Source organism: Bacillus cereus group sp. BfR-BA-01310, from assembly GCF_022664325.1.
GTDB lineage: Bacteria > Bacillota > Bacilli > Bacillales > Bacillaceae_G > Bacillus_A > Bacillus_A paramycoides.
The window spans coordinates 576715-633230 of sequence record NZ_JAKUHD010000001.1 but is presented as its reverse complement, the minus strand read 5'-3'; the positions used below and the strand labels follow the sequence as shown (position 1 = coordinate 633230).

The window sequence follows — 56516 nt, the reverse complement described above, 5'->3', positions numbered from 1 at the left end:
CTTACACCCCATGGTACGAGCGGATTAATAACTGTACCTGCATCTTCTAATACTCGTGATAAATTACGACGTTCTAAACCAACCTCATCGTATTTGTTAGCGAATGCTTGTCCTGTTAAAACGATTGATAAGTATTGTTCGCCGAGCAAGAAGTTTACACCAATTGCAGTTGAAGCAGTAGAAATAATTAAGCGTGTACTTGTCTTTACAAAGCTAGAGATGATATTCATAAGCTGCGCGATAATACCCATTCCTTGTAATAATCCTCCCATACAAAGAGCTAGGAAAATAAGGGCAATCGACATCATCATACTTTGCAAACCACCGCGAGATAATAAGCTATCAATATCTTTTATACCAGTTTTAGAAACGTAACCGTCCTGCATAATTTTCATTAAATCAGGTAGAGACGTACTTGGCTTGAAAATAAAGAGAATAATGATTCCTACTACGATTCCAGCAAGTAATGTTGGAACTGCTGGAACCTTTTTAAATGCGAATAGGAACAGTAATAAAATTGGAATAAGTGTAACGATAGAAATCGTTGCATTTTTTTCTAACGTACTAATAAAAGCTGAGAAATCAACATTGCCTCCAGATCCACTTCCTAAAATGAAAAATGCAATAAAAGCAATAATGAAAGCTGGAACTGTCGTCCAAAGCATGTTACGAATATGTTCAAATAAATCTACACCCGTTACAGCTGGAGCTAAGTTTGTTGTATCAGATAAAGGAGACATTTTATCTCCAAAGAAAGCACCAGAAATAATTGCACCAGCGATAAGAGCTGGATCGTATCCAAGAGCACTACCCATGCCCATAAAGGCAAGGCCTACAGTTGCAGCAGTTGTAAACGCACTACCAATACTTGTGCCAACAATTGCACAAACAACAAAAACAGTTGGAATGAAAATTTTCGGAGATACAAGTTGGAAGCCGTATACCATTAAAGTTGGAATTGTTCCAGCTGCGATCCAAACGCTGATTAATACGCCTACAAGTAAGAAAATAAATATAGATGGAATACCAGCTGAAATACTACTGATCATCCCTTTTTCCATAGTAGACCAAGAGATTTTTTTCATAAAGCCAAATGCTAATAAAATAACGATACCGAATAAAATTGGGATATGCGGTGAAACTTCTAATTGAATAACACTGAAGCCAATGCAGAAAAAGATAAAAATTGTTAAAAGAACAGATTCAATTTTTGAAACCATTGTTTTCCCCTCCTAATTAATCGAAAATAGTCTTTTTTATATAAAATTCGCCAATATTGTATATTTCCTTCTAAAATTTAGAATTTTGTGACAAATTACCGGTAATTTGTCACAAAATTCTATATGATACGGAAATGATTGGATAAAAAAACGTCCCTGCATATAATTATGCAGGGACGAAGAAATCGCGGTACCACCCTAGCTTGTGAAATGAATGTATCACGAAATAAAGGGTTATATAATATACGCGAATAAAATAAAAACGCCCCTGCAATATATGCAGGGACGAAAAATTCGCGGTACCACCCTAAATTGTGAAACAGTGTCGTTTCACCACTCTTTAGATATAACGGTCTATAACCGTCTTTCACTACTCCTCACGTTTCGTAAAAGAAGCTCCAGGGGGTAATTCATAAATCGCTCTGTACTGGTTCGCACCGACCACCAGCTCTCTGAAATCAGAAATCGAAATACTACTAAATCCTATCAACGCCGATTCATATGATGTTAGTTAAATTTTTATCATATATTCGTCTCACATGTCAATAAAAACATTCAAGATTTTTTTAAGGGGAATAAAGGGAAAATGTTTTTAAAGCTCTAAATTTGTGCGTTATAATGAAAGTGAAAGGGGGAGAAAAGAGTGAAGAAAAAAATAGTTCTTTTTACAACCTTATTAGTTGTTGGGAGTGGTGCTGGAATTTACACAGCTTTTGCAGCCTCCTCAGACCAACCAGACAAATACAAAATACAGCAGTCAGAAGTGAAAAAAGTAAAAGAAACTGAAGAGAAGAAATCAATGGAAAAAACAGCAGCGAAACTAGGGGTTTCTACCGAGGGAAAAACAAAAGAAGTGATTGAAAAAGAAGTAGACACTGCCAGATTTGAGCAGCGACACGATCTATTAATTGAGCATGCAAAACAACTTGGAATTGATACAGAAGGAAAAAAAGATGAAGAAATTATTTTAGAAATTGGAAAGGTAAAGCATGGAAGGTAGAACAACTTATCGTATGATAAGTTGTTCTTTTTTAAGAACCTTTTGATTTAAAAATAATTGACAGTCATTTAGATTTAATGTTAACTGTATTTATAAACTAGTTAACATTAGGGGTGACAATTGTGACTGTTAGTAGTAATACGAATGAAAAATTACCTTATACATATGAAGAATTATCGGAGAAAAATAAAGCCTATGTATGGCATCCATTTACACAAATGAAAGATTATTTAGAAGAAGATCCTGTCATTATTGAACGTGGAGAGGGAAGAAAGCTATACGATGTAAATGGAAATGAATATTGGGACGGTGTTTCGTCTATTTGGTTAAATGTGCATGGGCATCAAGTACCGGAACTAGATGAAGCAATTCGTGAGCAATTAAATAAAATTGCACATTCTACTATGTTGGGACTTGCTAACGTTCCATCTATTTTATTAGCAGAAAAAATAATTGATGTTGTACCAGAAGGCCTGAAGAAAGTATTTTATTCAGACTCTGGTTCAACCGCTGTTGAAATTGCAATTAAGATGGCTTTTCAATATTGGCAGCATAAAGGGAAACCGAGAAAACAAAGATTTGTTACATTAAAAGAAGCATATCACGGTGATACAATTGGTGCTGTTTCAGTAGGAGCAATAGACTTGTTTCACCAAGTGTATAGTTCACTCTTATTTGAAGCAATTAAAATGCCTTATCCGTATACATATCGTTCTCCTTATGGAGATAATAAGGAACAAATTGTAAAAAAACATTTAGAAGAAATGGAAGAGCTACTGAAAGAAAAACATGAAGAAGTAGCAGCGATTATTGTGGAGCCATTAATGCAAGGTGCTGGCGGGATGATTACAATGCCGAAAGGATATTTAAAAGGGCTTCGCGATTTATGTACAAAATACAATGTATTATTTATTACAGATGAGGTAGCGACGGGATTTGGGCGTACCGGAAAAATGTTTGCATGTGAACATGAGAATGTGACGCCAGACATTTTAACTGCGGGAAAAGGTTTAACAGGTGGTTATTTACCGGTGGCGATTACGGTAACGACAGATGAAATTTATAATGCCTTCTTAGGAGACTATGAAGAACAAAAAACGTTTTTCCATGGTCATAGTTATACAGGGAATCCGTTAGGGTGCGCTGTAGCAATTGCAAATTTAGAACTATACGAAAAAACTAATTTAATAGAAGATGTTGCGTATAAAACGGAATATGTAGCAAAACAATTAGAAGCGCTTAATGAATATAAGCACGTAGGAGATATTCGTCAGTGCGGGCTAATGGTTGGCATTGAACTTGTTAAAAATAAGGAAACGAAAGAATCGTTTGAATGGACAGAAAGAGTCGGCGTTCAAGTGTGTAAACGCTCAAGAGAGTTAGGCATGATTTTACGTCCACTTGGTAACACCATTGTATTTATGCCTCCTCTTGCATCTACAATGGCTGAAATTGATGAGATGTTACGCATTTTATATAAAGCAATCTCAGATGTTACGGAGGAAGAATAATGAGTGGTTTCTTTATAACAGCAACAGATACGGAAGTTGGAAAAACTGTAGTGGCAGGGGCCTTAGCAGGTATATTTCGTGAGCGTGGGTATAATGTTGGTGTATTTAAACCGTTGCAAAGTGGACATGTTGCGTCAAATCCAGATGGGGATGCAGCAAGGTTAAAAGCATTATCGGGTGTACCGACAAAAGAAGATGAAATTTGCCCTTATTCAATTGAAGAACCACTTGCTCCGAGACTTGCCATGAAAAGAGCTGGAAGAGTCATAAAGTTAAAAGAAATTATTGCGCACTATGAAGAGTTATTAAAAGAGTTTAATAGCCTATTTGTAGAAGGAGCTGGTGGGCTTGCCGTCCCATATACAGAAGACGCTCTAGTAATCGATTTCGCAAAAGAATTAAAGCTGCCTCTTATTGTAGTAGCACGTCCTACACTAGGAACAGTAAATCATACAATTTTAACAATAGCTTACGCAAAGGCACAAGGATTAACAGTGGCAGGTGTCATTTTATCTGGTTGTAAAGAATGTGAAATGGAAAGAGTACAAGAAAATAAAGAAATGATTGAAGAATTGAGTGGGGTACCGGTTTTAGGTTTATTACCATTCTTTGAAGGTGAGTTTACAAAAGAAGAAGTCTTGGAATCTGCAAAAGAATATATAATGATTTCAAAATTAGAGGAGTTCGTCCAAAATGAATCAAATGTGGCGCACACATCTTCAATCTAAATTACAACAATTAAATGAGCAAGGGCAGTATCGCAATTTGCATGTAACAGAGCAAGCAGAAGAGACATGGCTTATTCGAGATAAGAAAAGGATGCTAAATTTAGCATCAAATAATTATTTAGGATTAGCTGGAGATGAAAGGTTGAAAGAAGCTGCTATTGTCTGTACAAAAAAATATGGAACTGGAGCGACAGCATCTCGTCTCGTTGTAGGAAATTATCCACTGTATGACGAGGTTGAGAGAAGTATATGTAATTGGAAAGGTACTGAAAGATCCTTAATTGTAAATAGTGGATATACCGCGAATGTTGGAGCGATTGCTTCGTTAGTTGGTCGGCATGATATTGTTTTTAGTGATAAATTAAATCATGCAAGTATTGTTGATGGAATTATATTAAGCGGGGCAGAACATAAAAGGTATCGTCATAATGATTTGGATCATTTAGAGAAGCTGTTGAAAATAGCGTCACCTGAAAAGAAAAAATTAATCGTAACAGATACTGTTTTTAGTATGGATGGTGATACTGCATATTTGAGAGGTTTAGTGCAGCTTAAAGAGAAATACGGGGCAATCATTATAGTTGATGAAGCGCATGCGAGTGGAATATACGGAATTAGTGGAGCTGGATTATCTCATATAGAAAAAGATATTGCTCAAAAAATTGATATACATATGGGGACGTTTAGTAAGGCTTTAGGGTGTTATGGTGCGTATTTAACAGGTGATGCAATTTATATAGAGTATTTACAAAATATGATGAGGAGCTTTATTTTTACTACAGCCTTACCACCAGGAACATTAGGAGCGATACAAAAAGCAATTGAGATTGTGAAAGAAGATCAAGAAAGAAGAGAGAACCTTATAGCGAATGGTGCGTACTTCAGGAACCGTTTAGGAGAAGCTGGTTTTGATATTGGAAATAGCTCAACTCATATTGTACCGATTGTAGTCGGTTCAAATGAAAATGCCCTACGCTTTAGTGAAAAATTGCAAGAGATAGGCATTACAGCAATTGCAATTCGCCCGCCAACTGTTCCGGTCAATAGCTCCCGAATTCGCTTTGCAGTTACGTCACAACATACAAGAGCCAATTTAAGATGGGCAACGCAGCATATTATTCGTATTGGTAAAGAAGAGGGGTTTTTAGTATGAAGGAGCTAAAGATTATTTTTATTCCTGGATGGGGAATGGAAGAAGAGGTTTGGACTTTAGTTCTGCCGTATTTTAAAGGATATTCTGTTCAATGTGTAGAGTGGCGTAATGTGAAAGAAAGTAGTGAATTTGCGGGGCGCATCATAGATGCAGCAAATGATGAAAATGTGATTTTAGTTGGGTGGTCATTAGGAGCGCTAGCCGCTATCCAATCTTATAAAAAGATTAAGGCAAAAGGTATAGTATTAATAGGTGGTACTGCTAAATTTACAATTACTAGCGACTATACAAGTGGGTGGAATGCTTCATTTGTAGAACGTATGAAAAAGAATTTAGCAAGGCAGAAAGAAAGTACGCTACAGCGCTTCTATGAAAATATGTTTACAAAAAATGAGTTAAAAGAGAATAAGAATTTTGAAGAGATTATAATGCGATTTAAAGGAGACACGATTCAGTCTTTGCAATTAGGTTTAGATTATTTAATAGAAACAGATATGAGAAATGAATTAACAGATATTAAAGCCCCGTTGTTACTCCTTCATGGAGAGCAGGATGTAATATGTCAATTGTCTGCAGCACATAGTATAACGAAGAATACGAACGCTACGCTAAAAGTAGTAAGCGGGGCTGGGCATGCATTATGCATAACAAATTTTGAATATTGCGCAAATGAAATAATTCAATTTGTAGAGGGGATACGACATGATCAACAAAATGTTACTGCAAAAACGGTTTAACGGGGCGGCGGTATCTTACGATCAATATGCAAACGTGCAAAAGAAAATGGCACAATCGTTACTTTCTATATTGCAAGAAAGGTACAGTGAAGCATCATCAATACGTATTTTAGAACTTGGATGTGGAACTGGATATGTAACAGAGCAATTATCAAATTCATTTCCGAAAGCACATATTACAGCTGTTGATTTTGCTAATGAGATGATTGCAGTGGCGAAGGCTAGGAAACAAGTAGAGAATGTTGTATTTAGATGTGAAGATATTGAGAAATTAAAATTAGAAGATTCATATGATGTCATTATTTCAAATGCTACATTTCAATGGCTAAATGATCTAAAAGCGACAGTGGAAAATTTATTTAACCATTTGTCTGAAGAGGGAATATTATTATTTTCAACGTTTGGTAATACGACTTTCCAAGAGTTACATACGTCTTTCCAACGTGCTAAGAAAGAAAAGGGGATACACAATTGTACTTCAATTGGACAACGCTTCGTTTCGAAAGAACAGTTGGTAAATATATGCAAAATGCCATTAGGAGATGTACATGTTTCTGAAACATGTTACATAGAAAGATTTACAGAAGTTAGGGAGTTTCTACATTCTATTCGAAAAGTAGGAGCGACCAATAGTAATGAAGAATCGTATTGTCAAAGTCCTTCACTCTTTCGGGCGATGCTTCGAATATACGAAAGAGACTTCACGGAAAAAGAAGGGATAATGGCAACATATCACGCTTTATTTACGTATATAACAAAAGAGGGGAAGAGATGAAATGAAACAAGTACAAACAAAAAGGGATTGGAAAAAACTTGCATACGACGTAGTAGAAGAGAAAATGATTACGAAAGAAGATGCAATAGCGATATTAGAAGCTGATGACACAGAAGTTTTAGAAATTATGAATGCAGCTTATATCATTCGCCATCATCATTTTGGTAAGAAAGTAAAATTGAATATGATTATTAATACGAAATCAGGCTTATGTCCTGAAGATTGCGGGTATTGTTCACAGTCTATTATTTCAGAAGCACCGATTGATAAATATGCATGGTTAACGCAGGAGAAAATTGTAGAAGGAGCACATGAAGCAATTCGCCGTAAAGCAGGTACATATTGTATTGTAGCATCTGGACGTCGTCCGACGGATAAAGAAGTAAATCACGTAATTGGAGCAGTTAAGGAGATTCGTGAAACGACAGATTTGAAGATTTGTTGTTGTTTAGGTTTCTTAAACGAAGATCAAGCAGGACGTTTAGCAGAGGCTGGTGTGCATCGTTATAACCACAACTTAAATACACATGAAAATAATTATGATAGTATTTGCTCAACTCATACGTATGACGATCGTGTTGATACAGTTCAAAAGGCGAAGCAAGCCGGCATTTCACCATGCTCTGGGGCGATTTTTGGAATGGGAGAAACAATTGAACAACGTGCTGAAATTGCCTTTGAATTACAACGTATAGATGCAGATTCTATTCCTTGCAATTTCCTTGTTGCTGTAAAGGGGACGCCGCTTGAAGGACAAAAAGAGTTAACACCTGTAGAATGTTTAAAAGTGTTGGCGATGATGCGTTTTGTAAACCCAACAAAAGAAATTCGTATTTCAGGAGGACGCGAAATCAATTTACGTTCTGTACAGCCGCTCGGTTTATTTGCAGCAAACTCTATTTTTGTCGGCGATTATTTAACGACAGCTGGACAAGAGCCGACTGCGGACTGGGGTATGATTGAAGATTTAGGATTTGAGATTGAAGAATGTGCACTATAATATAGATGAAAAGCAAACTCTTTTAAGAGTTTGCTTTTTTTGTAAATAAAATGTAATAAAAAGCCATTAACGCTTGATACTATTGCCTTTTAATCGAGAAAAAGAATTTTTGTGGACGAATTTTCCAAGCCCCAATTGTACATAGTAAAAAAGTAATTTATATTGGGTTGGAGGATTTTACATGCACAAATATATATTAGCTATTATGACTTGTCTTATTTTAATAAAAGCAATAAGTGCTGATCCAGTTAAGGCGGCTGAAAATCCTGAACAAAAAGAAATGCAACAAAGAATTGAACAACATTTTCGAACGAAAGCTGAGCATTTTGGACTTGAAACAGAAGGAAAAGATTTAAAAGAAGTGCGGAAAGAAATTTATATTATAGAAGAATCGAAAAAGAGAGAAAATGTGTGGAGAACAGCACAAACTCTTCGTATAAAAACAGAAGGAAAAACGATGGATGAATTAATAGAAGATGTACGAAAAAAGGTGAAAAAATAAAATAAAAAAAGAGGCCGTAGCCTCTTTTTTTAAGCCCATTGTTTTGATAAGTGAGCCATTTCGATTGCAGCAACTGCTGATTCATATCCTTTATTACCAGCTTTTGTACCTGCACGTTCAATCGCTTGTTCAATTGTTTCTGTCGTTAATACCCCGAAAATAACTGGAATGTCTGTTTGTAGTGATAAAGACGCAACACCTTTTGCTACTTCATTACAAACGTAATCGTAATGTGTTGTAGCACCACGGATTACTGTACCTAATGTAATAACAGCATCATACTTTCCGCTATTGGCCATCTTTTTAGCGATCAAAGGAATTTCGAATGCACCAGGAACCCATGCAACGTCAATATCATTTTCTTCTACACCGTGGCGCTTTAATCCATCTAAAGCCCCGCCGAGTAACTTGCTTGTAATAAACTCATTAAAACGTCCAACAACAACCCCAACTTTTAAACCTGTACCAACTAAATGACCTTCGAATACCATATTTTATCTCTCCCTTAATTATAAGTTTAATAAATGTCCTAATTTGTTTACTTTCGTTTGTAAATACGTTTTATTTTCTTCTTTTGCTGGCATTTGCAACGGTACACGCTCGATTACTTCTAAATCGTAACCTTGTAAGCCAGCAATTTTTCGTGGATTATTCGTTAATAATCGTAACCTTTGTAAGCCTAAATCTTTTAAAATTTGAGCGCCAATACCGTAATCACGAAGATCTGCTGGGAACCCGAGTTTTTCATTTGCTTCTACAGTATCAAAGCCTTCTTCTTGTAATTTATAAGCGCGAAGCTTATTAAGAAGCCCAATGCCTCGTCCTTCTTGTCTCATATAGAGAAGAACCCCTTTTCCTTCACGCTCAATTTGAGCAAGCGCAGCATGTAGCTGTGGTCCGCAGTCACAGCGGCACGAACCGAATACATCACCTGTTAAGCATTCTGAATGGACACGTACAAGTATATGATCACCTGTTGAAATATCACCTTTTACGAGTGCGATATGTTCTTTCGTGTCTAATGAGTTAGAATAGCCAATTGCATGAAACGTACCGAAATCAGTAGGTAATGTAATTTCCACTTCTCTCGTTACAAGCGTTTCATGATGGCGGCGATAAGCAATTAAATCTTCAATTGTAATCATTTTTATATCAAATTGTTTTGCGCACTGCAGTAAATCAGGTACACGTGCCATCGTCCCATCTTCATTTATAATCTCGCAAATGACCCCAGCTGGTTCTGCTCCGCAAAGTTTGGCTAAATCGACAGCAGCTTCTGTATGACCAGCACGGCGCAAGACGCCGCCTTCTTTCGCAATTAATGGAAAGATATGTCCAGGGCGATTGAAATCAGCACTTTTTGATGTAGGATTTAACAATTCTTGTATCGTAGTTGCACGTTCGTGAGCGCTAATCCCTGTAGTTGTAGAAATATGATCAATACTTACTGTAAACGCAGTATGATGTGAATCTGTATTATGAGAAACCATCGGTTCTAACTGTAGACGCTCTGCGCATTGTTCTGTAATCGGTACGCAAACGAGGCCACGACCGTGTGTAATCATAAAATTAATCGTTTCTGGTGTGATGAACTCTGCTAAAGCAATAAAATCGCCTTCATTTTCTCGGTTTTCATCATCACATACGATAACGACTTTTCCTTGTTTTAAATCTTCTAGAGCTTCTTCAATGCGATGAAACATTGTGCTTCCCCCTTATAGAAATCCATTTTCTTGTAAAAAGCTTTCGGTCATTGAATCTGTTTTTTTTACCGGTTTTGAAATAAAGCGTTCAATATATTTACCAATCATGTCACACTCAATATTTACGATATCTCCGGCTTTTTTTTCTCCGATGACAGATTCGCTTACTGTGTGTGGGATGAGTGAGATTGTAATTGAAGATTCGTCTATATCAAATATTGTCAAACTAGTGCCATCAACAGAAACGGATCCTTTATGCAAACAATAGCGTAGTAATTCATCAGAAATTGCTATTTTGTAATAGATGGCATTGTAATGTTGTTTTGTAGTTAAAATCGTACCGATGCCATCTATATGCCCGGTGACGAAATGTCCACCGAATCGTCCGTTCGCAGCCATTGCCCGTTCTAAATTTACTTTGGCACTTGGCTTTAGCATACGAAGTGATGTTGCTTTCATAGTTTCAGGCATTGCATCGACGGTGAATGAAGTAGTCGTAAAATGAGTCACGGTTAAGCAAATCCCATTAACTGCGATGCTATCACCTAACTTGACATCTGATAAAATTTGATTTGCGCTAATAGTTAACTTCATTGCTTCCCCACTTTGAGTCATGCTTGATATCGTTCCTAACTCTTCTACAATTCCTGTAAACATTCCGTCACCTCGCTTTTTAAGGTTGCAACAATTTTTATATCATTACCAATTTGTTTCATCTCTTGAATTGTTAAGGGAAGTGCATCTTGTAATTTTGAAAAACCATTTCCGCCAAATAAAGTAGGTGCATCTTTTCCACCGATTAATCTCGGGCTTATATAGGTCACAATTTCATTAAAACTATTTGTTTTTAAGAAACTTGCATGTACCGTTTGACCACCTTCAACGAATAGAGAAAGAATTTGTTTCTCCCCGAGTAGGGATAGGACATCTTGTATTTCAATTTGCTTCGTTTTCATTTGGAATACAGCTATATTGTGAGATTCATAAGATGCTATTTGCTCTTTATTTACATCCTTACCGACAATAATCCATGTCGGAGCTAAGCCATCTGTTATGACATGAGAAGATGGCGGCGTTCGTAAGTGGGTATCTAAAATAACGCGTATAGGATGTTTACCTCCGTTTGGAATTCTTATTGTTAAGTGTGGATTATCAGTTATAACTGTATTCACACCGACAAGGATAGCATCATGCATATGACGATATCGGTGAACATCAGCTCGCGCTTCTTCACCTGTAATCCACTTACTTTCACCGGTTACAGTCGCTGTTTTTCCATCTAAGCTCATTGCTGTTTTTATTGTTACAAATGGACGTTTCGTTTTTATATAGTGAAAAAAGTATCGATTTAATAAAGTTGCTTCCGCTTCAAGAACACCGGTAGTTACCTCGATTCCGGATGCTTCTAATCTCCTTTTTCCATTACCAGAAACGAGTGGATTGCAATCAAGGGTAGCAATTACAACACGCTGGACTCCTTTTTCAATGAGTGATTCACAGCAAGGTGGTGTTTTTCCAAAATGGCTACACGGTTCAAGTGTTACATAAACGGTAGCGCCTTTTGCTCTTTCACCAGCCATGTGAAGAGCATGAACTTCAGCGTGTTCTTCACCAGCACATAAGTGAGCACCCATTCCAATAATATTTCCATCCTTTACAACAACAGCACCAACCATAGGATTTGGACTTGTTTGTCCTGATGTACCTTGTGCTAACTGCAAGGCAATTCTCATATATTCTTGATCTGTCATTCTCTTCACCTCTCCTGAAAAAATCAAAAAACCCCAAGGATATAAAATCCTTGGGGTTTGGGAGACGTGATTTCTAGAAATATAGTCCGAATACGAAAGTATAGGAAAGAAACCTAACGATGACTGATATTTTGGCATAAGGAAAAAGCCTAGCACAATATCGAGTTTTTCAAACGCTAGTCGTATCTTTTTATTTCAGTATAGAAAGATAAGTATACAAAATAAAACATATATGAAGATTCAAAATGAACCTTTAAAAATATGCATACTGAAATAAAAGTGTATTCGCTATATATAATTACTAGAAAACATATCCTTCTCCCATCCAGACTATACTGTCGGCCCTAGAGTTTCACTAGATCCACCGTTTTCGAGTTGAAAACGGGTCACGGGCTTAAAAGCTTTCGCTTCATCACCGCCGGTTGGGAATTTCACCCGACCCCGAAGGATGTTGTTTGCTCACATTATAGCACAAAAAAGAAAAAAGCATAGTAGAAAATGTTCGAATGTGAAGAATTGTGTGAAAATACATGTTGCTTTGAATGGAGTCAAAAGGAATAGAAATGTTGTAATGGGAAGGTGTGTACAGGCGTTGATTGAAAGAAAAAACATGCACAAAAAATGTGCATGTTTTTTACAAAATTATTCTGCCTCTGGTGCTCTAACAACAGATTCGAATTTTCCTTTATGCGAAGCATCGCAATAAGGCATATTTTTTGATAGACCACAACGACATAAAGAAAATGTCGGTTTTGCTGGGAATACATTCCCTTGTGAATCGACTAATTCCACGTCCCCTGTAACGCGAAAAGAGCCATTATCATTTACTTTAATTTGTACTTTTGCCAACGTTATCCCTCCTTTCCGAACGCTTAATCTCATCATATAATCAGGGGGAGGACTTGACAATAAAAAAGAGTTCTTTGTATGAAAGAAGAGGGAATGTTATAATAGCTTTTATAACTGATTAGAGTAAGGTGACGAAAGATGGATAAACAATTACGAACACTACAAAATATTGCAAATGAGCGCACGTGGGCATCATTTTTGAATGATAATCATCCATATAGTTTACTTCATTGGTCAATCGCAGGTGTAGGACAAGAACCGAAAGATGTTTGGTTACTTCAAGATGAGGTGACCTTTCAAACGACGGAATTCCCAACGCTAGATGAGGCAGTAAAGTGGATTTCTGAAAATATGGAACAAGTTACAGACGTTTTAGCGCAGTAAAAAACAGGCTTATGCAAGCCTGTTTTTTGTTTCTTTTACATATGTGTTTAAAAATTTGTCAATGGCAGCTTCGTACTCTTCTTTATTTTCATTATAAGAGCAAGCGTGTGCACCATGTTCTGCAATATAAAGTTGTTTATTATTCTCTTTTGCTTCATAAAGTGATTTCGTCATATCAGCTAAAATATAGTCATCATCTTTACTATGAATAAAGAGAACAGGATTGTTAATATTTTTTATGCAATCAATTGGTGAAACCTCACGAATTGTATAGCCGTCACGAACTTTTAAAAAGGCATTTGCTAAAGGTAATAAAGGCCATTTTGGTAAATGAAATTCAACCTTTAAACGATGTTGTAATTGTCCGTAAAAATCAGAGAAAGGACAATCAGCAATATAAAAATCGGCACCATCTTCTACAAGTCCTGCATATTGAAGAAGTGTTGCAGCACCCATAGATTCACCATGAATTCCAAGTGTAATATTCGTTCCGAAACGACCTTTTAGCCAGTCAACTACTGATTTTAAATCATGTTTTTCATAATAGCCATAGCTTGTCGTTTTGCCACCTGTTTTACCATGGCGACGATGATCATAAATAAATACGTTATATCCTCTACTCAAAAATAAGTTTGCATACTTAACGGAATTCATTTTATTTACAGTCACACCGTGGCAAAAAATCATAAATTTATTGGAATGTCCAGCTGGCATGTAATATCCGTGAAGTTCGTATCCAAATTGAGAAGGGATGTGAATTTCTTCTTTTTGAATAGCATTAAAATCGTCCAAATGAAAATGTTTTTTCGTTTCGCGTTCTAAAACTTCTTCCTCTGTTTTTTTCTTCAAGTACATAACTTTATTTGTAAAGAAAATCCCAATAGCAGTTAGTGCACCTAGTATAGTAAACAATGCTGTAAAAAAACGTTTCATACTTTACCTCATCCTCCAAATACCTCTACATATGATACACTTACATTGTATCACAATGATATAAAAAGGGGAGAAATCGTGTATGGTTCATATACAAAAAATTACACCAGAAATGAAAGAAACAATTCAGGATTTTATGTGTGAAAACTGGGGAAGCTCAATGATGGTCTCACGGGGCAGAGTGCATCAATTGGAAAAATTGCCCGGTTTTGTTGCACTTAAAAATGACAGAATAGTGGGAATTATAACTTGTGAAGTGACAGAAAACATGTGTGAAATTGTATCGTTAGATAGTCTTGAAGAAGGAAAGGGGATTGGTACAAAACTGGTGGATTGTGTATTGCAAATAGCAAGGGAGAATGGATGTAAAAAAGTATGGCTCATTACGACGAATGATAATATGAACGCACTTCGTTTTTATCAGAAACGTAACTTTATGATGACGAACTTATATATTAATGCGGTAAAGGAAGCACGAAAAATAAAGAAAGAAATTCCGTTTATTGGTTATGATAATATCGCGATTTCACATGAAATTCAGCTGGAGTATATTTTGTGAGTAAAGTGGAAGTTATGTAACAATTTTCAGAAATATAAAACAATAACCTTGACGAATGTTATATTTTGGTTTAGTTTAAAATTGTAATCTATTACCATATTAAGGGGTGACGATGTGGCAACTATACGTGATGTTGCAAAATTGGCCGGTGTTTCAGTCGCGACTGTTTCAAGAGTAATTAACGAAAAAGGATATGTCCATGAAGATACGGTGAAACAAGTAAAAAAAGCAATTGAAGAATTACATTATAGGCCGAATGCTGTAGCAAAGCCTTTATTTAAACAGCCTTCAACGATGATTGCATTACTTGTAGATAATTTGCATAATCCATCATACATCACTTTGCTGCGTTTCGTTGAGGAAATAGCATATAAAGAAGGATATCAAGTAGTAGTTTGTAATATAGAAAATAAGAATAGATACATAGATATGTTTATGCAAAATAACATTGCAGGCGTTATAATGACGGAATCTGTTTTTCGAAGTATAGGAGGAATCTCACTTCCTTTCGTTGTGCTTGAGGAAAGGCAATCTCTTATGAGCTATTATGAAAGTGGGCAGAAGGCTGTTTCTTTATTAAAAGAGAAAGGCTGTCAGTTTCTTGCTTATATTGGTGAGGGGGTAGAGAGTGAAGAAATGGAAGAGCATGTGGCAGGATTTTTAGACACTGCTTGGAAAGAAGGACTTTCTTATCGAGAGGAAATTGTACAAGGGTATACGAATCAACAGTTTCTTGAAATATTGCAAAAGCATCCGTACATAGATGGGATTGTAGCTTCGAGTGACAAGGTCGCTATTGAGCTAATCAGGGCGGCGAAAACTCTTAATATTCATATACCAGGTAAGTTGCAAATCATTGGATTTAACGGGAGTGTGGAGGGGGAATGGATAAGTCCATCGTTAACGACGATTGGAAGCCATATCGAAGAAAATGGAAAAATAGCTTTTCAGCAGTTAATTGGAAAAATAAAAGAGAAGAAAGTGGAACAAGAAGAAGTAAAAACAGAATGTAGATTCATTGAGAGAGAAACAACAAAGTAAAAGGTGCGTTTTTAAAACGCACCTTTTATAGTGTAATTGCGGCAATAAAGCCGAATATAAGTAACGGTATATTATAGTGTAGAAAAGTTGGAACACATGTATCCCATATATGGTGATGCTGACCGTCAGCATTTAAACCGGAAGTTGGTCCAAGTGTACTATCTGATGCTGGAGATCCTGCGTCACCTAGTGCACCAGCTGTCCCGATAATTGCGATTGTTGCCATCGGGCTAAATCCGAGCTGGATGCATAACGGCACGAAAATTGTTGTTAAGATTGGGATGGTTGAAAAAGATGAACCAATTCCCATCGTCACGAGAAGTCCAATGACGAGCATAAGAAATGCAGCGAGCGGTTTACTATTTCCGATTATATGCGCACTCGTTTGCACAAGAGATTCAACGTGTCCAGTTTTTCGAAGAACAGCGCCAAATCCAGCGGCAGAAATCATAACAAATCCGATAAAGGACATCATACGCATCCCGCTCGTTAAAATAGCATCGGCTTCTTTAAGAGGAAGACTACCGCTAACTGATAAGACGATAATCCCTGCTAAAGCACCGAAGATCATTGATTCTGTTGCTAATTGAACAGTTAATGTAGCTAGAATAGATAATAAACCAAAAGTAATGCTTCTTTTCGTATAGGGAACGATTTCATTCTGTGCAGCATGAACGTGTTCTATTTCATACGTACGTGGTTTTCGGTATGTAATGAAAACCGCTACACATAATCCGATAATCATACCGATTGCTGGAATAGTCATTGCTTTTGGAATAAGTGCGACATCAAATGTAAGACCACTTTGCGCAGCATTTGTTTGCAATACGTCATGATAAATTTTTCCGAACCCTGCTGGGACCCACATGTAAGGGGTAATCAATCCAAATGTAATAAGACATGTTACAAGCCTACGATCCACCTTCAGTTCATTTAATACTTTTAAAAGTGCTGGAATTAAGATCGGGATGAAGGCGATATGAACAGGGATAATATTTTGTGAGAAACAAGCCATTGTTAAAATAATAAATAATATAAGTATTTTAGAATAGACTTGTTTTTTTGTGTCTTGTTCGTTGCCAATCCATTTTAAGGCTGATTGGATCATTGCATCGGGAAGCCCTGTTTTTGAAAGAGAAATAGCAAATCCACCGAGCATTGCGTAGCTTAATGCGATAGGAGCACTGTTTCCGAGACCGGTTGTAAAAGTGCTAATTGTTTCTGAAATACCAAGTCCGCCGATAAGTCCGCCTGTTAAAGCTCCAACAATAATGGCGACAATGACTTGGACACGTAACAAACTAAGCAATAGCATGACTGCTACTGCGATGAGTACAGCGTTCATAATAAATGTAGTCTCCTAATTTTTATTCTGTTAAGGCAAGCAAATACGAAGTATGTTATTTGCTTGCGACATATTATTATAAAATGTTTTTTATGAAATGTAAAAGAGCCATTTGTTATTTATGTTGAAAAGATAGCTCTTGTTTAATTGATTGTAAAGATTTGGCGAATAGTTCAGGCTCTTCTAAATCTGGAGAATGCGCCGAGTTTGGAAACCAAATCATCTTTTTAATAGGAGCTTGAATGATATCGCAATATTGTTGAACGAGTGCATAAGGAGTTTGATAATCATAGCGACCGGAACAAAAATAAACAGGAACGGATAAATTTGAAATAGACGAAAAGAAATCGATTGTTAGCATCTCTTCCCATAGTACTCCAGACTTTAAATTTCCTGTGAGAAACTTGAACCAATCTAACAGCGTATATTCAGGAGAAAAGAAACCTTTTCGTATGAAAGAAAAGGAAGATCCGTTTTGTATTGCTCCTCCAAATGTACCAAGCCACTTTCTTTGAATAATGAGACGTCTCGTATCTAAAAAGGGTGGTTTACCTAATTTTAAAAGAGAAGCTAGTGCTTTTTTATGGTCATGTTTTTTTGCCGAGTTAATTAAATGTTGGAATAGTAATTCCTCATTTTTCTTCATATGTACGATTTGACCGATGCCGATATAAGCCTCTATATATTCCGGACATTGACTAGCGATTTTCAGTCCGATAATACTCCCCCAAGAATGACCAGCGAGAAATAATTTTTGCTTATTGAACCTTTTAAGAAGATATTGGATGACTTCTTTTGCATCTGAAACAAATTGATCAATCGTAAAGTTTGATTGGATATCCCGCCATAAAAAGGATTTTCCTGCCCCACGTTGGTCCCAATTAATCACAATAAAATGCTTTTCTAACTCTTTCTGAAAATGTCGAATAAAGCCGATTTGAGCCATACCAGGTCCGCCGTGACAGCATAATAAAATAGGCTGTTCCACATTTTGCCCGCGTATAAGGAGAGATTGTTTCCGATCATTAATCATAACGCTTTCTATCGTAGCGATACTGTTAGGGATTAATTGCTTCTTTTCGTTATAAAACCGAGGGGTATGGCTACGAAAAAGCATATGTAAACCTCCTTTTCTTAAATGGTATGAATCGCACAGGCTCTTTCTGTTGCATATACTGCTAGAAAATCATTGTATCATAACATACTGGTTAGATTTCAAGCTTAGGCAATTAAGAGAGGAAGGAGAATGTGACGATTGGAGAAAGTATCGATTCTTTAAATAGACGTGAATCATATCGAGAGAAATAAAAGAAAGGATACTATGTTCCATATAAGAGCGTGTATCCTTTTTAACTTCTTTTATTTGTGTTTTGAAAATATAGAAACTAAACAGCATGATTTTGTTCATCAGCAGCTGCGCGTCGAAATGCTTCTTTTATTTGCTGATTTGTCTCTTCGTCTGCAATTTCTAAGTAAAAATCAACAGAGCGTTGTGCATCTTGTATAGCGAATTCTAATCCGTTCAAATAAAGAGTTGGGCATTCTTCAGTGATCTGAGGCTGAGGGTTTTTACCAGTTAAAAGGGTGTGAATTTGTACAAATTGGTGGAAATGTTTTATTTCATCTTGCCGAATTTCAAGGATCTGATTTCGTTCATTGTTTTCTCAATACTACGAATAGGTTTGTCGTTTTGTCGATATAAAGCGTCGTAATTGTCTGTCTGGAAATACATATGAACTCTCTCAGTATAGTTTTCTGTATACTACGAGGAAATAAGGGGCTATGTGCTTATCTATTACTGGACTAGAAAAATACGACAATATGTATGACCATAAAAGAAGAAGCTCCTTGTATATAAAAGGAGCTTCTTCTTTCGAGTGTCACGCACTAGCTTGATTAATATTTAGTTGTTTTTTTGAATACGGCCATCAATAATTGGCAGAATTGGTTCTTTTAATTGTTTTACATAATCGACTAACGCTTCAAAATCGTTTGGACCAGTTTCAGCATTTTTGCCATTTTTAAAGGATACGAATCCATCACCGCCGGAGGCTAAGAAGGCATTTGCAACTACGCTATACGTTTTAGAGGAAGCTAATTCTTCACCATTTGTTAAACGGATATTAGTAACCTTTTCGCCGTTCGGTTTATTTGCATCCCAAGTGTATTGAATACCTGAAATTTGGAGCATTCTCGTAGCTCCTTTTTGCCATTGTTGATTTAAAATATCACGAATATCTTGACCTGTTAAATCTACTTTAATTAATTGATTTCCGAAAGGTTGAATCCCATATAATTCGCCCCATGTAATATCCCCAGCGTCTAGATCGTTACGAATGCCACCAGGATTCATAAGAGCGATTTGTGCTTGCATTGTTTGGCGCTGTGCATCGGCAATTAAATTTCCAAGAGTAGATTCACCAGAATCGTTTTGTTTACGGTCGATAGGTGCTGTGGATTTCCCTACAACTTCATTTACAAGCGGTGCAATTTTTTCTTTATATTGATCTAATTTTTGTTTTACTTGTTTATCAGGCTCTACACCTTCATGGTACGTTGTAATAACTTCAGCTTTTTTCTTAACGATATCTTTTGTTTTTCTATCAATGGTTACATCTACGTCTGAGAAAGCCATTCCGTAAGAATTCGCTTGTACGATAAGTTTATTATTTACAGTACCATTTACATACGTATGACTATGTCCACCGAAAATAACATCAACTTCAGGGTCTGTTTCATTTGCAATACGGACAAGATCACCATTTGTTACACCAGTGTCATCAGTTGTACCTCCAACATGTGCGAGGACAACGATAGATTTAACGCCGAGACGCTTTAATTGTTGTGTGGATTTATTAATAGCTTCTACTTCATCAGTAATTTGTACATTTTTTAGCATAGTGGGCATAACGACATTTGGTGTATCCGTTGTAACAACCCCAATGAACCCTACAGGAACTCCATCAACCATTTTTACAGTAAATGGCGGTAAAAATAAGCGGCCAGTTGATTTATTATAGAAGTTTGCAGCGACATAAGGGAAGTTTGCTCCTTTGAAATTCCCTGTTTTTTCGTGATATCCACCGTAAATGAGGCGTTTCATTTCATCGATACCTTCATCGAATTCATGATTTCCAATTGTACCAACATCAAACTTTAAGTCATTTAAAAATTCAATAGTTGGTTCGTCTTGTAATAAAGCTGAAACTGGTGGGCTAGCACCGACAATATCTCCAGCATGCACAAGAAGTGTATTTGGATTTTGTTTTTTACGTTCTTTTAAATAAGTGGCTAAGTATTCAGCGCCACCAGCTTCTTTGTTATTAATTTTTTTTACAGTGTCTAGTTGTCCATGGAAATCATTAATACCAAGCATTTGTACGTCTATGTATCGGTTTTGTTCAGCAGGAGTCTGAGATGGAGGAGCGGCGAATACACTTGAAAAAGTCATGGTGCTTAAAATAGCGACAGCAGGAATAATTTTTTTCCACATGATTAGTTTCTCCTTTTTTATAATCTGACATCATACGACATAATTTTAATAGATTAATAGGAGTATATCTACAATAAAATTTAGTTTTTTCGAAAAATTAACATATTTACAAAAAATAAATAATAGAGAATGCGAGAGTAATGTACCTTTTTTATTGTCGATTTCACCGTGTATCCTCTATAATGGAGGAAAAAGTAAAAGGTGAGCAGTATGAAGAAAAAGAAACAAAGACAAATGCAAAGACAATCTCAAATGAATAAACCAGAGAAAGAATCACTTACATTAGGTGATCAATTGAACGATTCACTAATGCAACAATTAAAGAATAAGAAAAAAGAGTTGCAAGTAAGAGAAGAGGAAAAAGAGGCAGCTGAGCAAGAAAGAAAGCGTAAAGAGCAAAAAGAGCGTGAAAAGAATAAATCATTTGAAGAACTGTTAAGTGAAAGTAACCTTACTTGGAAAGACTTTAAATAATAAAAAATGATCAGTGAAATATCACTGATCATTTTTTTTGACGAGTTTGTAAGAAAAGGGGAGTTAAAATGAGAAAAATTGTAGTCGTTCCGTACGAAAATCATTGGAGTGAGAAATTCCAAATGGAAGCCGAAAGATTAAAATTGGCGATGCCAGAAACGGTGAAAATTTATCATATTGGCAGTACATCAGTGCCAGGACTTGCGGCTAAGCCAATCATTGATATGATAATGGAAGTAGACAGTATTGAAAGAGTGGATCATTGGAATAAACAATTTGACGAGCTTGGTTATATTGTGAAAGGGGAAAATGGCATTTCAGGTCGCCGTTTTTTTATTCATGGAACTGAGGAGAAACGCTCGTATCACTTGCACGTATTTGAAAAAGGAAATTCTGAGATTACAAGGCATTTAGCGTTTCGTGATTATATGATGGCTCATTGTGAAGAAGCTGAGGCATATGCAACTTTAAAGAAAGAACTGGCAGAAAAATATACATATGATGGCACGCTGTATACAGAAGGAAAAGATGAGTTTGTACGTAATGTTGATGAAAAAGCAAAAGAATGGATAGAAAATAATGTGAATGACTGAGTTCACGTTATTTTTATAAGGTGTATAAAATTATTATGTAAACTGTACGTATGTTTTGACTTTTTGGATGAATCTTGTTGAAATAAAGTGGTGGTTTATAAAAATGTAACAATGAAAGGGAGAACGAATGTGCATATTCCAACAACTACACTTCATAATGGCGTGAAAATGCCAATGATTGGCTTAGGCGTTTATAAAGCGAAAGAAGGCGACGAAGTAAAACAAGCAGTAAAAAAAGCGTTAGAAGTTGGATACCGTTCGATTGATACAGCGACTGTATATGAAAATGAAAGCGGTGTCGGAGAGGCGGTTCGTGAATCAGGAATCCCGCGAGAAGACTTATTTATTACAACGAAAGTTTGGAACGACGATCAAGGGTACGAGGAGACGCTCGAGGCATTTGAAAAAAGTTTAAAGAAATTACAAATGGACTACGTAGATTTATATTTAATACATTGGCCGATAAGAGGGAAGTATGTTGATACGTACCGAGCTTTAGAAAAATTGTATGAAGAAGGTAAAGTGCGTGCGATAGGTGTTTCTAATTTTCATAAACATCATTTAGAACTGTTATTACCAAATTGCAAAGTGAAGCCGATGGTAAACCAAGTGGAACTTCATCCAATGTTAGCGCAATTTGAATTGCGTAACTTCTGTCAAAATGAGCAAATTCAAATGGAAGCATGGAGTCCATTAATGAGGGGCGGGGAAGTATTCGAGCACCCAATTATTCAGGATATTGCTAACAAATATGAAAAAACACCCGCGCAAGTTATATTAAGATGGGATATTCAAAGTGGGATTGTGACAATTCCTAAATCTGTTACGCCATCTCGTATTGAAGAGAACTTTACTATTTTTGATTTCTCATTAACTGAAGAAGAGATGAATCAAATTAATACGTTAGATCGTAATTTACATGTAGGGACGAATCCTGATAAATATGATACGTTATAAAAAGACGCTACCAGTATGGTAGCGTCTTTTTAACGATGTAAAGCATATGTATCAAATTTTACAATTTGCTGAAGTTGTGTATATTCTTCTTCTGTTAAAGGTGTTTGTTTACCAGCATGTACATTTTCTTGCAACTGTTGAATAGAGCTTGCACCAGGTATAACAGATGCAACAGTTTCATTATGTAAGCAATATTGAATAGCTGTTCCTGTTAAAGAGTTTCCCCCGATTATTTCTTTTACACTTGCTAATGCTGTATTTAATTCATCATAAGAATAGGAGAGGTAATCTTTTTCTTTCACTTTTCCTATCTTCGTTTCATTGCTGTCAGTTAACAGTCCTTTTGCAAGTGGTCCGCGTGCGATGACACTAATTTGATGTTCATTAAGCAGCGAGAACCATTCTTCAGGGCGACGATTTAAAAGGTTGTACTCCATTAATACACTAACGATATTTGAACGTTTTGCATACTCACGGATGACATTTGGACGTATAGAAGAGATACCATAATGACGAATAATACCTTCTTTTTTTAATTCTTCAAAGGCTTCAACAGTTTCATCTATAGGATCTTCAATCGTCCCGCCATGCAGTTGATATAAATCAATATAATCTGTTTGAAGTCTACGTAAACTTTCTTTTACTTCGGCCTTTATGTAAGCTTTAGAAGGATCCCAAGACCAGCCGTTTTTTTCTTCTGTCCATCGATTTCCAACCTTTGTTGTAAGAACAATTTGATCTCGTTTTCCTTTCAGAGCTTTGCCGACAAATTCTTCATTTAATCCATAATCGTATAAGTCCGCTGTATCAAAAAAGTTAATTCCTAAATCGATTGCCTCATCGATAATACGCATAGCTTCTACTTCAGATGTACCGAGAGACATACAGCCAAATCCGATTTCCGTAACATATAAATCTGATTTTCCTAATTGACGTTTTTTCATAAGTCAACCTCCTTATCTTTATTGTACGAAAGGGGAAGAAGGTTGACAAACGTTTACTTTTTGTTTGCTGTAATCCACTCCTGCACAGTTGTATACTCTTTTCCATATTGTTTTAGTTTATGACGAATTTGCCATGCTTTGCCGACTAAAGTGACGCGATTTGGTAAAATATAAATTTTCATTTCTATCACGCTCCTTTCAATGTGGTAAAATGTATGAAGAACGATTAGGAAATAGAACAGGGAGATGAAGTAGTATGAGTAATCTTGCAGAAAGAACAGTAAAAACTGAACCGATTTTTGATGGTAGAGTTATAAAAGTTCGTGTTGATGATGTAGTATTACCAAATGGAGAAATGAGTAAACGTGAAATCGTAAATCACCCTGGGGCAGTTGCTATTATTGCTATTACTGATGAGGGGAAAATTGTACTTGTTGAGCAGTATCGTAAAGCTCTCGAAAAGGCAATTGTGGAAATTCCAGCTGGGAAGTTAGAACCTGGGGAAAAGCCAGAGGTAACAGCAGTTCGTGAATTAGAAGAAGAAACAGGATATGTATGTGAAAATATGGAATTTATCACATCTTTCTATACATCACCTGGTTTTGCAGACGAGATTTTATATGTATATAAAGCGACAGGATTAAAACAAAAAGAAAATAAAGCAGCTTTAGATGAAGATGAATTTGTGGAATTAATGGAAGTGTCATTAGAAGAAGCAATTTCTCTTATGGAAAATCATCGTATTCATGATGCGAAGACGATGTTTGCAGTACAATATTTACAATTACAAAAATAAAACACTCGCCTTAGGCGAGTGTTTTTTAATTAATTTTCGCATATACACGTGCATCGCGTAAGCTACCGTCTGGCGCTAGGAAATCATTTTCCATAGTACCCTCTAAAATAAATTCAAGACGTTCTGCTAAGCTACATGCATTTACATTTGTTGCATCAGTACGAATTTCAATTCTTCTAGCACCTAGTTTATCAAAGGCAAATTGAATGGCCCCTTTAACGGCTTCTGTCATATAGCCTTGCTTTGTATAAGCGCTATGTAACCAGAAGTGAAGTGAAAACTTTGGAATATCCCAGTTTTCAGGCTTAAGAGTAATAGCTCCGATGAATGTACCAGATACTTTATCGTATAAGTGAAAATCAAGTGTTTCACGAAGTAAAAACTGTCCGTGAGCTTCGCGAACAATTTCTTCAGCACTTTCTTCTGTTTCAGCTGTAATTGGCATCCACGGTAATAAGTCTTCTAGAGAAGCTTGGATTGCTTCATATACTTCTGTACCGTCACCTGGAAACGGCTTACGTACTTGCAAGCGCTCAGTTTGAAATAATGTTGGAAAATCTAACAATAATGGTTTCAAGAGAAATCCCTCCTATTCTCTACTATTTAGTTTAGCAAAGTAGAGCGGAATTTCAATGTTAATTCGTCATACTTTTTTCTTTCTCACATACATTTTTAGTAAGAGTGTGAACGGAGGGAAGGAAAATGTGGCGAAAAACTTGGCAAGACCGTGTAATGTCTCACATACAGGAAAATTCTTCACTATATATATTTAACTCTGTTTTATTATTGATGGGAGTAATATTTGGAGCGATTCTTGTGAATAGTTTACAAATAAACCAAAAGCAAGATTTATCATTTTATTTACAGCGTTTTTTTGGACAAGTTTCTAAAGGAGAATTTGCTATTGCGGGTGAAATGTTTCGAGAAAGTTACTTTTCGCAATTAAAATATATTGGCTTTATTTGGATTTTAGGGATTTCCATTATTGGATTGCCACTTATTTTTATCTTATTATTTTTAAAAGGAGTAGTTGTTGGATTTACAGTAGGTTTTTTAGTAAGTCAGCACGGATGGAATGGATTGCTATTAGCATTTGTATCTGTATTGCCGCAAAATTTAATTATAATTCCAGTGTTTCTTGTTATGACAACAATTGCTGCAAGCTTTTCTTTGAGAATGATTAGGCACCAATTTATCCGGAAAATAACTGAGCCACTATTACCGTTATTAATTCGTTATACATGCTTTTTTCTCGTGATTGGAGCAGTGTTAGCTATCGCTTCTAGCGTCGAAGCATATGCATCACCAATTTTAATGAAAGAAGTCGTGGAAGCTATTAATAAAAAATAAATACTTTTTGAGAATAATTATCAATTTGTTTTTATTGTTTTTTCTTTTGACAGAAGCCCTTCTTCTGATATAATGGTGTAAGAGTGGCGAGGAGGGAGTAGTACCGAATGGAAGAAAGAATTGAACGAATTAAGAAGCAATTACATGCAGCGAGCTATAAATTGACACCACAACGTGAAGCAACAGTTCGTGTGCTGCTAGAAAATGAAGAAGATCATTTAAGCGCAGAAGATGTATACCTCCTTGTAAAAGAAAAGTCGCCAGAGATCGGATTAGCAACCGTCTATCGAACTTTAGAGCTATTATCTGAGTTAAAAGTTGTCGATAAGATTAACTTCGGAGACGGTGTTTCACGCTATGACTTACGCCAAGAAGGTGCACAGCGTTTCCACCATCATTTAATCTGTACACAATGCGGTGCTGTACAAGAAATACAAGAAGATTTACTTGGTGAAGTGGAGAATAAAGTAGAACGAGACTGGAGCTTTAAGGTGAAAGATCATCGTTTAACATTCCATGGGATTTGTAAAAATTGTCAAGAAAATGAAACGGATGAAAAATAACCTTTTCCTATTTAACTAGGAAGAGGTTTTTTATTTGAATAAGGTATAAATCGGTGAAAGCTTGGCATATGTTGTAATAACTTATATTTTGGAGGAATTTACAATGCGCCGAGCTTTGAAATTAACTTTTGATGGGATGAAAGTATTTTTATTATTTACGAGTTGTACGATTTTGTTTTATTTCGCTATACTATGGATAAATGAAGAATATGAAAGTTACCATCGTTATGAAAAGCCAAAAGAAGAGACTGTAGAAAAAGTATCAGGGAATGAGGAGCCGGCAAAGGATGCTTTCGTAAATAGAATGATGTTTTTCTATGAAAATGGGGAGTAGTGTAGATTGGAAGATCAATTAAAAGATTTTATTCATTATATGATTGTTGAAAAAGGATTAGCGAAAAATACAGTTGTATCTTACGAACGTGATTTGAAAAGCTATGTGAAGTATTTGCAAAATGTAGAACAGACGAAGACATTTCATGAAGTGACACGCCTACACATTGTTAACTTTTTGCAGTATTTAAAAGAAAATGGGAAGTCTTCAAAAACATTGGCACGTCATATTGCATCGATTCGTTCGTTTCACCAATTTCTACTTCGTGAACGAGCGGTGGAGCATGACCCATCGGTACATATTGAAACGCCGCAAGGAGAACGGAAATTACCAAAAGTATTATCTGTTGACGAAGTAGAAGCGTTACTTCAAACACCGAAAGCGGCGAGTGCTTTCGGGATTCGTGATAAAGCAATGTTAGAGTTATTGTATGCAACAGGACTTCGTGTTTCAGAATTAATTGCATTAAATTTAGAAGATGTACACTTAACGATGGGGTTTGTTCGCTGCATAGGGAAAGGGAATAAAGAAAGAATCATTCCATTAGGAAGCTTAGCGACGGAAGCGATTCAAAAGTATATTGAAAAAGGTAGAAGAGAATTGATGGGGAAAAAAGCAGTAGATGCGCTCTTTTTAAACCATCATGGAAACCGATTATCGAGACAAGGGTTTTGGAAAATTTTAAAGCGATTAGCGAAAGAAGCAAATATTGAAAAAGAGCTTACACCGCATACGTTGCGTCACTCTTTTGCTACGCATTTATTAGAGAACGGGGCAGATTTGCGTGCTGTACAAGAAATGCTTGGACATGCAGATATTTCAACAACGCAAATCTATACACACGTTTCAAAAACTAGATTAAAAGATGTATATAAACAGTTCCATCCGAGAGCATAGTTATTATGCTCTTTTTTTTCATAGATTGAGAAGAGTAAAGCACTTCACAGAAACTTCACAAACATTTCGTACATTGTTTTCAGCAGAAGACTAGAATATTACAATGTATTTCCTCTATACTAAGGAAAGTATGAAGGAGGAAATGAAGATGAAAAAACTTATTATTACATTATTTATCGCGATGCTAGCACTAGCTGGCTGTAATACAAACAAAGAAGAACCGAAAAAAGAAAAGAAACTTGAAGCTATAAACGTAGCAATTCAAACGAATCCGAAAGAAATAAAACCTGGTGAAAAAACAGAAGTACAAGCACTTGTTACACAAGGAAAAGAAAGAGTGACGGATGCTGATGACGTAAAGTTTGAGATTTGGAAAGATGGCGACGAAAAACACGAGATGTTAAATGGTAAGCATAAAGGGAAAGGTGTTTATGCTGTAGAGAAAACATTTGAAACTGATGGAGTATATCATATTATTCCTCATACAAATGCACGTGATATGCACGTTATGCCAGAACACAAAATTGCTGTAGGGAATGCGAAAGTAGAAGATGCGAAAAAAGAAAATAGCGATCACAGTGCAGGACATGGCGATCATAAAAGTGACACAATGATTCACCTTATGGCTGGTGACATAAAAGCAAATGCTGAATCAACAATGAAAGTTCATTTAAAGCAAAAAGAAGAAGCGTTAACTGGTGCTGAAGTTCAACTTGAGATTTGGAAAGATGGTGTTGAAAAACACGAATTTATTCCAGCGAAAGAAGGAAATAAAGGAGAGTATGAAACGAAACATACTTTCAAAGAGAACGGCTCTTACAAAGTGAAAGTTCATGTAAGAAAAGGCGAACTGCATGAACATAAAGAAGAAACAGTAGAAGTAAAATAAAAAAGCAGCTCTTTAGAGCCGCTTTTTTATTTTTATATTAGGAAATTATTCATAAAATGATTAGCACTTCTTTGCAGAATGGATTACAATAGAAGTGTGAAGAAAATGAGAAATTCTATGAAAATGTATTAAAAAGAAAGCGTAAACATGTTATGATATCAATATCAGATGTCTGACATCTGACTTAGAAAAAACTAGAAATGTTTTTCAGTCGTTTCAAGTAAAACGAAATAGGTTAGAGAATGATTTAAAGAAGTACTGTTTGACAATGAGAACGAAAGATAATTCTTATGGATAACAGTTTCACTTTATAGCGTTTTGAACATACTACAAGAAGTAGAACTGAACTTATAGGAGGTCGCAGTTATGAATAAATATAAACGTATTTTCCTAGTCGTAATGGACTCAGTAGGGATCGGTGAAGCACCAGATGCTGAGCAATTTGGTGATTTAGGTTCTGATACAATTGGTCACATTGCTGAACATATGAATGGATTACAAATGCCAAACATGGTGAAACTAGGTCTTGGTAACATTCGTGAAATGAAAGGAATCTCTAAAGTAGAGAAACCGCTTGGATATTATACAAAAATGCAAGAGAAATCTACTGGTAAAGATACAATGACAGGTCACTGGGAAATCATGGGCCTATATATTGATACACCATTCCAAGTGTTCCCTGAAGGATTCCCGAAAGAATTACTTGATGAATTAGAGGCAAAAACAGGCCGTAAAATTATCGGTAATAAGCCAGCTTCTGGAACTGAGATTCTTGATGAACTTGGTCAAGAGCAAATGGAAACAGGTTCTTTAATCGTTTACACTTCTGCTGATAGCGTATTACAAATCGCAGCTCATGAAGAAGTAGTACCACTTGAAGAACTATATAAAATTTGTAAAATCGCACGTGAACTAACATTAGATGAGAAGTACATGGTAGGACGTGTTATCGCTCGTCCGTTCGTTGGAGAACCAGGAAACTTCACACGTACACCAAATCGTCATGACTATGCGTTAAAACCATTTGGTCGCACAGTCATGAATGAACTAAAAGATAGCGATTATGACGTAATTGCTATTGGTAAAATTTCTGATATTTATGATGGAGAAGGGGTAACTGAATCACTTCGTACGAAGTCTAATATGGATGGAATGGATAAGCTTGTAGATACATTAAATATGGACTTTACAGGTCTTAGCTTCTTAAACTTAGTTGACTTTGATGCATTATTCGGTCATCGCCGTGACCCACAAGGATACGGAGAAGCATTACAAGAATATGATGCACGTCTTCCAGAAGTATTCGAAAAACTAAAAGAAGATGATCTATTATTAATTACAGCAGACCACGGTAATGATCCAGTTCACCACGGTACTGATCATACACGTGAATATGTGCCGTTATTAGCATATAGCCCAAGCATGAAAGATGGCGGACAAGAATTATCACTTCGTCAAACATTTGCTGATATTGGTGCAACTGTAGCAGAAAACTTTAACGTTAAAATGCCAGAACACGGAACAAGCTTCTTAAACGAGCTAAAGAAATAGGGGGATAAACAAATGAATCGTGAACTTATTACAAAATCAGCTTCATACTTAAAAGAGCAATTTCAAGAGACACCACAAGTAGGACTAATCCTTGGATCTGGACTAGGTGTATTAGCAGATGAAATCGAGAATGCAGTAACAGTACCATACAGTGAAATCCCTGAATTCCCAGTTTCAACTGTAGAAGGTCATGCAGGTCAATTAGTATTTGGTACACTTCAAGGTGTAACAGTAGTAGCAATGCAAGGACGTTTCCATTTCTACGAAGGATATGATATGCAAAAAGTAACATTCCCAGTTCGTGTTATGAAAGAACTAGGTGTAGAAACAGTTGTTGTAACGAATGCAGCTGGTGGTGTAAATACATCATTTGAACCAGGCGATCTTATGTTAATCTCAGATCACATTAACTTCATGGGTACGAATCCATTAATCGGACCGAATGATTCTGAAATGGGTGTACGCTTCCCTGATATGTCTACATCATATACGACAGAACTTCGCGAAATGGCGAAACAAGTTGCAGCAGATTTAAACATTAAAGTACAGGAAGGTGTATACGTTGGAATGACAGGTCCTGTATATGAAACACCTGCTGAAATTCGTATGCTTCGTACACTTGGCGGAGATGCAGTTGGTATGTCAACTGTACCTGAAGTAATTGTAGCGCGTCATGCTGGTATGAAAGTACTTGGTATTTCTTGTATTTCAAATATGGCAGCTGGTATTTTAGATCAGCCACTTCACCACGATGAAGTAATTGAAACGACAGAACGTGTTAAAGCTAACTTCTTAGCATTAGTAAAAGCAATTGTAAAACAAATGAAGGGGTGACTTCACAATGAGAATGGTGGACCTAATCGCAAAAAAACGTGATGGACATGCATTAACGACAGAAGAAATTAACTTTATCGTTGAAGGATACACAAATGGTAATATTCCAGATTATCAAATGAGTTCACTTGCAATGGCGATTTTCTTCCAAGATATGAATGAACAAGAACGTGCTGATTTAACGATGGCAATGGTAAATAGCGGCGATACAATTGATTTATCAGCAATTGAAGGGGTCAAAGTAGATAAGCATTCAACAGGTGGTGTTGGTGATACAACGACACTTGTATTAGGTCCATTAGTAGCTGCTTTAGATGTACCAGTTGCCAAAATGTCTGGACGTGGTCTAGGACATACAGGTGGTACAATTGATAAATTAGAGGCAGTACCAGGATTCCATGTTGAAATCGAAAATAATGAATTCATGCGTCTTGTAAATGAAAATAAAATTGCTGTTATCGGCCAAAGTGGAAACTTAACACCTGCTGATAAAAAGTTATATGCGCTTCGTGATGTAACGGCAACAGTAAACTCTATTCCGCTTATTGCAAGCTCGATTATGAGTAAGAAAATTGCTGCTGGAGCGGATGCAATCGTTCTTGATGTAAAAACAGGAGCGGGTGCATTTATGAAAACAGACGAAGATGCGAAACGTTTAGCGGAAGCAATGGTACGAATCGGTAATAACGTTGGTCGTAAGACGATGGCGGTTATTTCTGATATGAGTCAGCCACTTGGTGAGGCAATCGGTAATGCATTAGAAGTACAAGAAGCAATTGATACATTACAAGGTAAGGGACCGAAAGATTTAGAAGAGCTATGTTTAACGCTTGGAAGTCAAATGGTATACCTTGCTGGACAAGCTTCATCATTAGAAGATGCACGTGAAAAATTAATTGAAGTAATGAACAATGGAAAAGCGCTAGAAGCGTTTAAAACGTTCTTATCGGCGCAGGGCGGCGATGCTTCTGTTGTTGATGATCCTTCTAAATTACCACAAGCACAATTTAAAATTGAAGTGGAAGCGAAAGAAGACGGTTACGTATCGGAAATCGTTGCAGATGAAATTGGAACAGCAGCAATGCTTTTAGGAGCAGGGCGTGCTACCAAAGAGTCTGAAATCGATTTAGCAGTTGGTCTAATGCTTCGCAAAAAAGTAGGCGATAGCGTGAAAAAAGGTGATTCTCTTGTTACAATTTACGCAAACCGCGAAAATGTTGAAGATGTTAAAGCGAAAATTTATGAGAACATGAAAATCGCTAAAGAACACGTAGATGCACCGACTTTAGTACACGGTATTGTAACAAAGTAATAAAAAAAAGCTGAGGAGATTTCTCCTTGGCTTTTTTTACTATTTTTTGTTTATAATAATAATGGGTGAAATTATGATTAGAATTTGTGCAGTAACGAAAAAAAATGAAGTTTTATATGATGTTTCGCTAGAAGAAACGAAAAAAGAAAACATCGTATGGTATTGGCTTGATTTATATAAGCCGACGAAAGAAGAGTATACATATATTTTACAAGATCACTTCAAGTTCCATCCCCTTGCAATTGAAGATTGTGTAGAGTATGTACAGAGGCCAAAGGTAGACTTTTATGATGGATATAATTTCTTAGTTCTCCATGCATTTGGAGAAGATGGATTGGAGCCGCATGAAATCGATTTATTTGTTAGCGATCGATTTGTTGTTTCTTTCCATTTCTCTCATAACAATGCGATTGAAAGAGTATGGAAAACGCTCGGTGAGAAGAAACGTATTAAGAAGAGCCCTTTACATGTAGCACATACAATTATTGACCAAATTGTAGATGATTATTTCGCACCTGTTTATTACATTGAAGACCATTTAAATGCAATTGATGATAATTTAACGGGTGAGACAGCAGGAAGTGTGCTAGAAGAGGTATTTGATATTCGTTCAGATTTATCTAAGCTAAGACGTACGATTATTCCGATGCGTGATTTATTGTATCGCATTTTAAATTCAACTCGTTTTTACGGTATAAGCGATCATGAAATTTATTTTAAAGATATACATGATCATTTGCTTAAACTGACAGAGATGATTGAAGCGAGCCGTGAATTAACAGCAGATATTCGAGATAGCTACTTTTCATTGAATTCCCACCATATGAACAACATTATGAAAACATTAACTGTATTCTCGACTATTTTCATGCCATTAACATTTATTGCAGGGGTATATGGCATGAACTTTTCGCATATGCCAGAGCTTGGCGGACAGTATAGTTATTTTATTTGTTTATTTTTAATGGCTTTAATTGGCGGAGGAATGATGGTTTGGTTTTACAAAAAAGGATGGTTTAAGTAAAAAAACACCGAGAAATACTCGGTGTTTTTTACTAGCCAATAGCGTGTAATACGAACATGGCTAAGAATAAGCATGCAATGATATACATGGATGGTGCGACTTCTTTACGCTTTCCAAGAGCAACTTTCAAGATAGGATAAGCAATAAATCCGAACGCAATGCCATCAGCGATACTATATGTGAACGGAATCATAACGATAATTAAAAACGCTGGAAATCCTTCTGAAAAGTCGTTCAGAGGAATTTGTTGAATGCTTGTAATCATCAGGCCGCCAATAATAATTAAGATTGGTGCAATGGCACTATTAGGAATTAGTTTGACAAACGGAAGCGCAAACAGTGATGCGAAGAATAACAATCCTGTAACGATAGACGTCAGACCTGTCTTCCCGCCTGCAGTAATACCTGCGGCACTCTCTACAGTTGAAACGGTAGGGCTTGTGCCAAATAGACCACATGTCATTGCTGAAATTGCATTTGCTTGGTAAGCACGTGGGAATTTACGGTCATCTTCTAATAAACCGTGTAAAAGTCCCATGTTCTCAAAAATAAGCACCATGCTTAAGGAAAATGTTGCAATCCAAAACGGTAAGGAAGAAAGTTTCCCAAATGACATAGCTCCAAATACATCGCCGTAATTAGCGAATGAAAACGAACTATTTCCCACTTGACTCGTATCTACAAGGCCGAACAGCCATGCAATACCAGTTCCAATTGCAATCGTCCATAAAAAGTTTCCACGTACGTTACGCACAAATAGCACAAGTGCCACAATAAGAGTAAGTAGTGTTGCAAGAACGACAGGACTACTTAATTTCCCCATTGCTACAGCAGTAGTAGGATGCGAAACGACTAAACCACCTTTTTGCAAGCCGATGAAAGCTAAAAATAACCCGATACCGACAGTGATCGCTTCCTTTAATGACTTTGGAATCGATACCGAAAGCACGCGAGCAATCGGTGTAAACGCGGCAATTGCAAAAATAATACCAGAGATAAAGACAGCAGCTAATGCTTCTTGCCAAGTTAAACCAAGCGTATGCACAGCAGTGTACGTGAAGAATGCATTTACACCCATACCAGGGACAAGAATAGCAGGTGCATTTGCCCAAAATGCCATGAGTAGACATCCGACAAATGAACTAAAAACAGTTGCCAAAATTCCTGCCTCAAGAGGAATGCCGGCATCTGATAAGATTGACGCATTTACAATCATAATATAAACGATTGTGAAAAATGACGTGACTCCAGCTAAAACTTCTTGTTTTGGTGATGTTTGGTGTAAGTCTAATTTAAATGTTCTTTCAAGTATTCCTTTCATGTTAAACCTTCTTTTTCATATCCCTCTCCCACCCGTGATATCTCTTTTGTAAGAGCTCACCGTCCTTTATTATATCAGAACATCATGTTTTTACAACAACGAAAATGATAACGGTTACTTATAAATGAAATTATTTATAAATACGTAAAAATAGCCCGGATAGATGAAATGATTTCTAATTCTCCTGATTGAATGGGCGGAGCTGCGTGCGCTTGCAAAGTAGCATAGGATGCAACCTCCCGTGGTAATTGGACAGATTCTTCAACGAATGAGAGTGGAACAGGATTAATATTTAAATTGTATGTACTCGCAATTGTACGAGCTTTGTCTACTGCTTGTTGCAGAGCCTGAATGAGAGCTTGCTCATAATATTTATTTGGATGAGATATTCGAAAACGTAACCCTTTTGCTACATTTGCACCATTCGAAACGGCTATATCATATACTTCCCCTGCTTTTTGCACATTTAAAACGGTAATTTCATACAAATGCTCCACACGGTATCCTTGTAGTAATGCTTTATCATTTACATATTCGTATTGAGGAGTAATCGTATAAGAAATGGTTTCTATATCTTTATCGGCAATACCGAGCTGTTTGAGTGCATCCAGCAATTGTTTCGATTGTATCGCATTTTCTTCTTGCGCCTGTTTTACATTTTTACTATCTGTTCGAATTCCGAGTGTTAATATGACAACATTTGGTTTTGCTTTTACAATGCCTTCTCCTTGTACAGTAATAGTAGCTTCTTTACCAGCATTTGTCGTACGGATATTATGTAAATACGGATTCATTCCACCTTGCATTTTGCATCACCATCCTTTTTTATCCCGCTATTTGCGGACAGTAAGACTGCCCGTAAAATCCCAATTGGTGTGGGCTAATAATCAGTGGGGGATGGAGACCTCCCCACTGATTAAAGTTTCACTTTATATGTATATGTGTGAACAAAAAAGAAAATCGTATGAAAAAAGTTACATAAATGAGAATGATGAGGAAATAAAGCATATACAACAGAGGTATTTATAGATTATAATATGTGTAAATATGATAAAAAAGGGACGAGGCTAGTGAACGAAAAAAGAGAAACACTGATTTTAGATTTATCTGCATCATTTCGAAAGATGATACGTTTATTACAGAATGATATTAATACACGTTTTTCAGAGCATATGCCATATAATGAATTCTCTGTACTACGTGCGTTATTTTTAAAAAGTCCACAGATGGCTTCGCAAATTGCGAGTGAAGTAAACGTAACCTCCAGTCATATTACAGCTGTAACAGATCGTCTCGTACGAAAAGGATTTGTAGAAAGAAAACGTTCAAATTCAGATCGTCGTATCGTGTACTTAGAAATTACAGAACACGGACGAGAAGTAACTGAAAAACTTGAAGCTGTGCGTAAAGAATATTATAAAGAGAAATTTAAAGGTTGGAGCGACCAAGAGATAGAAATGGTTTTAGAACTATTTGGCCGCGTATTATAATAAATGAGGATAGGAAGCGAGAGCTTTCCTATCCTTTTTCTTTTGAATAAAAATATTTTGAAACTCCGATACTTTAATTAAAAAGATCGGAGGAAAGATTATGAAATATATTGCTGCACTTACCATTTTACTTGGAAGTTTTTTCTGTTTTCATACATTCACATACGCCGATACCCCTATCCAAGTGGTGCAAAAAGAAGTGAAGTATATTGAAAACGATAATACGGTCTTATATTCGAAATTATGGGTTCGTTCTATGCAAAATGCAGTATTATTTCATCATAGCGATAATATTCGTAATCAGGACACATTGCGTAATGTAACAAATTCAGCGCTCGTTAAAGCGAAGCAATTGCCGTTTAAGAAAGCATCTATGTACATTCCGAGATTATCGCAATACGTATCAAAAGCAGGGAAAGAAAATATTCAAGTGTACTACATTGCGGTGCACTATAACGTGAAAAAAGAAAATGCATATCAATTAAATGGCATGAACTATTTTCTACAAGTGTTTCTGAAAGAGCGCGGGGAATGGAAAATTGCTGAAAGTGTAGTCGCACCGACAGAGCAAATTGTACAAAATGGTGATGGATTTGGGATGAAAGAAGAGATGGTGTATGGGGATAGGAGAGAGAATGTGAAATAACCTCCTTTTGGGAGGAGGTTATTTTACATTCCAAGAAAATTTAAGTTTTAATAAGCGAGATAAGAGTAGATAGACTACCGTACTAGTTCCTATGAAACCAATATAATAGTTCAAAATAGAATTGCTTCCTGCTGCTAGCATTCCCCCAACTGTTTTTCCTACTACTAGCAATCCTCCAAACATTCCAATAAAGATTATACAACATAGCATACATATTTTATTGAATTGCGGATATAATAGAAAGTTTCCGTTTTGTTCATTAGGAGATCTTGTATATAAGTACATCCCTAAAGGTAATAACATGATTATGTTAGCGATCGGGCCAATAAGTTTCTTTGCTGAAGGAATGCGGGTGAAATTTGGCTCGTTATGACGTACGCCATGATCATCAGTATAAGCTTGCTGAGGATTATAATTAAAATTAATATTGAATCCGCGAGCGGGTGCTAAAATACTCGCTTTTTCTACTATGCCTGTATACAAATCACTTACGTTCTTCATTGTATAAGGGGTCATATTTGTATGGACGGAAATAAATCCAACAATTAGAGTAGGCAAAATAAAAGGGAGTCCAAGTATAGCGGCAGTAAAGAATCCTTGTGAGACCATATTACCAGCAATTGTGCCTATGCATAATGCAAGTGTATAGATGGCAATTAAGACAATAACCATGTATAAGAAATAAGTGTGAAATGGTGAAAATACTTGATACTTATTATGAAAGGTTGTCTTTTTCATAATAGCAAAAAGTCCCCAATTCAATATAACGATAGCTACAATATTACACACACCAAAAAGCCATTTCGTTATAAAGAGATCTTTCCGTTTAAATGGCATGGACCATAGAAAGTCGCTTGATTGATTTTGACGTTCCCATCCAATAAGAGCGCAGGCTAATACAATAAGGATAGCTCCTTGAATCATGATAGCATCAGTAAGTGAAAGGTTATAAGTGTACCGGAATATATACTTCCATTTGGTATTTTCATGGAAATATATTAGTTGCTCTGCAGCTGCTAAATAATAATTATATGATAGTACATAGAAACTTACTAACCATAATAGCCAAACCATATATTTACTTTGCTTGTATGTGTGCATCCATAATGCTTTTTGAAACATAGGATCTCTCCTTTAAAAAACTTTATAGTTTGTAAGACGTGATAAAACAAAATAGGTGATGATTCCAACTAAAAAGAATCCAACATGGTAACTAAATAATAAATCAAAACGGTTTAACATTCGGCCACCTATTAATGCGAAATATAAGATAGCACTCCATATCCAAAGTGAGCGGTGTTTTTGAAAAATAAAGATTTTCTTATTATTTTCATTCGGTGACCTCGTGTAAAGAAATGTGCCAAGAAGTAAGCCGAAAATTGTATAGAAGATAGGAACAAGTATTGCTTTGGCAGAGTAGTAACTATGATAAGTAGGACCTCTCTGTATCACTTTGCCATGCTCCTCATACGATTGGGCACTAGGATGATAATTATAAATAATTGAAAATTTTAATATAGGACCTGAAATGTCGGTTTTTTTATTGAGTTCATAAATTTTTTCAGAACTTGCATAACTTTTATTCCCTTGTATTGCATCAGCGTGAATCGTAAAGAAAAAGAGTAAGAGTGAAAAGATTCCCATTCCCATTACGCAAAAAGTAATGCTAAAGATGCTTTGTGAAATAATACTGCCAGTAAATGTGCCAATACATAAAGAGATAGTATAGATAGCAATATATGAAAAAATTGCATAAAGAAAATATCGATGAAACGGTTCGAACGATTGATATTCAAAGTGGATTGTAGATTTATAAATAAAATACATAAGAACCCAATTGATAAGAAGTGATATTACAATGAAAAATGTACCGAAAATCCACTTTGATAAGAACATATCACGCCTTTTAAATGGCAATGCCATAAATAAATTCCCATTTTGATTACTTCGCTCCCAGCCAATTAATATACAAGCTAGGGCAATTGCAATAATACCTAACCAAAAGCTATCAGAAGAATAAAAAGAATAATGATAGTAAAACTTTTTTTCACCCATGCTTTCTGGATGGAGAAAGAGAGACTGTTGCTCCTCTGCAGCTTGATAGTATTCATAAGATAAAAAATAAAGTGAACTAAAGAAGAATAGCAATCCAGCATATTTCCCGCGTTTCCAATTCCACATCCATAACGCCTTATGAAACATACCCATCCTCCTCAAGCGTCGTAACGAAGACATCTTCAAGTGACATTGTTAATTCTTCAATGAGTATTGGTTGCTCTTTATAAAACTTCTCAAGTGTTGCAGCCACATTTCCCTCAATTAAGATTGTATATACTTTTCCTGTTTGGTTTAATATTTTAATATTGCTTAAGTTTTCTAGTTTTTGAGGTAGTGATCGTTCGTAAGCAACCTGTATTTTAGCAAATCGTGATTTTGCATCGTCTAGTGACGTAATAGAATCTACTGTATGCCCTTTTAAAATAATGATTGTATCTGCGATTTTTTCAACTTCATCTAAATGATGAGTAGAGATGAAAATCGTAATTTCTTTCTCTGCTACTTCTTCAACGAGAAATTGTAGGATTTGTCTTTTAACGATAGGATCAAGCCCGTTTGTCGGTTCATCTAAAATAATATATTCTACTTTTGCAGCGAAAGCTAAAATGATGGCAAGTAGTGCTTTCATTCCTTTTGAATAGCTACGGATTCGTTTGTCCGGCAAGTTAAAACGTTCTAATATTTCATAAAAATATTGTTTATCGAATGCTGTATAAACGGCTTTATAAAATTTCACGATTTCCTTTACTGTATATCCGTTCAGTATGTTAGTAGAATCCGGAACATATACAACTTTTTGTTTAATTTCCGGCTGCTTATGAACATCTGTATCCTCATATGTAACAGTGCCTTCATCGGGGTCTAAAATGCCGACCATCGTTCGTAATAAAGTTGTTTTCCCTGCACCGTTTCTACCGAGCAATCCGACGATACTACCTTTTTGTAATGTGAAAGAAACATCGTCTAAAATTGTTTGATTATCAATTGTTTTCTTCAAGTTTGTCACTTTCAGCATCTGTACTTCCTCCAATCTCTTTGTAGTATGAATCTATCCAATCGTGAATTTTATCTTTCGTAATCCCAAGATAAGAGGCTTCTAGTAGTAATTGATGAAATTGCTTTTCAACCATAGCGATTTTCCTTTCGTCTAATGTTGGGGTAATCGATTGGGATACAAATGTTCCTTTCCCTCGTAATGTTTCAATAATCCCTTGTCGCTCTAATTCTTGATAAGCTTTGCTTACTGTATTTGGATTTATAACGAGCAAAGATGCGAGCTCGCGTACAGAAGGAAGCTTATCACTTGGAGCTAACATGTTTTTCAATACGAGTTCTTTTACATTTTGGACAATTTGTTCCCATATCGGAGTGTTGCTTCTTGGATCAACTTGAATATGCAAGAGCAATGTCTCCTTCCTGATGAGTATTAAGTGTACTACTGTGTGTAATACACTTAATACAATATAGGCAATGAATTTATTTGTCAACAGAAAATGATAGAAAAATATGGTATTAAAAATGTATAAATTGGAAAAAATAGGTTTGATATAGAATGGAGGGTTAGTCATGAAGCGAGTTTTTGGAATACTTGTTTGTTTCATGTTATTGCTTTCTGGTACTTCAGTTAGTTTCGCACAATCTGAGAAAACGAAGCAGGAGAAAACAGAAGAAACAGCACCGAAGTTAGCCGAACAAGCGTCGTCAGCAATCGTAATTGAGCAAGATACAGGTAAAGTTTTGTTTGATAAAAATCCGAATGAAAAGTTACCACCTGCTAGTATGACGAAGATTATGACAATGCTATTAATTATGGAACAAGTTGAAAAAGGAAAACTAAAACTAAACGATAAAGTTAGAGCGAGTGAACACGCAGCTTCAATGGGTGGATCACAAATTTTTCTAGAACCTGGGGAAGAGATGACTGTAAATGAAATGCTAAAGGGCATTGCGATTGCATCTGGAAATGATGCATCTGTTGCAGTAGCTGAGCATATCGCTGGTTCAGAAGAAGGATTCGTAAATATGATGAACAAAAAAGCGAAAGATTTAGGACTGAAAAATACACATTTTCAAAATCCGACAGGTCTTCCAGCGAAAAATCATTATTCCACAGCGAATGATATGGCTATTATGGCGAAAGAGTTGATGAAGTATCCACTTATTCGAAAATATACAGGTAAGTATGAAGACTATTTACGTGAAAATACGGATAAGAAATTTTGGCTCGTTAATACGAATAAGTTAGTTCGTTTTTATCCTGGAGTAGATGGAGTGAAGACGGGTTTTACGACAGAAGCGAAATATTGTTTAACAGCATCAGCTGAAAAAAATGGAATGCGTGTTATTTCAGTTGTCATGGGAGCACCTACGTCAAAAGAGCGGAACAACCAAGTAACAAAGCTTCTTGACTATGCATTTGGACAATATATGACAAAGAAATTGTATACACGTGGCGAGAAAATTAAGACTGTACAAGTAGGAAAAGGTAAAAAAGAAAAAGTAGATTTAGTTGCGTCAGACAATGTGTCTCTTCTTATGAAGAAGGGCGAAAATATGGACAAGGTAAAACAAGAAGTGATTGCTGAAAAGAAAGTAAAGGCACCGATTAAAAAAGGTGATGCACTTGGTACACTCGTTATTAAAAAAGATAAAGATGTTTTATTAAAACAAACAATTGTAGCAAAAGAAGATGTTGCTGCAGCAAGCTGGTGGGAACTATTTAAAAGAAGTTTTGGGATGTTTTCAACATCAAAATAGCGGCGGGAATTTTGCCGCTTTTCTACTCGTATATACGGGGATAATTGCTGAAAGGTTTCACTTTATGACGAAATAGTTCTTCTTTTGTCAGTAGGAAGGATTCTTATTTTATATCACGAAAATCTTATGTTAATGAGTAAAGTTTGAGCATAAGGAGGAAATCGTGTGAGTCTTTCCATGCACTTAGAAGTAAAACGTGACGTCTTATGTGTGAGACTAGAGGGTGAATTAGATCATCATACTGCTGAAGAGTTGCGAACGAAAGTAACAGATATGATTGAGACACGTGGTGTTCATCATATTGTTTTAAGCCTAGAGAACTTAACATTTATGGATAGTTCTGGTCTAGGTGTTATATTAGGCCGATATAAACATGTAAAGGGATTAGGTGGAGAAATGGTTGTCTGTGCAATTTCACCGCCTGTTAAACGTTTATTTGAAATGTCAGGTCTATTCAAAATTGTTCGTTTAGAAGAAAGTGAAGCGCATGCGCTCGCGACGTTGGGGGTGGCATAAATGAGAAATGAAATGAACCTTCAATTTTCAGCGTTAAGTCAGAATGAATCATTCGCTCGCGTTACAGTAGCTGCTTTTATTGCACAACTAGACCCGACGATGGAAGAACTAACAGAGATTAAAACAGTTGTGTCAGAAGCAGTTACAAATGCAATTATTCATGGATATGAAGGAAATGCAGAAGGTGTTGTTTATATTTCAGTGATTTTGGAAGAAGCAATGGTGAAACTCACGATTCGAGATGAAGGGATTGGTATCTTTAACTTAGATGAGGCAAGACAACCCCTTTTTACAACTAAACCTGAATTAGAGCGTTCCGGAATGGGATTTACTATCATGGAAAATTTTATGGATGAAGTAGAAGTTATTTCAAACGAATCTTTCGGGACAACAATCCATTTGACAAAATACTTATCAAATAGTAACGCTCTATGCAATTAAGGAGAATAGCCTATGGACATAGAGGTCAGAAATGAGAAGAAGAAACCTCAGTTAAAGGACCACGAGCTAAAAGCGTTAATTCAAAAAAGTCAAGATGGAGATCAACAAGCGAGAGATACAATCGTTCAAAGTAATATGCGTCTCGTATGGTCGGTTGTACAGCGATTTCTTAATCGAGGGTACGAACCAGACGATTTATTTCAAATTGGATGTATTGGGCTCTTAAAATCGGTAGATAAATTTGATTTATCTTTCGACGTGAAATTTTCAACATATGCAGTTCCAATGATTATTGGTGAAATACAACGGTTTTTACGTGACGATGGATCTGTGAAAGTAAGTAGATCTTTAAAAGAAACAGGAAACAAAATTCGAAAGATGAGAGACGAGCTTTCGAAAGAATTTGGAAGAGCCCCAACGATTAATGAAGTAGCGGAGGCTCTTGAACTAACGCCAGAAGAAGTCGTTTTGGCACAAGAAGCGAGTCGTGCTCCTTCATCAATACATGAAACTGTGTATGAAAACGATGGAGATCCAATTACTATTTTAGATCAAATTGCAGATCAATCTGAAACGAAATGGTTTGATAAAATTGCTTTAAAAGAAGCAATTAGAGAATTGGATGAACGAGAACGTCTAATTGTGTATTTGCGTTATTATAAAGACCAAACCCAATCAGAAGTAGCGGAGCGCATAGGCATTTCGCAAGTACAAGTTTCAAGACTTGAAAAGAAAATATTGAAACAGATGAAAGATCGAATAGATGAGTAGCTATCTATTCGATCTTTTTTTATTGTCATGAAAAGGAGGAGGATCCAATTATTTCTAAAAATTAACAGAATATATTGATAATTTAGTTAATTTAAAATATAATCCAAGTATGAACTTGTCACAAAGGGGGAAGGAAACATGGAAACGAGGCAACAATGGGGAACGAGGGCTGGATTTATTTTTGCAGCAATCGGTTCAGCTGTTGGACTAGGGAATATATGGCGTTTTCCTTATACCGCGTATGAAAACGGGGGAGGCGCATTCTTTTTACCGTACTTATTTGCATTATTAACTACTGGTATTTCATTGTTAGCGTTCGAGTTTGCTCTTGGACATCGTCATCGTGGCTCGGCGCCACTTACATTCTTCCGTATTAATCCACGTGCTGAATTTATTGGATGGTGGCAAATGTGTGTGACATTTATTGTTTCAACATATTATGCTGTAATCATTGCTTGGTCTATTTCGTATACATACTTTTCAATTACTGGAGCATGGGGGAAAGACACGCAATCATTTTTATTTAAAGAGTATTTACATGTTGCAGATAAGCCAGGACAATTCGGGGGACTCGTACCAGAAGTATTAATTCCATTGGCTCTCGTTTGGATTATCGTGCTTGGTGTTGCATTTAAAGGAGTTAAAAAAGGAATCGAAGTTGTTAACCGCATTTTTATTCCTTTACTAGTTGTTATGTTCCTTATTATCGTTGTTCGTGCAGTGACGATGGAAGGCGCGATGCAAGGGCTAGATGCATTCTTTAAACCAGATTGGAGTCGTATTTTTGATGGGAAAGTATGGCTTGCTGCTTACGGTCAAATTTTCTTTAGTCTATCATTAGCATTCGGAATTATGATTACGTATTCTAGTTATTTACCGAAAAACTCAGATACAACAAATAATGCTTTTATTACAGGGTTTGCAAATTCAGGATTTGAGTTATTGGCAGGTATCGGTGTTTTTGCAGCTCTTGGATTTATGGCAAATAACATGGGGGTACCGGTTGATAAAGTAGCTAGTGCTGGCGTAGGGCTTGCGTTCGTAGTATTCCCGCAAATTATTAATGAGTTACCGATGTCACCGTTATTTGGCGTATTATTTTTCTTATCTTTAACGGTTGCTGGAATTACATCACTTATTTCACTTGCGGAAGTATGCTTTGCCGCTGTATCTGAAAAATTCAGCTTGAGTCGTCAAAAGACGATTGGAATTATGGGAACGCTTTTAGTATTAGTTTCTCTTGTTTTTGCAACGCGCGGTGGACTTATGTTCCTCGATGTTGTTGATTATTTCGCTAACAATTTTGGATTGATTACAATTGCACTAGCTGAAGTAGTTACAATAGGACTTATTCTACGCCGTTTACCAGTTTATCAAAATCATGCAAACTTTGTATCTGATATAAAGTTAGGGACGTTTTGGAGAGTGAGTTTACTCGTTATTACTCCACTTATGTTAGGGTATATGTTAATTGATGGTACAATCCAAAACATTAAAAAGAACTACGGAGATTATCCGACAGAGTTTGTTGTAACATATGGTTGGTCGATAGCTGCAGCATTTCTTGTTGTTGCGATAGTAATTAGCTTAAAAAAATGGAATGCACAAATACATTCAGATTCTGCACAGCTTGAAAAAGAATGGAAGGACCGAGGTGTTTCATGATGAGTGGATCAGCGATTATGATGATGGTTATTGGTATGGTAGTTATTTGGGGAGGACTCGCATTAAGTATTGCAAATTTATTTAAGAAAAAGGCGTAGGTTAAAACATCTGTACCGAAACGGTACAGATGTTTTTTTATGAAAAAATTGTATTAGAAAAAATTCCAATAACCATACTACAACTACGAGGAAGAGTGAAGGGGTGATTGGAAGTTGGAACAAACGCTTTATATTAAAATGCGAAATCGCTTAAAAGTTTCTCCTACTTATGAAGTAAAGCTGGGCGATGTTGCTCAACTTGCCGGAGATTCTTTGATAGTTGAGTCGTTACAGAATGAGATAGTTTACAAAATAACAGCGCATGATAAAACGCACGTTGTAATTGATGTTATGAAAGTGATTGAGATTATTCAACAAAAAGCGTCCCATATACAAATTAATTTACTTGGTTCTGGACAAACTCTTGTTGAAATTATATACGAAAAAAAGAAAGTGCACCCGGTTTTCTTCGGACTTGTATGGTTGTTGCTTTTCATTGGCGCGGCTCTTGCGATAATTTATTTCCATGAAGATGTTAGTATGCAACAAGTACATCAACGGTTATATTACATGATTACTGGAGAATTTAAGGCACAACCGCTATTATTTCAAATTCCATATTCACTAGGTCTTGGATTAGGTATGGTTTTATTTTTTAATCATGTATTTCAAAAGAGAATCAATGAAGAACCAAGTCCGTTAGAAGTTGAGATGTTTCAATATCAGCAATCGCTAGATCAATACGTTATCGTTCATGAAAATAAGGATAATACGAAACAGATAGCTGATGATTGAACATGGATTCGTTATTTTAATTGGTCTCGCTGGAGGAATTGCTGTAGGGAGCGGATATGTTGCGTTTTTAGCTGTGCTAGGCATTATCCCACGTTTAGCTCAATTAACGAGAAGTGGAAAACACATTCAATATTTTGAGTGGGCGGTCATTGCAGGCACTTTAACAGGAGCTTGGTGTAGTTTGAGAAATATTACATTTCAAACATCACAATATTGGCTTGTTATATTAGGGATATTTTGTGGCACATTCATTGGAATGCTTGCTGCGGCATTAACAGAAGTGTTAAATGTTTTACCTATTTTAGCGAAACGAGTAGGGGTAGAGGGGAAAATTGTTGTTTTACTCGTTGCTCTTGTACTTGGAAAAGTAATAGGCTCATTGTTTCACTGGATTTATTTCGTAAAGTAGGAGGCAATATATATATGACACAAAAAAAACTAAAGGATGACTACATAAATAAAGTGAAGGAGTACCATCCAAAACCAAACTATTTCATAAATTGTGTCAAGGCATTTCTTGTAGGTGGACTCATTTGTACAGTTGGAGAAGTATTGATGAAATTTTATATACATTATTTTCATTTTAGTGAACAAGAGGCAGGGAATCCTACAGTTGCCACTCTTGTCTTATTATCGGCGATTTTAACAGGATGTGGTGTATATGATAAGATCGGGCAGTTTTCTGGAGCCGGATCAGCAGTACCAGTTACTGGATTTGCGAACTCTATGGCGAGTGCTGCACTAGAACATAGGAGTGAAGGGATTGTTCTTGGGATTGCTACTAATATGTTTAAGATTGCAGGCAGCGTCATTGTGTTTGGAGTCGTCGGTGCATACATTATCGGGTTAATAAGATATACATTTAAAATTTTAATGTCTTAAAGGAGGGATAGGTATGAGGTTGACAGGAAAACAAACGTGGGTATTTCAAAATGATATCTTCGTGAATGCAACTGGTACTGCCGTCGGTCCGAAAGAAGCTGAAGGCCCTCTTGGAAAGGATTTTGATATTTCATATGCTGACTTACATTGTGGAGAGGAAAATTGGGAACTTGCTGAGCGAAGGTTAATGTCAGACTCGATTCAACAAGCGATGCAAAAAGGAAATATCAAAAAATCGCAAATTGATTTCTTTTTAGCGGGTGATTTATTAAATCAAACAGTGACCGCAAATTATGTTGCTCGTGAGTGTGGTATTCCTTTTTTAGGAATGTTTAGCGCTTGTGCGACGTCAATGGAAACTTTAGCGGTTGGGGCAGCCTTTATAGACGGTGGATTTGCGAATCGCATCTTAGCTACAGTAAGTAGTCATAATGCGACGGCTGAAAGACAATTTCGTTATCCAACAGAGTATGGAGGACAAAAGCCAGGAACAGCAAATTCAACGGTTACTGGAGCAGGATCCATATTAATTAGCAATGAAGAGAGTGCAATTAAAATAACGGCAGCTACGATTGGGAAAGTACAGGACTTAGGAATTGCGAATCCTTTAGATATGGGATCGGCAATGGCACCAGCTGCTGCTCATACAATTCAACAGCATTTTGAAGATTTAAGAAGAAGTGCCGCTGATTATGATTTGATTGTTACGGGTGATTTATCAGCTGTTGGGACACCAATTGCGAAACAACTTTTACTTGAGGAAGGATATAATCTCGGGAATATATACAATGATTGCGGATTAATGATTTACGATTCGAGTCAGGAAGAAGTGTTTGCAGGTGGTAGTGGCTGTGCTTGTTCAGCGGTTGTAACGTACGGGCATTTATTACGTGAGATGCAAAAGGGGAATTTACAACGAATTCTTGTTGTTGCTACTGGAGCATTATTAAGCCCGCTGATGATGCAACAGAAGGAAACGATTCCGACAATCGCGCACGGTGTTGTATTTGAAAGAGTGAAAGGAGAGTGAATTGTGGATTTTATATATGCATTTCTTGTAGGCGGAGCTATTTGTGTAATTGGACAAGTGTTGCTAGACTTCGCCAAGTTAACACCAGCTCATTTAATGGCAACATTTGTAGTCGTTGGGGCTATATTAGATGGATTCGGATTGTATGATAAGCTTATAAAATTTGCGGGTGCTGGGGCAACGGTCCCTATTACAAGCTTTGGGCATTCGCTACTGCACGGAGCAATGCATGCGGCAGAAAAACATGGATATTTAGGAATTGGAATCGGTATGTTTAGCTTAACGTCAGCGGGTATTTCAGCAGCAATATTATTTTCATTTTTTGTAGCACTTATATGTAAACCGAAAGGATAAATCAAATGAGACGAAGGGTTGTTTTGGTCACAGATGGAGATGAATATGCAAAGCGGACAATTGAGCTGTTAACAAAGGAATTTGGGGGAAGGTGTATTTCAGCATCGCAAAGTAATCCAACCAAATTGACAGGGAAGAAAGTTGTTGAGCTTATTATGCAAACACCATATGACCCTGTATTTGTCATGTTTGATGACAGCGGATTTATAGGAGAAGGATCTGGTGAAAAGGCGTTAAAATATGTCGCAACACATAAACAAGTTGATGTACTTGGTATTTTAGCAGTAGCGTCTAATACACATCATTGGGAATGGGCACGTGTAGATGTAAGTGTAGATCGGAATGGGAATTTGACAGAATACGGTGTGGATAAATTTGGACTTCCAGATAGTGAAATTGGCAGGATTAGTGGGGATACGATTTATTGTTTAGATGATTTGAATGTTCCTGTCATTGTGGGGGTCGGTGATATTGGTAAGATGTGTGGAAATGATGAATGGGAGAGAGGATCACCTATTACTAGAAAAGCGATTCAATTAATTTTGGAAAGGAGTGGGTTTTATGACGAAGCCTAAAAAAGTGAATATCCCTATTTCATCTTTTTTAAGTGATAATGAAAATTATTTAAAACAAACGGTTGGACTAGGTGTTACATACGATGTGGGTATTCGTAAATTTCAAATTTTAAATAAAGAAATTGGTGTGTTTTTTGTAAATGGACTTTGTGATACAAATTATATTATCCCTATTTTAGAAGAAGCGGTGGATACAAATGAAATAAGGGATGTCGAAGAAGATACAGTGAAGCTTTTAGAGAATCGTTTAATTCATCAACAAGTAAGTAAAGTGAAAACGATGGATGAGGTAATGCTCCAAGTATTGTCTGGACTCATTATTATATTTGTGGAAGGTGAAACGGAAGCGTTCGCAATAGATGTTCGTAGTTATCCAGGGCGGACACCGACAGAACCAGATACAGAAAAGGTAGTACGTGGTGCAAGGGATGGCTTTGTTGAAAATATCGTTGTAAATACAGCTTTAATTCGTAGAAGAATACGCGACCCACGTCTTCGAAATGAAATGATTCGAGTAGGGGATAGGTCGCAAACGGATATTTGTATTACATATGTACAAGATGTTGCAAATCCGGATTTAGTGAAGATTATAAAACAAGAATTAAATAACATTGATGTAGACGGGATTACGATGGCGGATAAAACGGTAGAAGAATTTGTTGTCAAACAAAGTTATAATCCATTCCCGCTTATTCGATATACAGAAAGGCCCGATGTAGCAGCAAATCATCTATTAGAAGGACATGTGCTAGTGCTCGTTGATACGTCACCAAGTGTTATGATTACGCCAACGACATATTTCCATCATTTACAGCATGCAGAAGAGTTTAGGCAAAATCCAGCTGTAGGTACATTTTTACGTTGGATACGTTTTTTAGGCGTTATATTTTCGCTGTTCTTACTGCCATTTTGGTTAGTTTTTGTATTTGATCCAACTCTCTTACCGGAAAATCTTGCTTTCATTGGACCAAATAAGATGACGCATTTACCGATTTTATTACAAGTTTTGATGGCAGAAATTGGACTTGAATTTTTAAGGATGGCAGCTATTCATACACCGACACCGTTGTCGTCTGCAGCAGGATTAATTTCTGCCATATTAATTGGTCAGATTGCAATTGATGTAGGTTTGTTTGTACCAGAAGTTATTTTATATGTAGCGGTTTCTATGATTGGATCATTTGCAACGCCGAGTTATGAACTTGGACTTGGAAATAAGGTCGGAAAATTGTTTGTCATTATTTTGACAGGTGCCTTTCATGAGATGGGATTTGTAATCGGAATGACTATATTGATTTTATTTTTAGCGTCTATAAAAAGTTTACAAACACCGTATTTATGGCCGTTTTTACCGTTTGATTGGGGTGCATTAACAAAAGTTTTACTCCGTCCAACTATGTCTAGTTTAAAGGTTCGTCCAAGTATTGTAAGACCTCAAAATGTGCGAAGACAAAAATAAGCGGGATTATGCTCCCGCTTATTTTTTATTGAAAAATTATTGCTTTTTTAACAAAAACCAAACATTTTTTTTGTACAATTAGAGTAGATATTGTGTATGAAAGGGGAAGAGGACATGATTAAATTATTTGTAAGTGATTTAGATGATACGCTCGTTTACAATGTGAATCATATGCAAAAAGAAGATGAACGAGCGCTTTGTTGGCTAGCTGAAAAAGGGACAAATATTTGTTTTGCCTCTGGCCGTTTTACTCACCGAATTAATGAGGCGGTAGAAAGGTTTTCGTTCCCGTATTACACAACCAGTTTAAATGGAGCGACAATGTTACTACCGGATGGAAAAGTATTTCATGAATCGAGTTTTGAAGATGGGGTTGCCCAGGAAATATATCGATATATACATAAAAAGGGACTAGCAGATATTGTATGTGCAAATGAGCAGCGATATACAAAAAGGAAGAATGAACATCATCATACTTTTGAAGAGTATATGGGAGTGCATATCGCTGAAATAGAAGCATTAGAAGAGGAATTTGGGAGGACTGTACATCCTGCGAAGTTGTTTGTTTTTGGGGGTGAAGAGAAAATTGTAGCATTAGATCAAGAATTGCGAGATACATTTCATAGCGAAGCGGAAGTTTTTATATCGGGTAAGCGCTACGTTGACATTATGCCAAAGGGAGTAAGTAAGGGGAGCGCTCTGAAGCGATTAATGGAATATTTAAAAGTTGAGGCAAAGGAAGTCGCGTGCATTGGTGATTCTTTTAATGATATTTCTATGTTTGAAGTAACTCCGCACTCGTTTACTCTTCATCATGCTCATCCGTATGTGAAAGAGAAGGCAAATCATGTTGTTCGTTCGGTTGAAGAGGCTATTATGAAATTACCTTTGCTCGTATAAAGTGAAACCTTAAATCCTGCTAATTATTAGCTCAGACGCTCGTTAATGCAAAATAAAAAAGCTCGTCAAAGACGAGCTTTTTACTTAAATAATGATTTAACAAAATCAATGATACTAGAGAAGAAATCTTTTACTTTATCTAAGAAACTTTGTCCTTCTTCAGATCCTAAGAAGGCCGATACATGGTCTTTTGCTTTGTTTAATTGGCTACCAACTTGGTTCCAATCAATATTAAGATTTTTCATTTTATCAAATAACGCTACTAAGTTATCCAACTGTTCATCTGTTAATGTAATACCGAGTTGATCAGCAATTTTTTTTATCAATGAACGTAAATCTTCAGTAGTTTTTGGCTGTTCTTTTGCAATTTCTTCTTTAATTTTTGCAACAAGTTGAACTGCTTTTTCTTCACCGATTTTATCACCAAGTTTTGCTGTTTGTACCATTTCTTCATTGGCTACTTTTTTAACATCTTCTGGAATTTCTTTGTTCGATGTTGTTTCATATGCCTTCATTAAACCGGTTAAAGCAGCGGTTCCAGAAACTTTAAATGGTGCAGTAATTTGAATCTCTGCATCTTTCACACCTGCTGTAATAAGTGCATTTGTGTACATTGCATCTGTTATCGAATTAATGTTTTTTGAGCGTACAATGAGACCTGACCCTGGTTTTGTGTATGTAATCATAGAAGAGGAAATTGCTCTCGTACCAATTTGTGCTTTTGGAACAATTCCTTCTAGAAATTTATGTTCTTCCGCATTAGACACAGTAATAATTGTAGCATCTTTTGGTGCTTCCATTTCTTTTAACAGATCTTGTTTTTGTTGTTCAGATAAGTTTTCTCCTAGTGTAACAATTGATTCTCCCTCAATGATGTCTGCAAATGAAGCTGTTGGCATAATAAATACGGCTACAGCTAATAGCAGAGCTAGTAATTTCGCTTTCACGAAAAATCGCTCCCTTTCTCTTTCTAAAATTTTCGGGCAACACAGTTATTATAGTATATTTTTCTTATTTGTCACCTAGCTTTTTCCACATTTCAAAAAAGAAGTATGTAGATTGTCGGATTCTTTTTGTTTCTCGTCATGAATATGGTAATATAGTGCTGAGATAGTTGAAAGGAGACATATACGTATGAAAACTTTAGGATACATATTAATGGAAAATGGTGAAAAAATCGAATTGGAATTTTTCCCAGAAGAGGCACCGAAAACAGTAGAAAACTTTAAAAAATTAGCAGAGCAAGGATTTTATGATGGTGTGACATTCCACCGCGTTATTCCTGGCTTCGTAAGCCAAGGTGGAGACCCAACAGGCACAGGTGCAGGTGGCCCAGGTTACTCTATTCCATGTGAAACTGATGGAAACCCTCATAGACACGTTGTTGGCTCACTTTCTATGGCACATGCTGGCCGTAATACAGGTGGTAGCCAATTCTTTGTTGTTCATGAGCCACAACCTCATTTAGATGGCGTACATACAGTGTTTGGTAAAGCGACGAGCGGTATTGAAACAGTATTAAACATGCGTCAAGGCGATGTAATGAAAGAAGTTAAAGTTTGGGAAGAATAAGTTATGAAAAAAAGAGAGCAATTGTGCTCTCTTTTTTATTTGCCCAAATAGGAATTGGGATATATTCTACAGTACATGATACAGATAGGACGGTTACTACTGTTAAAATATATTGTTCATGAGAACAAAGTTTTAACAAAATACATAGAATACATTAACAATTATATGCTTCAATAAATGGATTTCTTTTATCATAGTATTTTTGCTAGAACTACTTTGTTCAAAAGTGGTCAATAATTATGCTGTGATGAGCAGGGATTTTCCTTTTAGTTCCAATGCAGTAGTGTTTTTTTTGTGTAGTCTACTGGAAACAAATAGTGTGAAAACATATATTTGACTTTCTTCTTTACGCTTTGTATGATTATCAAGTTGTTTTAGCCCCTTCTCACTCTGGTGAAAATACGGTAGAATGAGTATGATGTGAAAAGAGTGATTGAGGGGATTTAATAGTTTATAACTTTTGTAAGAAGGGATAAGGGTTATGTTAATTCGTTTTAAAAAAAGTTATGAAAAAATCGCAATGGGGCTTCTTTCATTTATGCCAAATGAAAAAGATGTGAGAACATTACAATCGACAATGAAAGAGTATGAATCGAAAGATGATTGGCAACTGTATTTGTGGAAACAAAACGAAGATTTTGTTGGGATAATGGGGATTGTAAAAAAAGAGAATCATGTATTAGAAATTCAGCATTTGAGCGTGAACCCGTCTCACCGTCATATGGGGATTGGGACGAAGATGGTTCAAGAGCTAAAGATTAAATTTCTGGAATTTACAATTTGCGGAAATGAGCAAACAGCAAGTTTTTGTGAAAAGTGTAAAGGGCTTGAACAAAATATACATTCATGAAAGCAGGGATAAGTAGTTTATTATCTCTGCTTTCTTTTTTGTAGTTGTTCGTTTCGTTCAGAAATGACTTCTGTTCGATCACGTAATGTGTGCTTATTCATAATGTATTCACCAGGAATGGCGTTCGCATCTTTCCAAAATAGCCCTTGTTTCTTACATAACTGTATGCAGTGACTTTCCAATGAAGCGTCTAATAATGGTAAAAATAACGGAGCGAAATTTTCTTTTTTATGGATAGATTGTAATCTTTCATTTAATAAGAATATTAGCTGTTTATGATCTATTCCTAATTGTTGTAATGACGCACTGTTCTTTTCTAAAAGTGCTATTGAACTTTTTATCATTCTCTCTGCGCCATTCCAGTTGGAGCGTCTTTGATGATATAAAGAAACTGCAATTTGAATGAGACCAACTAAGTAATTGTCACGCTCTCCTCTAGGTTTTAATTTCCAATACTCTTCTAGTATTTCATGACATTCAAAATAATCATAATCTCCGTGAAAATGAATTAAAAATTGTATGTATTCGGTAGGATACATTTTTTTCGCCCCTGTCTAACTATTATATGTACAGTGTATCATAGAAATATTAACAATAAGCGACTAGGGAATTCTCCTTAGTCGCTTTATTGCCTCATGTTAGCAGAAGCAAGCCGCTCCTACAATGATTAGTAAAATGAACAGTACAACAAGTAATGCGAATCCACCGCTAAAACCGCAATCAACGTGACCCATAGTTTTTTGACCTCCTACATTGTTCTTACTACACTGTTATCATATGAAGCGGTGGGCATTATGACATGGGCATAGGTCTATTTTTAATTAAATTTCTTAAAAAGGTTGGATAGAACATGAGTATGCTCTATACTTATGTTGTTATAGAAAAAATGTGGTGGGATGCTTTGTGCAGTATAATTTTAAAGTAGAGGCATTTGAAGGGCCTTTAGATCTATTGTTACATTTAATACATCGTTACGAAATTGATATATACAATATTCCTGTAGCGGAAATTACAGAGCAATATTTATCTTATGTCCATACGATGAAAGAATTACAATTAGATGTTGCTAGTGAGTATTTAGTAATGGCAGCAACGTTATTGCAAATTAAAAGTAAAATGTTGTTACCAAAACAAGAAGAAGATGTACCTGATAACGGTGAAGACTTTATGGATGACCCTCGTCAAGAATTGATGGAGAGGTTAATTGAATATAAGAAATATAAGCAAGTTGCTACTGAGTTAAAAGAAAGAGAACAAGAAAGAGCACAGCTATATACACGTCCGCCAATTGATTTTACATCATTTCAACAAGAAGAGGAGACAAGCTTACCTCTTGATGTTACATTATATGATATGTTAGCGGCATTTCAAAAGCTAATGCGTCGTAAAAAAGCAAAGAACCCTGTAACAACACGAATTACTCGTCAAGAAATACCAATTGAAAAGCGAATGACTGATATTCTACAACAGTTAGAAACAAAAGGCGGTCGTCAAAGCTTTTATGATTTGTTTGCTGATGAAGAACGAGAAATAATGGTTGTAACATTTTTAGCGGTTCTTGAGCTGATGAAAAATCAACAAATTATTATTGAACAAGAGCATAATTTTGATGAAATTTTCGTATCAAGCTCTAATAAACCCGTATAGATTCAGTATAGTTTATTAGGGTGGAAAATGAGAGGGAAATACTTTATCTCATGATCGTTTTTAGTGTATCGTTTGGAACAAGAAAAGAAATATTGAACCGAACGCATTAACTGTGATTCGGTTTTTTTATGTGTATTTTTTTGGAAAAGACAGGAGGAAGGAGTTTGTAAAATGGATAGAAAAGAACAAAAAGCAATTATTGAAGGACTTTTATTTGTTGCCGGTGATGAAGGGATTTATCCAGAACAAATAGCGAAAGTTCTTGAAATTGAAGTGGAAGAAGTAAGAAACAGTATAGAGGAAATGCAAACGGAATGCGAAGGAACGCATCGCGGCTTGCAAATTGTGCAATATGCAAAAGTATATCGTTTTGCAACTAAGAAAGAGCATGCTTCGTATTATCAAAAATTAATAGATACCCCAACCGCGGCTTCACTTTCTCAAGCAGCTCTTGAAACGTTGGCAATCGTTGCATATCGTCAACCGATTACAAGGACAGAAATGGAAGAGATTAGAGGCGTGAAAACGGACAAGGCATTACAAACGTTAGTTTCGCACTTACTTATAAAAGAAACGGGAAGAGCGGAAGGCCCAGGGCGTCCTATCTTATACGGAACTACGAAAGAATTTTTGGATACGTTTGGATTGAAAACGTTAGATGATTTACCATCGCTTTCTGAAGAAAATGAACAAATGAATGAAGCAGATTTATTCTTCGGTTCTTTACAGGAATTATCAAAATAAAAGCTTAGCATTTTGCTAAGCTTTTTTTGTATATCAATTACAGGGCGTGCCATACTAAATGAAAAAAGGAGACGAGTTATGAGAGGTGTACGGAGTATTCTATTGTTGGTTTCTGTTTTATTATGTTTTTCGCTAAACAGCGCATCGGCTAAAAGATATATGATGACTATTCATACTGCGTCTTCTTTACATATGCAACGGCAACATTTAGGGAAAATGAAAGTGAGTTTTTTAAAAGTTGGACAAGGTGATGCGACACTTATTACCTTGCCAAATGGCCAAACGATGTTAATTGATGGAGGGCCTTATGAAGCGGGAGAGGTCATTATTCAAAAGCTAATTGAAAAAGGGATTAACCACTTAGATGTTATTGTAGGTACGCATCCTGATATGGACCATATAGGTGGACTTATTCCGATTGTAGAACAAATGCCAGTCTCACTCGTATTAGATAGTGGGAAAACATATAGTTCATTTACTTATCATACGTATCGGAATAATATTAAAAAAAGGGGCATACCTTTCGTTTCAGTGAAGGAAGGACAATATATACCGTTAGATCCGCATGTTTCTATACAGGTGTTGAACAATGGGAAATCGAAAGATGAGAATAATGAGTCTTCAATTGTTTTAAAAATTCGATATGGTAAAGCAGACTTTTTATTAATGGGTGATGCTGATGTACGGACGGAAAATGAAATATTAAAGCGATTTGATGTACATGCAGATGTGCTAAAAGTGGGGCATCATGGCTCGTATACTTCAACGAGTGAAACATTTTTAAAAAAAGTAGATCCACAATT

The 56516-nt window shown here is 36.2% G+C and carries 67 protein-coding genes, 1 pseudogene, 1 riboswitch and 1 other annotated feature (2 of these 70 only partly in view); of the genes and pseudogenes, 45 read left to right on the top strand and 23 right to left on the bottom strand.

Features of this window, described 5'->3' with window-relative positions:
* A protein-coding gene (gene nhaC, locus MR109_RS03255) for a Na+/H+ antiporter NhaC (protein ID WP_242270984.1) crosses the window boundary here: on the bottom strand, positions 1-1220 show its 5' portion. It extends 154 nt beyond the left edge of the window; the window shows 1220 of its 1374 coding nt (coding positions 1-1220); it begins with the start codon at positions 1218-1220; its stop codon lies off the left edge, out of view.
* A gap of 278 nt (positions 1221-1498) precedes the next feature.
* Positions 1499-1719: a binding site (T-box leader), on the bottom strand.
* Between the two features lie 144 nt (positions 1720-1863).
* Between nhaC and MR109_RS03250 the strand changes: the two genes are divergently transcribed.
* From MR109_RS03250 to MR109_RS03215, 8 genes are all read left to right on the top strand, one after another.
* The gene (locus tag MR109_RS03250; protein ID WP_242270981.1) at positions 1864-2220 is read left to right on the top strand and encodes a hypothetical protein; all 357 of its coding nucleotides are present in this window, start codon (positions 1864-1866) and stop codon (positions 2218-2220) included.
* 122 nt (positions 2221-2342) lie between these two features.
* Positions 2343-3731: an adenosylmethionine--8-amino-7-oxononanoate transaminase gene (gene bioA, locus MR109_RS03245; protein ID WP_071718714.1), complete on the top strand. Its 1389-nt coding sequence runs from the start codon at positions 2343-2345 to the stop codon at positions 3729-3731.
* Positions 3731-4459, top strand: a complete 729-nt coding sequence (gene bioD / locus MR109_RS03240; RefSeq protein WP_242270977.1) for a dethiobiotin synthase — start codon at positions 3731-3733, stop codon at positions 4457-4459. Before bioA ends, bioD begins: the two co-directional genes overlap by 1 nt.
* Positions 4425-5612: an 8-amino-7-oxononanoate synthase gene (bioF, locus tag MR109_RS03235; protein WP_242270974.1), complete on the top strand. Its 1188-nt coding sequence runs from the start codon at positions 4425-4427 to the stop codon at positions 5610-5612. Before bioD ends, bioF begins: the two co-directional genes overlap by 35 nt.
* Positions 5609-6349 (top strand): alpha/beta fold hydrolase, encoded by a 741-nt coding sequence (locus MR109_RS03230; protein ID WP_242270972.1) that lies wholly within the window; start codon positions 5609-5611, stop codon positions 6347-6349. The genes bioF and MR109_RS03230 overlap by 4 nt, the downstream gene beginning before the upstream one ends.
* Positions 6315-7124, top strand: coding sequence for a malonyl-ACP O-methyltransferase BioC (gene bioC, locus MR109_RS03225; protein WP_098473328.1), 810 nt, complete (start codon positions 6315-6317; stop codon positions 7122-7124). Before MR109_RS03230 ends, bioC begins: the two co-directional genes overlap by 35 nt.
* 1 nt (position 7125) lies before the next feature.
* Positions 7126-8124, top strand: a complete 999-nt coding sequence (gene bioB / locus MR109_RS03220) for a biotin synthase (protein WP_002173341.1) — start codon at positions 7126-7128, stop codon at positions 8122-8124.
* Positions 8125-8305: 181 nt separating this feature from the next.
* Positions 8306-8626, top strand: a complete 321-nt coding sequence (locus tag MR109_RS03215) for a hypothetical protein (protein WP_048374117.1) — start codon at positions 8306-8308, stop codon at positions 8624-8626.
* 29 nt (positions 8627-8655) lie between these two features.
* On the opposite strand, the gene ribH is transcribed toward MR109_RS03215, so the two are convergent.
* The 5 genes from ribH to MR109_RS03190 all read right to left on the bottom strand — a co-directional run bounded on the left by ribH (position 8656) and on the right by MR109_RS03190 (position 12929).
* Positions 8656-9117, bottom strand: coding sequence for a 6,7-dimethyl-8-ribityllumazine synthase (gene ribH, locus MR109_RS03210; protein WP_000230892.1), 462 nt, complete (start codon positions 9115-9117; stop codon positions 8656-8658).
* A gap of 18 nt (positions 9118-9135) precedes the next feature.
* Complete coding sequence (ribBA, locus tag MR109_RS03205; RefSeq protein ID WP_025150118.1) at positions 9136-10329, bottom strand: bifunctional 3,4-dihydroxy-2-butanone 4-phosphate synthase/GTP cyclohydrolase II; 1194 nt, start codon at positions 10327-10329, stop codon at positions 9136-9138.
* A gap of 12 nt (positions 10330-10341) precedes the next feature.
* A complete protein-coding gene (gene ribE, locus MR109_RS03200) occupies positions 10342-10986 on the bottom strand; it encodes a riboflavin synthase (protein ID WP_071718720.1) in 645 nt (214 codons plus the stop codon).
* The gene (gene ribD / locus MR109_RS03195) at positions 10968-12080 is read right to left on the bottom strand and encodes a bifunctional diaminohydroxyphosphoribosylaminopyrimidine deaminase/5-amino-6-(5-phosphoribosylamino)uracil reductase RibD (protein ID WP_242270970.1); all 1113 of its coding nucleotides are present in this window, start codon (positions 12078-12080) and stop codon (positions 10968-10970) included. Before ribD ends, ribE begins: the two co-directional genes overlap by 19 nt.
* A gap of 309 nt (positions 12081-12389) precedes the next feature.
* Positions 12390-12533, bottom strand: a riboswitch (FMN riboswitch).
* Between the two features lie 189 nt (positions 12534-12722).
* Positions 12723-12929 (bottom strand): CDGSH iron-sulfur domain-containing protein, encoded by a 207-nt coding sequence (locus tag MR109_RS03190; RefSeq protein ID WP_242270963.1) that lies wholly within the window; start codon positions 12927-12929, stop codon positions 12723-12725.
* A gap of 138 nt (positions 12930-13067) precedes the next feature.
* Here MR109_RS03190 and MR109_RS03185 point away from each other — a divergent pair, with 138 nt between their 5' ends.
* Positions 13068-13313, top strand: a complete 246-nt coding sequence (locus tag MR109_RS03185; protein ID WP_002173336.1) for a DUF2552 family protein — start codon at positions 13068-13070, stop codon at positions 13311-13313.
* A 9-nt stretch (positions 13314-13322) separates the two neighbouring features.
* Here MR109_RS03185 and MR109_RS03180 read toward each other — a convergent pair whose 3' ends face one another.
* Positions 13323-14246 carry an alpha/beta hydrolase gene (locus tag MR109_RS03180; RefSeq protein ID WP_025150122.1) on the bottom strand — a complete coding sequence of 308 codons (924 nt, stop codon included), beginning with the start codon at positions 14244-14246 and terminating at the stop codon, positions 13323-13325.
* An 82-nt stretch (positions 14247-14328) separates the two neighbouring features.
* On the opposite strand from MR109_RS03180, the gene MR109_RS03175 reads away from it, so the two are divergent.
* Together MR109_RS03175 and MR109_RS03170 are read left to right on the top strand one after the other, a co-directional pair.
* A complete protein-coding gene (locus tag MR109_RS03175) occupies positions 14329-14805 on the top strand; it encodes a GNAT family N-acetyltransferase (protein WP_242270961.1) in 477 nt (158 codons plus the stop codon).
* 114 nt (positions 14806-14919) lie between these two features.
* Positions 14920-15846 (top strand): LacI family DNA-binding transcriptional regulator, encoded by a 927-nt coding sequence (locus MR109_RS03170; RefSeq protein WP_242270960.1) that lies wholly within the window; start codon positions 14920-14922, stop codon positions 15844-15846.
* Between the two features lie 25 nt (positions 15847-15871).
* On the opposite strand, the gene MR109_RS03165 is transcribed toward MR109_RS03170, so the two are convergent.
* The 4 genes and pseudogenes from MR109_RS03165 to MR109_RS03150 form a co-directional block, all read right to left on the bottom strand.
* Complete coding sequence (locus tag MR109_RS03165; protein ID WP_098473334.1) at positions 15872-17191, bottom strand: Na+/H+ antiporter family protein; 1320 nt, start codon at positions 17189-17191, stop codon at positions 15872-15874.
* A gap of 115 nt (positions 17192-17306) precedes the next feature.
* A complete protein-coding gene (locus MR109_RS03160) occupies positions 17307-18308 on the bottom strand; it encodes an alpha/beta fold hydrolase (RefSeq protein ID WP_242270958.1) in 1002 nt (333 codons plus the stop codon).
* 268 nt (positions 18309-18576) lie between these two features.
* Positions 18577-18923: pseudogene (locus tag MR109_RS03155) on the bottom strand (ferritin-like domain-containing protein).
* A 171-nt stretch (positions 18924-19094) separates the two neighbouring features.
* Positions 19095-20684 (bottom strand): bifunctional metallophosphatase/5'-nucleotidase, encoded by a 1590-nt coding sequence (locus MR109_RS03150; protein ID WP_242270956.1) that lies wholly within the window; start codon positions 20682-20684, stop codon positions 19095-19097.
* Positions 20685-20894: 210 nt separating this feature from the next.
* Here MR109_RS03150 and MR109_RS03145 point away from each other — a divergent pair, with 210 nt between their 5' ends.
* The 3 genes from MR109_RS03145 (at position 20895) to MR109_RS03135 (ending at position 22708) form a co-directional block, all read left to right on the top strand.
* Positions 20895-21158 carry a YqkE family protein gene (locus MR109_RS03145; protein WP_142322712.1) on the top strand — a complete coding sequence of 88 codons (264 nt, stop codon included), beginning with the start codon at positions 20895-20897 and terminating at the stop codon, positions 21156-21158.
* A 68-nt stretch (positions 21159-21226) separates the two neighbouring features.
* Positions 21227-21751: a GrpB family protein gene (locus MR109_RS03140; RefSeq protein WP_025150129.1), complete on the top strand. Its 525-nt coding sequence runs from the start codon at positions 21227-21229 to the stop codon at positions 21749-21751.
* Between the two features lie 129 nt (positions 21752-21880).
* The gene (locus MR109_RS03135) at positions 21881-22708 is read left to right on the top strand and encodes an aldo/keto reductase (RefSeq protein WP_098473339.1); all 828 of its coding nucleotides are present in this window, start codon (positions 21881-21883) and stop codon (positions 22706-22708) included.
* 29 nt (positions 22709-22737) lie between these two features.
* Here the strand turns inward: MR109_RS03135 and MR109_RS03130 are convergent, their stop codons facing one another.
* A complete protein-coding gene (locus MR109_RS03130; protein ID WP_242270954.1) occupies positions 22738-23652 on the bottom strand; it encodes an aldo/keto reductase in 915 nt (304 codons plus the stop codon).
* A gap of 53 nt (positions 23653-23705) precedes the next feature.
* Positions 23706-23834: a Z-ring formation inhibitor MciZ gene (mciZ, locus tag MR109_RS03125; RefSeq protein WP_002173323.1), complete on the bottom strand. Its 129-nt coding sequence runs from the start codon at positions 23832-23834 to the stop codon at positions 23706-23708.
* A 74-nt stretch (positions 23835-23908) separates the two neighbouring features.
* Between mciZ and MR109_RS03120 the strand changes: the two genes are divergently transcribed.
* Positions 23909-24448: an NUDIX domain-containing protein gene (locus MR109_RS03120; protein WP_002173322.1), complete on the top strand. Its 540-nt coding sequence runs from the start codon at positions 23909-23911 to the stop codon at positions 24446-24448.
* 25 nt (positions 24449-24473) lie between these two features.
* On the opposite strand, the gene MR109_RS03115 is transcribed toward MR109_RS03120, so the two are convergent.
* Positions 24474-25025: a GNAT family N-acetyltransferase gene (locus tag MR109_RS03115; RefSeq protein ID WP_002173321.1), complete on the bottom strand. Its 552-nt coding sequence runs from the start codon at positions 25023-25025 to the stop codon at positions 24474-24476.
* 155 nt (positions 25026-25180) lie between these two features.
* On the opposite strand from MR109_RS03115, the gene spoIIM reads away from it, so the two are divergent.
* The 9 genes from spoIIM (at position 25181) to corA (ending at position 33202) form a co-directional block, all read left to right on the top strand.
* Complete coding sequence (gene spoIIM, locus MR109_RS03110) at positions 25181-25798, top strand: stage II sporulation protein M (RefSeq protein WP_231595869.1); 618 nt, start codon at positions 25181-25183, stop codon at positions 25796-25798.
* Positions 25799-25905: 107 nt separating this feature from the next.
* Positions 25906-26361, top strand: coding sequence for a ferric iron uptake transcriptional regulator (fur, locus tag MR109_RS03105; RefSeq protein WP_000392654.1), 456 nt, complete (start codon positions 25906-25908; stop codon positions 26359-26361).
* Between the two features lie 103 nt (positions 26362-26464).
* Positions 26465-26695: a YqzK family protein gene (locus MR109_RS03100; protein ID WP_001250436.1), complete on the top strand. Its 231-nt coding sequence runs from the start codon at positions 26465-26467 to the stop codon at positions 26693-26695.
* Between the two features lie 6 nt (positions 26696-26701).
* Positions 26702-27592: a site-specific tyrosine recombinase XerD gene (gene xerD, locus MR109_RS03095; protein WP_002173319.1), complete on the top strand. Its 891-nt coding sequence runs from the start codon at positions 26702-26704 to the stop codon at positions 27590-27592.
* A gap of 148 nt (positions 27593-27740) precedes the next feature.
* Positions 27741-28481, top strand: a complete 741-nt coding sequence (locus tag MR109_RS03090) for a FixH family protein (protein WP_242270951.1) — start codon at positions 27741-27743, stop codon at positions 28479-28481.
* A 366-nt stretch (positions 28482-28847) separates the two neighbouring features.
* Positions 28848-30032, top strand: a complete 1185-nt coding sequence (gene deoB / locus MR109_RS03085) for a phosphopentomutase (protein ID WP_048374103.1) — start codon at positions 28848-28850, stop codon at positions 30030-30032.
* 12 nt (positions 30033-30044) lie between these two features.
* Positions 30045-30866 carry a purine-nucleoside phosphorylase gene (locus MR109_RS03080; RefSeq protein WP_025150135.1) on the top strand — a complete coding sequence of 274 codons (822 nt, stop codon included), beginning with the start codon at positions 30045-30047 and terminating at the stop codon, positions 30864-30866.
* A 7-nt stretch (positions 30867-30873) separates the two neighbouring features.
* Positions 30874-32178: a pyrimidine-nucleoside phosphorylase gene (locus MR109_RS03075; protein ID WP_098303890.1), complete on the top strand. Its 1305-nt coding sequence runs from the start codon at positions 30874-30876 to the stop codon at positions 32176-32178.
* Between the two features lie 61 nt (positions 32179-32239).
* Positions 32240-33202 (top strand): magnesium/cobalt transporter CorA, encoded by a 963-nt coding sequence (corA, locus tag MR109_RS03070; protein WP_141548731.1) that lies wholly within the window; start codon positions 32240-32242, stop codon positions 33200-33202.
* 31 nt (positions 33203-33233) lie between these two features.
* On the opposite strand, the gene MR109_RS03065 is transcribed toward corA, so the two are convergent.
* Positions 33234-34523, bottom strand: coding sequence for an NCS2 family permease (locus tag MR109_RS03065; protein ID WP_178939004.1), 1290 nt, complete (start codon positions 34521-34523; stop codon positions 33234-33236).
* Positions 34524-34657: 134 nt separating this feature from the next.
* A complete protein-coding gene (locus MR109_RS03060) occupies positions 34658-35329 on the bottom strand; it encodes an SIMPL domain-containing protein (RefSeq protein ID WP_048374100.1) in 672 nt (223 codons plus the stop codon).
* A gap of 264 nt (positions 35330-35593) precedes the next feature.
* Here MR109_RS03060 and MR109_RS03055 point away from each other — a divergent pair, with 264 nt between their 5' ends.
* Positions 35594-36013 carry a MarR family winged helix-turn-helix transcriptional regulator gene (locus tag MR109_RS03055; protein WP_002173310.1) on the top strand — a complete coding sequence of 140 codons (420 nt, stop codon included), beginning with the start codon at positions 35594-35596 and terminating at the stop codon, positions 36011-36013.
* A 100-nt stretch (positions 36014-36113) separates the two neighbouring features.
* Entirely contained in the window at positions 36114-36659 is a 546-nt protein-coding gene (locus tag MR109_RS03050) for a hypothetical protein (RefSeq protein ID WP_098473343.1), read from the top strand.
* Positions 36660-36677: 18 nt separating this feature from the next.
* Here the strand turns inward: MR109_RS03050 and MR109_RS03045 are convergent, their stop codons facing one another.
* The 4 genes from MR109_RS03045 to MR109_RS03030 are packed head-to-tail and all read right to left on the bottom strand — an operon-like array spanning position 36678 to position 40117.
* Positions 36678-37781: an ABC-2 transporter permease gene (locus MR109_RS03045; RefSeq protein WP_242270949.1), complete on the bottom strand. Its 1104-nt coding sequence runs from the start codon at positions 37779-37781 to the stop codon at positions 36678-36680.
* A gap of 12 nt (positions 37782-37793) precedes the next feature.
* On the bottom strand, positions 37794-38861 hold the full coding sequence (locus MR109_RS03040; protein ID WP_242270947.1) for an ABC transporter permease subunit: 1068 nt from the start codon (positions 38859-38861) through the stop codon (positions 37794-37796).
* Complete coding sequence (locus MR109_RS03035; protein ID WP_242270940.1) at positions 38851-39732, bottom strand: ABC transporter ATP-binding protein; 882 nt, start codon at positions 39730-39732, stop codon at positions 38851-38853. Before MR109_RS03035 ends, MR109_RS03040 begins: the two co-directional genes overlap by 11 nt.
* The gene (locus MR109_RS03030; RefSeq protein WP_242270937.1) at positions 39698-40117 is read right to left on the bottom strand and encodes a GntR family transcriptional regulator; all 420 of its coding nucleotides are present in this window, start codon (positions 40115-40117) and stop codon (positions 39698-39700) included. The genes MR109_RS03035 and MR109_RS03030 overlap by 35 nt, the downstream gene beginning before the upstream one ends.
* A gap of 166 nt (positions 40118-40283) precedes the next feature.
* Between MR109_RS03030 and dacF the strand changes: the two genes are divergently transcribed.
* The 14 genes from dacF to MR109_RS02960 all read left to right on the top strand — a co-directional run bounded on the left by dacF (position 40284) and on the right by MR109_RS02960 (position 50900).
* Entirely contained in the window at positions 40284-41474 is a 1191-nt protein-coding gene (gene dacF, locus MR109_RS03025; RefSeq protein ID WP_002173304.1) for a serine-type D-Ala-D-Ala carboxypeptidase DacF, read from the top strand.
* Positions 41475-41639: 165 nt separating this feature from the next.
* Entirely contained in the window at positions 41640-41990 is a 351-nt protein-coding gene (gene spoIIAA, locus MR109_RS03020) for an anti-sigma F factor antagonist (RefSeq protein WP_242270935.1), read from the top strand.
* Positions 41991-42431 (top strand): anti-sigma F factor, encoded by a 441-nt coding sequence (spoIIAB, locus tag MR109_RS03015; protein WP_001243400.1) that lies wholly within the window; start codon positions 41991-41993, stop codon positions 42429-42431.
* A 12-nt stretch (positions 42432-42443) separates the two neighbouring features.
* A complete protein-coding gene (sigF, locus tag MR109_RS03010; RefSeq protein ID WP_025150147.1) occupies positions 42444-43202 on the top strand; it encodes an RNA polymerase sporulation sigma factor SigF in 759 nt (252 codons plus the stop codon).
* A 138-nt stretch (positions 43203-43340) separates the two neighbouring features.
* Positions 43341-44867 (top strand): sodium-dependent transporter, encoded by a 1527-nt coding sequence (locus MR109_RS03005; RefSeq protein WP_002173303.1) that lies wholly within the window; start codon positions 43341-43343, stop codon positions 44865-44867.
* Positions 44864-44965, top strand: coding sequence for a methionine/alanine import family NSS transporter small subunit (locus MR109_RS03000; RefSeq protein WP_002094424.1), 102 nt, complete (start codon positions 44864-44866; stop codon positions 44963-44965). Before MR109_RS03005 ends, MR109_RS03000 begins: the two co-directional genes overlap by 4 nt.
* 114 nt (positions 44966-45079) lie before the next feature.
* Complete coding sequence (locus MR109_RS02995; protein ID WP_002173302.1) at positions 45080-45700, top strand: stage V sporulation protein AA; 621 nt, start codon at positions 45080-45082, stop codon at positions 45698-45700.
* Positions 45693-46109, top strand: a complete 417-nt coding sequence (gene spoVAB / locus MR109_RS02990; protein ID WP_048374094.1) for a stage V sporulation protein SpoVAB — start codon at positions 45693-45695, stop codon at positions 46107-46109. Before MR109_RS02995 ends, spoVAB begins: the two co-directional genes overlap by 8 nt.
* 14 nt (positions 46110-46123) lie before the next feature.
* Positions 46124-46582, top strand: a complete 459-nt coding sequence (spoVAC, locus tag MR109_RS02985) for a stage V sporulation protein AC (RefSeq protein ID WP_048374093.1) — start codon at positions 46124-46126, stop codon at positions 46580-46582.
* A gap of 13 nt (positions 46583-46595) precedes the next feature.
* Entirely contained in the window at positions 46596-47612 is a 1017-nt protein-coding gene (gene spoVAD / locus MR109_RS02980) for a stage V sporulation protein AD (RefSeq protein WP_242270933.1), read from the top strand.
* Positions 47613-47615: 3 nt separating this feature from the next.
* On the top strand, positions 47616-47966 hold the full coding sequence (spoVAE, locus tag MR109_RS02975) for a stage V sporulation protein AE (protein WP_000345912.1): 351 nt from the start codon (positions 47616-47618) through the stop codon (positions 47964-47966).
* Between the two features lie 5 nt (positions 47967-47971).
* Positions 47972-48541 carry a stage V sporulation protein SpoVABEA gene (spoVAEA, locus tag MR109_RS02970; RefSeq protein ID WP_242270931.1) on the top strand — a complete coding sequence of 190 codons (570 nt, stop codon included), beginning with the start codon at positions 47972-47974 and terminating at the stop codon, positions 48539-48541.
* Complete coding sequence (spoVAF, locus tag MR109_RS02965) at positions 48528-50000, top strand: spore germination protein SpoVAF (protein WP_242270929.1); 1473 nt, start codon at positions 48528-48530, stop codon at positions 49998-50000. The genes spoVAEA and spoVAF overlap by 14 nt, the downstream gene beginning before the upstream one ends.
* A gap of 96 nt (positions 50001-50096) precedes the next feature.
* Positions 50097-50900 carry a Cof-type HAD-IIB family hydrolase gene (locus MR109_RS02960; protein WP_242270928.1) on the top strand — a complete coding sequence of 268 codons (804 nt, stop codon included), beginning with the start codon at positions 50097-50099 and terminating at the stop codon, positions 50898-50900.
* 80 nt (positions 50901-50980) lie between these two features.
* Here the strand turns inward: MR109_RS02960 and MR109_RS02955 are convergent, their stop codons facing one another.
* Positions 50981-51847: a DUF1002 domain-containing protein gene (locus tag MR109_RS02955; protein WP_242270926.1), complete on the bottom strand. Its 867-nt coding sequence runs from the start codon at positions 51845-51847 to the stop codon at positions 50981-50983.
* A gap of 187 nt (positions 51848-52034) precedes the next feature.
* Here MR109_RS02955 and MR109_RS02950 point away from each other — a divergent pair, with 187 nt between their 5' ends.
* Together MR109_RS02950 and MR109_RS02945 are read left to right on the top strand one after the other, a co-directional pair.
* Positions 52035-52472 (top strand): peptidylprolyl isomerase, encoded by a 438-nt coding sequence (locus tag MR109_RS02950; protein ID WP_025150154.1) that lies wholly within the window; start codon positions 52035-52037, stop codon positions 52470-52472.
* A gap of 481 nt (positions 52473-52953) precedes the next feature.
* Complete coding sequence (locus tag MR109_RS02945) at positions 52954-53322, top strand: GNAT family N-acetyltransferase (RefSeq protein ID WP_242270924.1); 369 nt, start codon at positions 52954-52956, stop codon at positions 53320-53322.
* A gap of 20 nt (positions 53323-53342) precedes the next feature.
* Here the strand turns inward: MR109_RS02945 and MR109_RS02940 are convergent, their stop codons facing one another.
* On the bottom strand, positions 53343-53861 hold the full coding sequence (locus MR109_RS02940) for a DUF309 domain-containing protein (RefSeq protein WP_002173294.1): 519 nt from the start codon (positions 53859-53861) through the stop codon (positions 53343-53345).
* 99 nt (positions 53862-53960) lie between these two features.
* Positions 53961-54056 (bottom strand): YjcZ family sporulation protein, encoded by a 96-nt coding sequence (locus MR109_RS02935; RefSeq protein ID WP_000510194.1) that lies wholly within the window; start codon positions 54054-54056, stop codon positions 53961-53963.
* A 169-nt stretch (positions 54057-54225) separates the two neighbouring features.
* On the opposite strand from MR109_RS02935, the gene MR109_RS02930 reads away from it, so the two are divergent.
* The 3 genes from MR109_RS02930 to MR109_RS02920 form a co-directional block, all read left to right on the top strand.
* The gene (locus tag MR109_RS02930) at positions 54226-54969 is read left to right on the top strand and encodes a segregation/condensation protein A (protein WP_242270922.1); all 744 of its coding nucleotides are present in this window, start codon (positions 54226-54228) and stop codon (positions 54967-54969) included.
* Positions 54970-55140: 171 nt separating this feature from the next.
* Entirely contained in the window at positions 55141-55713 is a 573-nt protein-coding gene (scpB, locus tag MR109_RS02925; RefSeq protein ID WP_002173292.1) for an SMC-Scp complex subunit ScpB, read from the top strand.
* 78 nt (positions 55714-55791) lie between these two features.
* Positions 55792-56516 carry the 5' portion of a ComEC/Rec2 family competence protein gene (locus MR109_RS02920; protein ID WP_098473353.1) on the top strand. 178 nt of this gene lie beyond the right edge of the window, so 725 of the gene's 903 nt are visible here — the first part of the coding sequence; it begins with the start codon at positions 55792-55794; its stop codon lies off the right edge, out of view.

Excerpts from the sequence above, each read along its gene's own strand:
- bioD (WP_242270977.1), top strand. The coding sequence starts at position 3,731 with ATGAGTGGTTTCTTTATAACAGCAACAGATACGGAAGTTGGAAAAACT.
- bioF (WP_242270974.1), top strand. The coding sequence starts at position 4,425 with ATGAATCAAATGTGGCGCACACATCTTCAATCTAAATTACAACAATTA.
- MR109_RS03230 (WP_242270972.1), top strand. The coding sequence starts at position 5,609 with ATGAAGGAGCTAAAGATTATTTTTATTCCTGGATGGGGAATGGAAGAA.
- bioC (WP_098473328.1), top strand. The coding sequence starts at position 6,315 with ATGATCAACAAAATGTTACTGCAAAAACGGTTTAACGGGGCGGCGGTA.
- bioB (WP_002173341.1), top strand. The coding sequence starts at position 7,126 with ATGAAACAAGTACAAACAAAAAGGGATTGGAAAAAACTTGCATACGAC.
- MR109_RS03215 (WP_048374117.1), top strand. The coding sequence starts at position 8,306 with ATGCACAAATATATATTAGCTATTATGACTTGTCTTATTTTAATAAAA.
- ribH (WP_000230892.1), bottom strand. The coding sequence starts at position 9,117 with ATGGTATTCGAAGGTCATTTAGTTGGTACAGGTTTAAAAGTTGGGGTT.
- ribBA (WP_025150118.1), bottom strand. The coding sequence starts at position 10,329 with ATGTTTCATCGCATTGAAGAAGCTCTAGAAGATTTAAAACAAGGAAAA.
- ribE (WP_071718720.1), bottom strand. The coding sequence starts at position 10,986 with ATGTTTACAGGAATTGTAGAAGAGTTAGGAACGATATCAAGCATGACT.
- ribD (WP_242270970.1), bottom strand. The coding sequence starts at position 12,080 with ATGACAGATCAAGAATATATGAGAATTGCCTTGCAGTTAGCACAAGGT.
- MR109_RS03185 (WP_002173336.1), top strand. The coding sequence starts at position 13,068 with ATGGATAAACAATTACGAACACTACAAAATATTGCAAATGAGCGCACG.
- MR109_RS03180 (WP_025150122.1), bottom strand. The coding sequence starts at position 14,246 with ATGAAACGTTTTTTTACAGCATTGTTTACTATACTAGGTGCACTAACT.
- MR109_RS03175 (WP_242270961.1), top strand. The coding sequence starts at position 14,329 with ATGGTTCATATACAAAAAATTACACCAGAAATGAAAGAAACAATTCAG.
- MR109_RS03165 (WP_098473334.1), bottom strand. The coding sequence starts at position 17,191 with ATGAACGCTGTACTCATCGCAGTAGCAGTCATGCTATTGCTTAGTTTG.
- MR109_RS03160 (WP_242270958.1), bottom strand. The coding sequence starts at position 18,308 with ATGCTTTTTCGTAGCCATACCCCTCGGTTTTATAACGAAAAGAAGCAA.
- MR109_RS03150 (WP_242270956.1), bottom strand. The coding sequence starts at position 20,684 with ATGTGGAAAAAAATTATTCCTGCTGTCGCTATTTTAAGCACCATGACT.
- MR109_RS03145 (WP_142322712.1), top strand. The coding sequence starts at position 20,895 with ATGAAGAAAAAGAAACAAAGACAAATGCAAAGACAATCTCAAATGAAT.
- MR109_RS03140 (WP_025150129.1), top strand. The coding sequence starts at position 21,227 with ATGAGAAAAATTGTAGTCGTTCCGTACGAAAATCATTGGAGTGAGAAA.
- MR109_RS03130 (WP_242270954.1), bottom strand. The coding sequence starts at position 23,652 with ATGAAAAAACGTCAATTAGGAAAATCAGATTTATATGTTACGGAAATC.
- mciZ (WP_002173323.1), bottom strand. The coding sequence starts at position 23,834 with ATGAAAATTTATATTTTACCAAATCGCGTCACTTTAGTCGGCAAAGCA.
- MR109_RS03120 (WP_002173322.1), top strand. The coding sequence starts at position 23,909 with ATGAGTAATCTTGCAGAAAGAACAGTAAAAACTGAACCGATTTTTGAT.
- spoIIM (WP_231595869.1), top strand. The coding sequence starts at position 25,181 with ATGTCTCACATACAGGAAAATTCTTCACTATATATATTTAACTCTGTT.
- fur (WP_000392654.1), top strand. The coding sequence starts at position 25,906 with ATGGAAGAAAGAATTGAACGAATTAAGAAGCAATTACATGCAGCGAGC.
- MR109_RS03100 (WP_001250436.1), top strand. The coding sequence starts at position 26,465 with ATGCGCCGAGCTTTGAAATTAACTTTTGATGGGATGAAAGTATTTTTA.
- MR109_RS03090 (WP_242270951.1), top strand. The coding sequence starts at position 27,741 with ATGAAAAAACTTATTATTACATTATTTATCGCGATGCTAGCACTAGCT.
- deoB (WP_048374103.1), top strand. The coding sequence starts at position 28,848 with ATGAATAAATATAAACGTATTTTCCTAGTCGTAATGGACTCAGTAGGG.
- MR109_RS03080 (WP_025150135.1), top strand. The coding sequence starts at position 30,045 with ATGAATCGTGAACTTATTACAAAATCAGCTTCATACTTAAAAGAGCAA.
- MR109_RS03075 (WP_098303890.1), top strand. The coding sequence starts at position 30,874 with ATGAGAATGGTGGACCTAATCGCAAAAAAACGTGATGGACATGCATTA.
- corA (WP_141548731.1), top strand. The coding sequence starts at position 32,240 with ATGGGTGAAATTATGATTAGAATTTGTGCAGTAACGAAAAAAAATGAA.
- MR109_RS03065 (WP_178939004.1), bottom strand. The coding sequence starts at position 34,523 with ATGAAAGGAATACTTGAAAGAACATTTAAATTAGACTTACACCAAACA.
- MR109_RS03060 (WP_048374100.1), bottom strand. The coding sequence starts at position 35,329 with ATGCAAGGTGGAATGAATCCGTATTTACATAATATCCGTACGACAAAT.
- MR109_RS03050 (WP_098473343.1), top strand. The coding sequence starts at position 36,114 with ATGAAATATATTGCTGCACTTACCATTTTACTTGGAAGTTTTTTCTGT.
- MR109_RS03045 (WP_242270949.1), bottom strand. The coding sequence starts at position 37,781 with ATGTTTCAAAAAGCATTATGGATGCACACATACAAGCAAAGTAAATAT.
- MR109_RS03040 (WP_242270947.1), bottom strand. The coding sequence starts at position 38,861 with ATGTTTCATAAGGCGTTATGGATGTGGAATTGGAAACGCGGGAAATAT.
- MR109_RS03035 (WP_242270940.1), bottom strand. The coding sequence starts at position 39,732 with ATGCTGAAAGTGACAAACTTGAAGAAAACAATTGATAATCAAACAATT.
- dacF (WP_002173304.1), top strand. The coding sequence starts at position 40,284 with ATGAAGCGAGTTTTTGGAATACTTGTTTGTTTCATGTTATTGCTTTCT.
- spoIIAB (WP_001243400.1), top strand. The coding sequence starts at position 41,991 with ATGAGAAATGAAATGAACCTTCAATTTTCAGCGTTAAGTCAGAATGAA.
- sigF (WP_025150147.1), top strand. The coding sequence starts at position 42,444 with ATGGACATAGAGGTCAGAAATGAGAAGAAGAAACCTCAGTTAAAGGAC.
- MR109_RS03005 (WP_002173303.1), top strand. The coding sequence starts at position 43,341 with ATGGAAACGAGGCAACAATGGGGAACGAGGGCTGGATTTATTTTTGCA.
- MR109_RS03000 (WP_002094424.1), top strand. The coding sequence starts at position 44,864 with ATGATGAGTGGATCAGCGATTATGATGATGGTTATTGGTATGGTAGTT.
- spoVAB (WP_048374094.1), top strand. The coding sequence starts at position 45,693 with ATGATTGAACATGGATTCGTTATTTTAATTGGTCTCGCTGGAGGAATT.
- spoVAC (WP_048374093.1), top strand. The coding sequence starts at position 46,124 with ATGACACAAAAAAAACTAAAGGATGACTACATAAATAAAGTGAAGGAG.
- spoVAD (WP_242270933.1), top strand. The coding sequence starts at position 46,596 with ATGAGGTTGACAGGAAAACAAACGTGGGTATTTCAAAATGATATCTTC.
- spoVAEA (WP_242270931.1), top strand. The coding sequence starts at position 47,972 with ATGAGACGAAGGGTTGTTTTGGTCACAGATGGAGATGAATATGCAAAG.
- spoVAF (WP_242270929.1), top strand. The coding sequence starts at position 48,528 with ATGACGAAGCCTAAAAAAGTGAATATCCCTATTTCATCTTTTTTAAGT.
- MR109_RS02960 (WP_242270928.1), top strand. The coding sequence starts at position 50,097 with ATGAAAGGGGAAGAGGACATGATTAAATTATTTGTAAGTGATTTAGAT.
- MR109_RS02950 (WP_025150154.1), top strand. The coding sequence starts at position 52,035 with ATGAAAACTTTAGGATACATATTAATGGAAAATGGTGAAAAAATCGAA.
- MR109_RS02945 (WP_242270924.1), top strand. The coding sequence starts at position 52,954 with ATGTTAATTCGTTTTAAAAAAAGTTATGAAAAAATCGCAATGGGGCTT.
- MR109_RS02940 (WP_002173294.1), bottom strand. The coding sequence starts at position 53,861 with ATGTATCCTACCGAATACATACAATTTTTAATTCATTTTCACGGAGAT.
- MR109_RS02935 (WP_000510194.1), bottom strand. The coding sequence starts at position 54,056 with ATGGGTCACGTTGATTGCGGTTTTAGCGGTGGATTCGCATTACTTGTT.
- scpB (WP_002173292.1), top strand. The coding sequence starts at position 55,141 with ATGGATAGAAAAGAACAAAAAGCAATTATTGAAGGACTTTTATTTGTT.